The 57,671-nt window shown below is 62.9% G+C and carries 48 protein-coding genes and 6 pseudogenes (1 of these 54 running past the window's edge); 19 read left to right on the forward strand and 35 right to left on the reverse strand.

Features of this window, described 5'->3' with window-relative positions; translation table 11 throughout:
- Nucleotides 1-441: pseudogene (locus OR16_RS17755) on the forward strand (TetR/AcrR family transcriptional regulator); the annotation flags it as partial.
- Here OR16_RS17755 and OR16_RS45955 read toward each other — a convergent pair.
- From OR16_RS45955 to OR16_RS17790, 8 genes are all read right to left on the reverse strand, one after another.
- On the reverse strand, nt 401-697 hold the full coding sequence (locus OR16_RS45955; RefSeq protein ID WP_237717105.1) for a hypothetical protein: 297 nt from the start codon (nt 695-697) through the stop codon (nt 401-403). The pseudogene OR16_RS17755 and the gene OR16_RS45955 overlap by 41 nt on opposite strands.
- Complete coding sequence (locus OR16_RS17760; RefSeq protein WP_237717106.1) at nt 664-1,356, reverse strand: ATP-binding cassette domain-containing protein; 693 nt, start codon at nt 1,354-1,356, stop codon at nt 664-666. The genes OR16_RS45955 and OR16_RS17760 overlap by 34 nt, the downstream gene beginning before the upstream one ends.
- A complete protein-coding gene (locus OR16_RS17765) occupies nt 1,343-2,338 on the reverse strand; it encodes an ABC transporter ATP-binding protein (RefSeq protein ID WP_006159326.1) in 996 nt (331 codons plus the stop codon). The genes OR16_RS17760 and OR16_RS17765 overlap by 14 nt, the downstream gene beginning before the upstream one ends.
- A gap of 28 nt (nt 2,339-2,366) precedes the next feature.
- Nucleotides 2,367-4,022: an ABC transporter substrate-binding protein gene (locus OR16_RS17770; protein WP_006159327.1), complete on the reverse strand. Its 1,656-nt coding sequence runs from the start codon at nt 4,020-4,022 to the stop codon at nt 2,367-2,369.
- Nucleotides 4,023-4,099: 77 nt separating this feature from the next.
- Nucleotides 4,100-5,026 carry an ABC transporter permease gene (locus tag OR16_RS17775; RefSeq protein WP_043420214.1) on the reverse strand — a complete coding sequence of 309 codons (927 nt, stop codon included), beginning with the start codon at nt 5,024-5,026 and terminating at the stop codon, nt 4,100-4,102.
- Nucleotides 5,026-5,982: an ABC transporter permease gene (locus OR16_RS17780; protein ID WP_006159329.1), complete on the reverse strand. Its 957-nt coding sequence runs from the start codon at nt 5,980-5,982 to the stop codon at nt 5,026-5,028. Before OR16_RS17780 ends, OR16_RS17775 begins: the two co-directional genes overlap by 1 nt.
- Nucleotides 5,983-6,441: 459 nt before the next feature.
- Complete coding sequence (locus tag OR16_RS17785; protein WP_006159330.1) at nt 6,442-7,581, reverse strand: acyl-CoA dehydrogenase family protein; 1,140 nt, start codon at nt 7,579-7,581, stop codon at nt 6,442-6,444.
- Nucleotides 7,582-7,641: 60 nt separating this feature from the next.
- Nucleotides 7,642-8,826 (reverse strand): acyl-CoA dehydrogenase family protein, encoded by a 1,185-nt coding sequence (locus OR16_RS17790; protein ID WP_006159331.1) that lies wholly within the window; start codon nt 8,824-8,826, stop codon nt 7,642-7,644.
- A 234-nt stretch (nt 8,827-9,060) separates the two neighbouring features.
- On the opposite strand from OR16_RS17790, the gene OR16_RS45960 reads away from it, so the two are divergent.
- The 8 genes from OR16_RS45960 to OR16_RS17820 all read left to right on the forward strand — a co-directional run bounded on the left by OR16_RS45960 (nt 9,061) and on the right by OR16_RS17820 (nt 17,210).
- Entirely contained in the window at nt 9,061-9,321 is a 261-nt protein-coding gene (locus tag OR16_RS45960) for an alpha/beta fold hydrolase (protein ID WP_006159332.1), read from the forward strand.
- Nucleotides 9,245-9,967 (forward strand): alpha/beta fold hydrolase, encoded by a 723-nt coding sequence (locus OR16_RS17795; RefSeq protein WP_237717108.1) that lies wholly within the window; start codon nt 9,245-9,247, stop codon nt 9,965-9,967. Before OR16_RS45960 ends, OR16_RS17795 begins: the two co-directional genes overlap by 77 nt.
- Nucleotides 9,964-10,638 carry an alpha/beta fold hydrolase gene (locus OR16_RS17800; RefSeq protein ID WP_006159334.1) on the forward strand — a complete coding sequence of 225 codons (675 nt, stop codon included), beginning with the start codon at nt 9,964-9,966 and terminating at the stop codon, nt 10,636-10,638. Before OR16_RS17795 ends, OR16_RS17800 begins: the two co-directional genes overlap by 4 nt.
- Nucleotides 10,635-11,972, forward strand: coding sequence for an MFS transporter (locus OR16_RS17805; protein WP_006159335.1), 1,338 nt, complete (start codon nt 10,635-10,637; stop codon nt 11,970-11,972). The genes OR16_RS17800 and OR16_RS17805 overlap by 4 nt, the downstream gene beginning before the upstream one ends.
- 47 nt (nt 11,973-12,019) lie before the next feature.
- The gene (locus OR16_RS17810) at nt 12,020-13,423 is read left to right on the forward strand and encodes an AMP-binding protein (protein WP_006159336.1); all 1,404 of its coding nucleotides are present in this window, start codon (nt 12,020-12,022) and stop codon (nt 13,421-13,423) included.
- A complete protein-coding gene (locus tag OR16_RS45965) occupies nt 13,420-13,788 on the forward strand; it encodes an AMP-binding enzyme (protein ID WP_006159337.1) in 369 nt (122 codons plus the stop codon). Before OR16_RS17810 ends, OR16_RS45965 begins: the two co-directional genes overlap by 4 nt.
- Nucleotides 13,789-13,820: 32 nt before the next feature.
- The gene (locus OR16_RS17815; protein ID WP_006159338.1) at nt 13,821-15,023 is read left to right on the forward strand and encodes an acetyl-CoA C-acyltransferase; all 1,203 of its coding nucleotides are present in this window, start codon (nt 13,821-13,823) and stop codon (nt 15,021-15,023) included.
- A gap of 105 nt (nt 15,024-15,128) precedes the next feature.
- Nucleotides 15,129-17,210 carry a 3-hydroxyacyl-CoA dehydrogenase NAD-binding domain-containing protein gene (locus OR16_RS17820; protein WP_006159339.1) on the forward strand — a complete coding sequence of 694 codons (2,082 nt, stop codon included), beginning with the start codon at nt 15,129-15,131 and terminating at the stop codon, nt 17,208-17,210.
- 82 nt (nt 17,211-17,292) lie between these two features.
- Here OR16_RS17820 and OR16_RS17825 read toward each other — a convergent pair.
- From OR16_RS17825 to OR16_RS17855, 7 genes and pseudogenes are all read right to left on the reverse strand, one after another.
- Nucleotides 17,293-18,223, reverse strand: a pseudogene (locus tag OR16_RS17825) (lysylphosphatidylglycerol synthase domain-containing protein).
- Nucleotides 18,220-19,041, reverse strand: a complete 822-nt coding sequence (gene hpnK / locus OR16_RS17830) for a hopanoid biosynthesis-associated protein HpnK (protein ID WP_043420217.1) — start codon at nt 19,039-19,041, stop codon at nt 18,220-18,222. The pseudogene OR16_RS17825 and the gene hpnK overlap by 4 nt, the downstream one beginning before the upstream one ends.
- Nucleotides 18,963-20,350: pseudogene (gene hpnJ / locus OR16_RS17835) on the reverse strand (hopanoid biosynthesis associated radical SAM protein HpnJ). Before hpnJ ends, hpnK begins: the two are co-directional and overlap by 79 nt.
- Nucleotides 20,347-21,624 carry a bacteriohopanetetrol glucosamine biosynthesis glycosyltransferase HpnI gene (gene hpnI, locus OR16_RS17840; protein ID WP_081488810.1) on the reverse strand — a complete coding sequence of 426 codons (1,278 nt, stop codon included), beginning with the start codon at nt 21,622-21,624 and terminating at the stop codon, nt 20,347-20,349. Before hpnI ends, hpnJ begins: the two are co-directional and overlap by 4 nt.
- 241 nt (nt 21,625-21,865) lie before the next feature.
- Complete coding sequence (locus OR16_RS17845) at nt 21,866-22,564, reverse strand: RraA family protein (protein ID WP_006159344.1); 699 nt, start codon at nt 22,562-22,564, stop codon at nt 21,866-21,868.
- 12 nt (nt 22,565-22,576) lie between these two features.
- On the reverse strand, nt 22,577-23,551 hold the full coding sequence (locus OR16_RS17850; protein WP_006159345.1) for a Bug family tripartite tricarboxylate transporter substrate binding protein: 975 nt from the start codon (nt 23,549-23,551) through the stop codon (nt 22,577-22,579).
- Nucleotides 23,552-23,593: 42 nt separating this feature from the next.
- A complete protein-coding gene (locus OR16_RS17855; protein ID WP_006159346.1) occupies nt 23,594-24,799 on the reverse strand; it encodes a pyridoxal phosphate-dependent aminotransferase in 1,206 nt (401 codons plus the stop codon).
- A gap of 156 nt (nt 24,800-24,955) precedes the next feature.
- Here OR16_RS17855 and OR16_RS17860 point away from each other — a divergent pair, with 156 nt between their 5' ends.
- Entirely contained in the window at nt 24,956-25,873 is a 918-nt protein-coding gene (locus OR16_RS17860) for a LysR family transcriptional regulator (protein WP_006159347.1), read from the forward strand.
- Between the two features lie 153 nt (nt 25,874-26,026).
- Here the strand turns inward: OR16_RS17860 and OR16_RS17865 are convergent, their stop codons facing one another.
- From OR16_RS17865 to OR16_RS45975, 6 genes and pseudogenes are all read right to left on the reverse strand, one after another.
- Complete coding sequence (locus tag OR16_RS17865; RefSeq protein WP_006159348.1) at nt 26,027-26,944, reverse strand: dioxygenase; 918 nt, start codon at nt 26,942-26,944, stop codon at nt 26,027-26,029.
- A 21-nt stretch (nt 26,945-26,965) separates the two neighbouring features.
- Nucleotides 26,966-28,345 (reverse strand): MFS transporter, encoded by a 1,380-nt coding sequence (locus OR16_RS17870; protein ID WP_006159349.1) that lies wholly within the window; start codon nt 28,343-28,345, stop codon nt 26,966-26,968.
- A gap of 103 nt (nt 28,346-28,448) precedes the next feature.
- Entirely contained in the window at nt 28,449-29,672 is a 1,224-nt protein-coding gene (locus OR16_RS17875; RefSeq protein WP_006159350.1) for an NAD(P)/FAD-dependent oxidoreductase, read from the reverse strand.
- Between the two features lie 14 nt (nt 29,673-29,686).
- On the reverse strand, nt 29,687-30,019 hold the full coding sequence (gene andAb, locus OR16_RS17880; protein ID WP_006159351.1) for an anthranilate 1,2-dioxygenase ferredoxin subunit AndAb: 333 nt from the start codon (nt 30,017-30,019) through the stop codon (nt 29,687-29,689).
- An 11-nt stretch (nt 30,020-30,030) separates the two neighbouring features.
- Nucleotides 30,031-30,429, reverse strand: a pseudogene (locus tag OR16_RS45970) (aromatic-ring-hydroxylating dioxygenase subunit beta); the annotation flags it as partial.
- A pseudogene (locus OR16_RS45975) lies at nt 30,339-31,651 on the reverse strand (Rieske 2Fe-2S domain-containing protein). The pseudogenes OR16_RS45975 and OR16_RS45970, both read right to left, overlap by 91 nt.
- 424 nt (nt 31,652-32,075) lie before the next feature.
- Here OR16_RS45975 and OR16_RS17895 point away from each other — a divergent pair.
- Entirely contained in the window at nt 32,076-33,089 is a 1,014-nt protein-coding gene (locus OR16_RS17895) for an AraC family transcriptional regulator (RefSeq protein WP_006159353.1), read from the forward strand.
- 178 nt (nt 33,090-33,267) lie between these two features.
- A complete protein-coding gene (locus OR16_RS17900) occupies nt 33,268-34,305 on the forward strand; it encodes a threonine aldolase family protein (RefSeq protein WP_006159354.1) in 1,038 nt (345 codons plus the stop codon).
- 75 nt (nt 34,306-34,380) lie between these two features.
- Here OR16_RS17900 and OR16_RS17905 read toward each other — a convergent pair whose 3' ends face one another.
- Nucleotides 34,381-35,940 (reverse strand): winged helix-turn-helix domain-containing tetratricopeptide repeat protein, encoded by a 1,560-nt coding sequence (locus OR16_RS17905; RefSeq protein WP_006159355.1) that lies wholly within the window; start codon nt 35,938-35,940, stop codon nt 34,381-34,383.
- Between the two features lie 190 nt (nt 35,941-36,130).
- Between OR16_RS17905 and OR16_RS17910 the strand changes: the two genes are divergently transcribed.
- Nucleotides 36,131-36,373 carry an alpha/beta hydrolase gene (locus tag OR16_RS17910; protein ID WP_006159356.1) on the forward strand — a complete coding sequence of 81 codons (243 nt, stop codon included), beginning with the start codon at nt 36,131-36,133 and terminating at the stop codon, nt 36,371-36,373.
- Between the two features lie 82 nt (nt 36,374-36,455).
- Nucleotides 36,456-37,244, forward strand: coding sequence for an alpha/beta fold hydrolase (locus tag OR16_RS17915; protein ID WP_006159357.1), 789 nt, complete (start codon nt 36,456-36,458; stop codon nt 37,242-37,244).
- Here the strand turns inward: OR16_RS17915 and OR16_RS41460 are convergent.
- The 9 genes and pseudogenes from OR16_RS41460 to OR16_RS17955 all read right to left on the reverse strand — a co-directional run bounded on the left by OR16_RS41460 (nt 37,228) and on the right by OR16_RS17955 (nt 48,943).
- On the reverse strand, nt 37,228-37,566 hold the full coding sequence (locus tag OR16_RS41460; RefSeq protein ID WP_081488812.1) for an LLM class flavin-dependent oxidoreductase: 339 nt from the start codon (nt 37,564-37,566) through the stop codon (nt 37,228-37,230). The two genes, OR16_RS17915 and OR16_RS41460, sit on opposite strands and share 17 nt — an antisense overlap.
- Before the next feature lie 97 nt (nt 37,567-37,663).
- Complete coding sequence (locus OR16_RS17920) at nt 37,664-38,452, reverse strand: enoyl-CoA hydratase/isomerase family protein (RefSeq protein WP_006159359.1); 789 nt, start codon at nt 38,450-38,452, stop codon at nt 37,664-37,666.
- A 48-nt stretch (nt 38,453-38,500) separates the two neighbouring features.
- Entirely contained in the window at nt 38,501-40,294 is a 1,794-nt protein-coding gene (locus OR16_RS17925) for a CocE/NonD family hydrolase (RefSeq protein ID WP_158001370.1), read from the reverse strand.
- Between the two features lie 192 nt (nt 40,295-40,486).
- Nucleotides 40,487-41,644, reverse strand: coding sequence for a porin (locus OR16_RS17930; protein ID WP_006159361.1), 1,158 nt, complete (start codon nt 41,642-41,644; stop codon nt 40,487-40,489).
- Nucleotides 41,645-42,051: 407 nt separating this feature from the next.
- Entirely contained in the window at nt 42,052-43,728 is a 1,677-nt protein-coding gene (locus tag OR16_RS17935; protein ID WP_006159362.1) for an FAD-dependent monooxygenase, read from the reverse strand.
- Between the two features lie 66 nt (nt 43,729-43,794).
- Nucleotides 43,795-46,023, reverse strand: a complete 2,229-nt coding sequence (locus tag OR16_RS17940; RefSeq protein WP_006159363.1) for a xanthine dehydrogenase family protein molybdopterin-binding subunit — start codon at nt 46,021-46,023, stop codon at nt 43,795-43,797.
- The gene (locus OR16_RS17945) at nt 46,020-46,490 is read right to left on the reverse strand and encodes a (2Fe-2S)-binding protein (protein WP_043420220.1); all 471 of its coding nucleotides are present in this window, start codon (nt 46,488-46,490) and stop codon (nt 46,020-46,022) included. The genes OR16_RS17940 and OR16_RS17945 overlap by 4 nt, the downstream gene beginning before the upstream one ends.
- 58 nt (nt 46,491-46,548) lie before the next feature.
- Complete coding sequence (locus OR16_RS17950) at nt 46,549-47,832, reverse strand: MFS transporter (protein ID WP_100227920.1); 1,284 nt, start codon at nt 47,830-47,832, stop codon at nt 46,549-46,551.
- A gap of 143 nt (nt 47,833-47,975) precedes the next feature.
- Nucleotides 47,976-48,943, reverse strand: a pseudogene (locus OR16_RS17955) (amidohydrolase family protein).
- 171 nt (nt 48,944-49,114) lie between these two features.
- On the opposite strand from OR16_RS17955, the gene OR16_RS17960 reads away from it, so the two are divergent.
- The gene (locus tag OR16_RS17960) at nt 49,115-49,573 is read left to right on the forward strand and encodes a MarR family winged helix-turn-helix transcriptional regulator (RefSeq protein ID WP_043420223.1); all 459 of its coding nucleotides are present in this window, start codon (nt 49,115-49,117) and stop codon (nt 49,571-49,573) included.
- 59 nt (nt 49,574-49,632) lie between these two features.
- Here OR16_RS17960 and OR16_RS17965 read toward each other — a convergent pair whose 3' ends face one another.
- Together OR16_RS17965 and OR16_RS17970 are read right to left on the reverse strand one after the other, a co-directional pair.
- Complete coding sequence (locus OR16_RS17965; protein ID WP_006159367.1) at nt 49,633-50,034, reverse strand: DoxX family protein; 402 nt, start codon at nt 50,032-50,034, stop codon at nt 49,633-49,635.
- 318 nt (nt 50,035-50,352) lie between these two features.
- The gene (locus OR16_RS17970; RefSeq protein WP_043420244.1) at nt 50,353-51,276 is read right to left on the reverse strand and encodes a LysR substrate-binding domain-containing protein; all 924 of its coding nucleotides are present in this window, start codon (nt 51,274-51,276) and stop codon (nt 50,353-50,355) included.
- A 203-nt stretch (nt 51,277-51,479) separates the two neighbouring features.
- On the opposite strand from OR16_RS17970, the gene OR16_RS17975 reads away from it, so the two are divergent.
- The gene (locus OR16_RS17975) at nt 51,480-52,178 is read left to right on the forward strand and encodes a pirin family protein (protein WP_006159369.1); all 699 of its coding nucleotides are present in this window, start codon (nt 51,480-51,482) and stop codon (nt 52,176-52,178) included.
- A 57-nt stretch (nt 52,179-52,235) separates the two neighbouring features.
- Here the strand turns inward: OR16_RS17975 and OR16_RS17980 are convergent, their stop codons facing one another.
- Both OR16_RS17980 and OR16_RS17985 read right to left on the reverse strand, forming a co-directional pair.
- Nucleotides 52,236-53,039 carry an enoyl-CoA hydratase/isomerase family protein gene (locus OR16_RS17980; protein WP_006159370.1) on the reverse strand — a complete coding sequence of 268 codons (804 nt, stop codon included), beginning with the start codon at nt 53,037-53,039 and terminating at the stop codon, nt 52,236-52,238.
- Nucleotides 53,040-53,320: 281 nt separating this feature from the next.
- Nucleotides 53,321-54,484 carry a porin gene (locus OR16_RS17985; RefSeq protein WP_006159371.1) on the reverse strand — a complete coding sequence of 388 codons (1,164 nt, stop codon included), beginning with the start codon at nt 54,482-54,484 and terminating at the stop codon, nt 53,321-53,323.
- A 490-nt stretch (nt 54,485-54,974) separates the two neighbouring features.
- Here OR16_RS17985 and OR16_RS17990 point away from each other — a divergent pair, with 490 nt between their 5' ends.
- The 3 genes in view from OR16_RS17990 to OR16_RS18000 are tightly spaced (at most 37 nt apart) and all read left to right on the forward strand, a layout consistent with a single transcriptional unit that may run on beyond the window.
- A complete protein-coding gene (locus OR16_RS17990) occupies nt 54,975-55,418 on the forward strand; it encodes a bacteriohemerythrin (RefSeq protein WP_006159372.1) in 444 nt (147 codons plus the stop codon).
- Between the two features lie 23 nt (nt 55,419-55,441).
- Nucleotides 55,442-56,425, forward strand: a complete 984-nt coding sequence (locus OR16_RS17995) for a PDR/VanB family oxidoreductase (protein ID WP_202801087.1) — start codon at nt 55,442-55,444, stop codon at nt 56,423-56,425.
- A gap of 37 nt (nt 56,426-56,462) precedes the next feature.
- Nucleotides 56,463-57,671, forward strand: the 5' portion of a protein-coding gene (locus OR16_RS18000) for a Rieske 2Fe-2S domain-containing protein (protein ID WP_006159374.1). 81 nt of this gene lie beyond the right edge of the window; only the first 1,209 of its 1,290 coding nucleotides appear in the window; it begins with the start codon at nt 56,463-56,465; its stop codon lies beyond the right edge, outside the window.

Below are 57,671 nucleotides of genomic sequence, written 5' to 3' on the forward strand. Positions count from 1 at the left end.
AACGAGAACAAGGACGACCTGATCTCCGCCTGCTTCGACCACATGTTCGCGGTGATCCGGGATGCGCAGTCGAAGGTGGAGGACGGCCCGGGCACCGGCTGGGACAAGCTGTGCGCGATCTCCCGCGCGCTGGTCGGCTATCAGTTTTCCAGCCAGGGGCCGTTGTTGCGGCTGACCATCTATGGTGCGCTGCCCGAGGAGATGCGCAAGGAGAAGATGCTGACGATGAACCGTCTGTCGGCGCGCTTTGCGCGGTTCCTGGTGCAGGGGATGCAGGATGGGTCGATCCGGGCGCTGGACCAGTCGATCGCTTCGCTGCAGGTCAATGGCATGATCAATGCCGCGGTGGAGTTGCGGCGGTGGGTGCCGGATGCTTGCGCGGAGAACGCGGCGGATCTGTTTATCCGGCCGTTGTTTCTGGGGATATTTTCAGAGGCGTGAGCGCCAGCACGTGGCCTGATCCAGCGGCGGCCGGCTCCGCGCTGGCTCCGGCATCGGCATCAGCCCTCCAGATGGCAGGCGACCATCTGCCCGTCCCCCCCCGGGGATTCGCATATAGCGTGTCCCGGCTGGCGATCTCGACAATGCGGCCGAGGTACATCACGGCGATGCGGTCGCTGATGTGGCGGACCACGGCCAGGTCGTGGGCAATGAAGACGTAGGTCAGGCCGAGGCGGCGCTGCAATTCCATGAACACGTTGACCACCTGCGCCTGGATCGATACGTCTGGATCGATACGTCCAGCGCGGAGACGGGTTCGTCGCAAACGATCAGGCTCGGCTCGACAGCCAGCGCGCGGGCAATGCCGATGCGCTGGCGCTGGCCGCCCGAGAACTCGTGCGGGTAGCGGTCCGCCATATAGGGCAGCAGCCCGACCATCTGCAGCAGCTCCGCAATGCGGTCGCGATAGCGCTCGCGGTCGTTGGCCATGCCGTGCACTTCCAGCGGCTCGCCGATGATGTCGCAGACCTTCATGCGCGGGTTCAGGGAGCCGAACGGGTCCTGGTAGACCATCTGCACACTGCGCCGGAAGTGTCTTTCCTGCGCCTTGCTGAAGGTGGAGAAATCGTCGCCGTCAAAGGCGATGCGCCCGCCGCTGGCGGCCAGCATCTTGATGATGGCGAGGCCGGTCGTGGACTTCCCGCAGCCGCTCTCGCCGACCAGGCCCAGCGTCTCGCCGCGCCTGAGCGTGAACGACACGCCATCTACGGCCCTGACCGAGCCCACCTGCCGCTTGATGAAGACGCCCTTGGTCACCGGGAAATGGACCTTGAGGTTCTCGACGCGCAGGATCTCGTCACCGATCTTGCCGTGCTGGCGAGCGGCAGGCATCGCCAGCGCCTCAGTTGCGGTCATGGTCATGGTCATGGTCATGGAGGAAGCATGCCTTGAAGTGGTTCGTGCGCACGGGACGCAGCGCGGGGCGCGACAAGCCACATGGTTCGGTGGCCAGCTTGCATCGCGGCATGAAGGCGCATCCGGGGGGCAGCGCCGTAAGGTCGGGCGGCTGGCCGTCGATCGGCACCAGCGGCTGCCGCGTATCGCCATCGATGCGCGGCACCGAGGCCATCAGGCCGCGCGTGTAGGGGTGCGCGGGATGGCCATAGAGCTCGCGCGCGGTCGCGGTCTCGACCACGCGTCCGCCGTACATCACGGCCACGCGATCGGCGTAGCGCGCCACCACGCCCAGGTCGTGCGTGATGAGGACCAGCGCCGTATCCGACTGGCTGGCGAGGTCCTTGAGCAGGTCGAGGATCTGCGCTTGCACCGTGACGTCAAGCGCGGTGGTGGGTTCGTCCGCAATGATCAGTTGCGGCTTGCAGGCCAGCGCCATGGCAATCATGGCGCGCTGGCGCATGCCCCCGGAGAACTGGTGTGGATAAGCGCCCAGCCGGCTCTGCGGCTCGGGGATCTGCACCTTGCCAAGCAGCTCGCCGGCGATGCCGAGGGCCGTCTTCCACGGCATGCCCTGGTGCAGGTTGATCGGCTCGGCGATCTGCTTGCCCACCGTGAGCGCCGGGTTCATCGAGGACATCGGCTCCTGGAAGATCATTGCGATCCGGTTGCCGCGAATCGCGCGCATTTTTGCCGGGCTGAGCTTGAGCAGGTCCTGCCCGTCGAAGAGGATCTCGCCCGATTCGATACGGCCGGCCGGGCTCGGGATCAGGCCCAGGATCGACAGCGCGGTCACGCTTTTCCCGGAGCCGGATTCGCCAACGATGGCCAGCGTCTCGCCGGGGGCGACGTCGAACGAGACCTGGTCCACTGCCGTGACCACGCCGCGGTCGGTGCGAAAGCGCGTGGTCAGCTGGTTCACCTGCAGGATCGGCTGCGTCATGCGGGCCTCCTTTCATGGAGCAAGGGAATCAAAAACCCATTTTCTTCTTCATGTCCTGGTCGACCCACATCCGCGCGTAGATCGGGCCGGGCCGTACCGCGCCCGCGCGCAGCTCGGCGTTGTAGTTCTTCACCCAGGGCCACCATGCGGTGTACTGGTAAGGCGTCGGCAACCAGATATACGGCGCATCCGCAAGCACATCGCGCGTGAGCGAGCGCAAGGCTTCCTGCCGGCGGCCAAGGTCGCGCATCTGGAAGGCTTCATTGACACGCTGCTCGTACTTGGGGTCGCCCCACTGCGCGGCGTTCCAGACCTGGCCCTTCACAAAGCTCTTGCGGATCGTGGTGGTCGGGTTGGTATGGCCGTTGCTCATCAGGTAGCCGGGCGCGTTGGTCTTGGTGGTCATGGCCGACAGGAACGCGCCGTACTCCATTGGCTGGATCTCGATGCGCACGCCAACCTGCTCCAGGTAGGCACCGATCAGCGGCAGCAGTTCCAGGTGCTCGGGCTGGCAGGCGCAGACCTGCACCTTGAAGGTGAAGCCCTTCGCGTAACCGGCCTCGGCCAGCAGCTTGCGTGCCTTGTCCGGGTTGTAGCTGAACAGCTCCTTCACCGACTCGGGCATGGCGCTCAGCGGCTCGAAGTAGCCGGTGTAGTCCGGATGCTGCGGATAGGCGAACAGCTCGGCATTGCCGCCGTAGAACTGCTTGACGATCTCCTGCTTGTTGACTGCCATGTTCAGCGCGCGCCGCACGCGCAGGTCGTTGAACGGCTTGGTGTCAACGCGCAGCGCCACGTACTGGCCATTGGTCGACAGCCAGCGCGACCACTTGAGCGCGGGCGCGTTCTTCTTGAGCTCGTCGACCGCGGTCCAGCGCACGTACTCGAGCACATCCAGCTTGCCGGTGCGCAGCATGGTGTTGCGCGTGGACTCGTCCTTGACCGTGCGCAGCACGACCTTGTCGACGAAGGGCAGCTTGTAGTCCTTGCCGCCGATCCTGTCGCTATCCCAGTACTGCCCGTTCCTGGTATAGGTGCTGGACGTGCCCTGCACGAAATTGCTCAGCAGGAAGGGCCCGCTGCCGTTCACGTTCTTCCAGTTGCCGGCGCCAGCAGCCGCCACTTCCTTGGGCATGATGCCGGAGTAGTAGCCCCAGCCGAAACGGTAGTCCCATTCGGCGTTGAACTCCTTGAAGCGGAAGACCACCGTGTACTTGTCCGTTGCCTCCACCTTGGCAAGATGATCGTAGTACGTGGGGATCTTCTTGGCGCTGGCATTCTGGCGGCTATAGCTGAAGACCACGTCGTCGGCCACCAGCTCGCGCTCCTCCATCACGCCCGCCTTGGCGGGAAACTTCACGCCCTTGCGCAGCTTGACTTCGAGCGTCAGCGGATCGAGCCATTTCCAGCTCTCGGCCAGCTCGCCGCGAATCGCATCTTCGGGGAGCCACGCATCGGCCTGGAACGCGTACTTGCCGCCATTGCGCTTGGCCTTGGCGAGATCGGCGGCGAAGAGCTGCTCGTAGACCTGGCCGGTATCGTAGTTCTGCTTCCAGTTCCAGTCCGCCAGGTCCCAGGACAGGGCGGAGATGGTGGGATACATCGAGCCGATCTCGAGATTGCCGCCGTACTTTGGCGTCTCGGCCTGCGCGCAGGCCGCGCCGGCGGCAAGCGCCAGCGCCATGCCCGCCACTACTGAAGATATTGTCCGGTTCAAGCCGCGTCCCTCCATCGTTGTCTTTCGTCAATGTTTACCGCGAGTTATCGCGGTCCGCGCATGCGCGGGTCGAGCAGGTCACGTAGCGCGTCGCCGTAGACGTTGATGGCATAGACGACAACGGTGAGGCAGATGCCGGGGGCCAATGCCAGCCAAGGCCCCTGGAACATGAAGGTGCGCCCGTTGCCCGAGAGCATGCCGCCCCAGGTCGGCGCGGGCGGCGGCACGCCCAGCCCGAGGAAGGACAGGCCGGATTCGGCCAGGATCGCGGTGCCCACGCGCGTGGTGAACAGCACGATGATGGGCGGCAGCACGTTGGGCAGGATGTGGCGCCAGAGGATGCGCCCGGTCGATGCGCCCATGGATTGCGCGGCATGCACATACATGTTCTCGCGCACCGAGACCACCGCGCTGCGGATGATCCGCGACCCGCCCACACCCAACAGCAAGCCAAGCGTGCCGACGATCTGCCAGCTGCCCGGGCCGAGCACGGACACCACCACGATCAGGATCACCAGGTCGGGAAAGCTCATCCACGCATCCACCATGCGCTGCACGATCAGGTCGAACTTGCCGCCGAGGTAGCCGGTCAGGATGCCGATCAGCACCGAGATGGCGGTAGCCAGCGTGGCGGCCGACAGCCCGATGATGACCGAGAGCTGCGCGCCGTACAGGCAACGCGAGAGCATGTCGCGCCCGAGGTTGTCGGTACCGAACGGGTGCGCCCACGAAGGCGGCTGCAACCGCTTCATCATGCTGATCTCGTTGACGCCATATGGCGCCAGCCAGTCGGCAAAGACGCCGCAGAACAGGAAGATCATGCAGATCACCGCGCCGGCGGCGCCCAGCGGCTTCTCGCGGAACAGGCGCATTACCAGCGCGAAGGCCGCCCCGAACCGGCCAGGACCGGTGGGGGACCGCGCGGGTTGGCCCGCCTTGCGTGCCGGGGCGTTTGCGATTGGACGTGCCATCAGCGATGCCTCACTTTCGGGTCGAACAGCCCGTAGCTCAAATCCACGAGCAGGTTGATGAGCATGACGGCCACCCCGACCACCAGGAACACGCCGGTGATCACGGGATAGTCCCGCTGGTTCACGGCGTCCAGCAGGAGCAGGCCCATGCCCGGCAGCGCAAAGATCTGCTCGATCACCACGGCCCCGCCGATCAGCAGCGGCGCCTGCAGGCCGATCAGCGTCACCACCGGGATCAGCGCGTTGCGCAGCGCATGGCGCAGGATCACCAGGCGCTCATTCAAGCCCTTGGCCCATGCCGTGCGGATGTAGTCCTGGCGCAGCACCTCCAGCATCATCGTGCGCGTCATGCGCATGGTGATGGCGGACAGCGCCATGCCAAGGATGATGGCGGGCACCAGCATATTGCTGATGTGCTGGAGCGGGTCTTCCAGGAAGGGAACGTAGCGCACCTCGGGCGACCAGCCCCACCACACCGATGGAAACACCATGATCATCGTCCCCATCCAGAAGCTTGGCACCGCCAGCATCAGGATGGAAAAGGAGCGCGCCACGTAGTCGGCGGCGGTGTCCTGCCGGATCGCCGACAACACGCCAACGGGCAGTGCCACCGAGAGCGCCACGAACAGGGCCAGCACACCCAGCGAGAGGGTGGCAGGCATGCGCGCCAGCACCATCTTGAGCACCGGCTCGCCCTGCCACAGCGACTGGCCCAGATCCCCGCGCAGCACGATGTTGCCGATCCAGTGGACGTACTGGAACCACATCGGCTGGTCCAGGCCCAGCGCGCGGATCAGGTCCTCGCGGCTCTTGGTGTCGGCGCTGATGTCGTTCTGGCTCAGCATCAGGTCCACCACATCGCCCGGCACCATGCGCACGATCACAAAGACGATCAGGCTCGCGAACAGCAGTGTGGGCAGAAGCGCCAGCAGGCGGCGCAGGATGTAGGCACTCATGGTGCGCCCGCTTCGGTGACGCCCGGCAAGGTCATGCCGCGCGCCCATGAAAAAGATACCGTAGATACGATAGCGAGTGCAGATCCGACCATGCCGTCTCCTGTCCGGTGCTTCGTGTGGCCGCCAAACGCACCGAACGGGAATCACTTAACGCGTAAATGAAGCGATATCCGATGCGAATCAGGACTGTTTCCCTGGGAGTTTTCCACCGAGCTGCTGTTTGTACAGATAGCCCATTCAGCATACCCATAGTTCTAAATCATGACAACCGAACTGGACCTTGAATGTCTAATGGATTTACCTAGGTCAGCGCCGGCGTAGCGGACCGCTTGTGCAGCGCAAACGCACGACCGGAATCGCGAGGGTGAGCGCAGGCCCCACGCCTGCGCGTGCAAGGCCTGCGATTAGGGGGCGAGGATGGTGCGCTGCGGCGTTGCGGCGCGTGAGGGGCGCAGCCGCTCAATAGCCGCGCAGGGTGGCCCAGCGCTGAGCGTGGAAGTTGGTATCGCCGAGCAGGATTTGCGCGGCGCATGCGCGCTTCATGTAGAACCCGATCTCGAACTCGTCGGTCATGCCGATGCCGCCGTGCATCTGTACGCCCTCCTGCACCGCCAGCATCGCCGTGGAGCCGGCGCGCGCCTTGGCGGCGGACACCAGCGCGACTGGCTGCGCCGGGCCGTCGTCGAGCAGCTGCTGGCTGCGCAGCACCGCCGCGCGCGTGATCTCGATCTCGCTGAACAGATGCGCGGCGCGATGCTGCAGCGCCTGGAACTCACCGATGATCTTGCCGAACTGCTTGCGCTCCTTCAGGTATTGCAGCGTGCGCTCGAAGGCTTCGTCGGCGATGCCGACCAGCTCGGATGCCAGCGCCGCGCGGGCGATATCGAGCGCGTGCTCAAGCATGGGCGCACCGCCGCCGGCCTCGCCCAGCACCGCGTCTGCCGCAACGCGCACATCCCGGAACCGCACGCGCGCAGCATTGCGAGCGTCCGCCAGCACGGTGCGCTCCACGGCGATGCCTGCGGCGCCACGCGGCACCAGGAATAGCGTGACGCCATCGCGGTCGCTAGCGTTGCCGCTGGTGCGCCCCACCACGATCAGCGTATCGGCGATATGCCCGTCGATCACGAAGACCTTGGCGCCATTGAGCACATAGCCGTCGCCCTGCCGCACCGCGGCGAGCGCCTGGCGCTCCGGACGGTGCGCCGCGCCTTCGTCGATCGCCAGCGCGGTGAGGTGCTTGCCCGCGGCAATGGCTGGCAGGAATTGCGCCTTCTGCGCTGCGCTGCCGCCCCGGGAAATCAGCGAGGCGCCCAGCAAGGCGGTGGAGAAGAACGGCGTAGGGGCCAGCGTGCGGCCTAGCGCCTCCATGAGCACGCCCGCCTCCACCACGCCGAGCCCGCTGCCGCCGTACTGCTCAGGGATCAGCACGCCGGCAAAGCCCAGCTCGGCAAACGCGCTCCAGAGAGCGGGCGAGAACCCCGTGTCGTCCCGCGTGTCGCGCAGCTTGCGCAGCATCGAAACCGGCGCGCTTTCGCGCAGGAAGGCCAGGGCGCTATCCCGCAGCATCTCCTGGGTCTGATTCAATACGATTGCCATGGTCGTTCTCGATGCGTTGGAGCGTGAAGTGGAGTGGAGGCGCGCGATCGGGATGGAATGTCAGGCGCCGGGCAGACCGAGCAAGCGCTTGGCGATGATGTTGAGCTGCACTTCGCTGGTGCCGCCCTCAATCGAGTTGGCCTTGCTGCGCAGCCAGCCGCGCGCGGTGGCGCCGTCGTTGCTGCGCTCGCTCTCCCACTCCAGGGCCTCGCTGCCCCCGATCGACATCAGCAGCTCATAGCGCCGCTTGTTCAGCTCCGACCCGTAGTACTTCAGCACCGACGAGAACGCGGCAATGCCCTCGCCCTGCCGGGCCAGGTCCATCGCGCGCTCACCCGCCAGGGCGAATGCGGCCTCATCGATCTCGAAGGTGGCTATCTGCGCGCGCAGCATGGGTGCGTCGACTTCGCCGCGCTCGTTCTGGCCGAGCGTTTCGCGCGCCAGCTTGCCCATTGGCGGGCGCTGGCCGCGCCCGCCAATGCCGCTGATCATCTCGCGCTCAAAGGTCAGCAGGTACTTGGCGATGGCCCAGCCGCCGTTTTGCTCGCCCACGAGGTTGGCGCGCGGCACCACCACATCGTCAAAGAAGGTCTCGCAGAACGGCGACTTGCCGGAGATCAGCACGATGGGGCGCGCCGTCACGCCCGGCGTTTCCATGTCGAACAGCAGGAAGCTGATGCCGGTGTGCTTCTGCGCCGAGAAGTCGGTGCGCACCAGGCAGAAGATCCAGTCCGCCTTGTCGGCGTATGAGGTCCACACCTTCTGGCCGTTGACGACGAAGTGATCGCCGCGCTCGTCCGCGCGCGTCTGCAGCGAGGCCAGGTCCGACCCGGCATTGGGTTCCGAATACCCCTGGCACCAGCGGATCTCGCCGCGGGCGATCTTGGGCAGATGCTCGCGCTTTTGCGCCTCCGAGCCAAACTTGAGCAAGGCTGGGCCAAGCATCCAGATGCCAAAGCTCTGCAACGGCACGCGGCAGCCAAGCGCTTGCATTTCCTGGCGCAGCACCTTGGCCTGCTCGCGGGACAGGCCGCCGCCGCCATACTCGCGCGGCCATTCCGGCACCGTCCAGCCCTTCTCCCCCATGCGCTTCAGCCAAAGGCGCTGTGCCTCGGACTGGTAGCGGAACTTGCGCCCGCCCCAGCAGACGTCGCTTTCATTGCGCACGGGCTGCCGCATTTCCAGCGGGCATTGCGCTTCCAGCCAGGCACGCACCTCCTGCCGGAAGGTTTCCAGGTCATCCACGCTTGCCTCCTGTTTTTGGCACGTCTTGTTTTGATTTGGTTTCGTTATATAAGCCGAACCCGCCAACGTCAATACTCCATTTCCTAAAACTGGCGCAAGACATGGCCGTGCGCCGCAATGGCGCGGTCTCTCATGCATTCACTGCCAATGTGATAGGATTCCCGAAAACATACTGTAACCACCGGCAAGAACACCAAGCTGGCCGGCGCCCGTGGGACGCAACCAGGAGACAATGTGGAGGCTGACGCCAGCAGCGCGCCGCGCTGTGCCATCCCTGCCTTCGCCGGCGCCCAGGCGCCGGACCGCTCGCGCACCGTCAGCGCAGACGGCATCCGCATCGCCGTCCATGAATGGGGCCCGATCGACGCCACACCGGTCCTGCTGGTGCACGGCGCCATGGATTTCGCGCGGACCTTCGATGTCTTCGCGCCGCTGCTGGCCGATGGCGGCTACCGCGTGGTGTCCTACGACCAGCGCGGCCACGGCGGTCGCTGACGAACGCGACCTGCTGGCCGTGGCCGACTCGATCACGCGCGAGCCGTTGATCGCGATCGGCCATAGCAAGGGCGGCTCGCTGCTGGTGCACGCCATCCAGGCGCTGCCGCACCGGTTCACCCGCTTTGTCGCCATCGATGGCCTGCCCTTTCGCAATCCACACGCGGACAGCGCCGTGCGCGACAAGAAATCGATGACCGCGCCCATCATCACGCGCTGGCTCGATACGCGCAGACAAAGCCCGGGCCGGACACGCAAGCCCGGCACCCTTGAGGAACTCGCCCTGCGGCGCGCCCGGATGAACCCGCGGCTCGCCCATGAGTGGCTGTGCTACCTCGCCGCGCTCGGCGCGCGCCAGGATGCGGATGGCTGGCGCTGGAAGCTCGACCCGGTGATCGGCTCTTCCGGCTTTGGCCCCATGCGCGCGCGCTGGATGACCGACCGCCTGCCGGGCTTTCCCATTCCCATGCTGGCCATCTTCGGCACCGAGCGCGAGCCCATGGGGTGGGATGCCACCGCGGCCGACCTGGCGCCGTACTTCCCGCCCTCGACCCAGGTGCAGGTGGTGGCCGACACCGGGCACTTCATCCATATCGAGCGGCCGCGGGAAACCGCGGAGCTCATCCTGCGCTTTCTCCATACATGACCATCTACCTGCGCCACAATCGCCTGCGCCTTGCCCTGCACCCGCTCAAGCCGGGCGGCGGGCCCGCGCTGCTGTTGCTGCACGGACTGGGCGAGCGCGCACCGGACACGCTGCCGGCGGAGTACGCCAGCTGGCCCGGCACGGTGCACGCGCTGGATTTCACCGGGCACGGGCTCTCGGACATTCCCCGGGGCGGTGGCTACAGCTGCGAGTTCCTGATGGCCGACGCGGATATCGCGCTGGCGCACCTGGGCCCGTCGACCGTGGCGGGGCGCGGGCTGGGCGGTTATATCGCCTTGCTGCTGGCTGGCGCGCGCCCGGAACAGGTGCGCGGCGCCATCCTGCGCGACGGCCCCGGCCTGGCCGGCGGCGGCACGGCCGCGCGCAATCCATATATCCCGGTGGTCGACACCACACGAACCGGGCCGCCCGACCCGTACGCCATCGCCGACCTGGCGACCGATGTGCGCCCGCCAAGCTACGCCGCCAACTATGCAATGCTGGCCGCGCAGCACTCGGACACGCCGCAGCCGATCGCCGTCTGTACCCGCGAACGCCCGGACTGGCTGAAGGCGGTGACAGAGCTGCTCTCGCTGGAGAAGGTGGAGCTGGACCAGGCGCTGCAACACTACGCATCGCAGGCAAGCCTGCGCGCAGGCTCGGCGGCATGAAAGCCGAACTCGCCGCACGGGCCGCGCTTGGCACCAATGCCGGACATGGCGATGCGCACGCACTGGCGGAGGACAGCTTCCGCGCCCACGTGCAGCAGCACCTGCCGCGCAACTCGCGCGCCTACCTGGTCCACGGCATGCTGGGCATGACCGGCTTCCGGCTGGTGACCGCTCCCACCTTCGTGCCCGCCTATATCTACCTGCTCTCTGGCTCCAAGCTGGTGGTGGGGTGCGTGCTTTCCGCGCAGTACGCCGGCATGGCGATGTCCTCCATCTGGGGCGCCACGCAGATCGAGCATCGCCAGCGCGTGATGCCGCTGATCTACCTGGTGGGCTGGCTGGTGCGCCTGCAGATCCTGGGCCTCGGCTTGTCGGCCTTCCTGCTCTCGGGCGGCGGCGCGCTGGCCGCCGCCGCCGTGTTCCTGCTGCTGTTCGGCTTGTTCAACGGCGTGCAGAACGTCACCTTCAACTACCTCACGTCCAAGATCATTCCGCTGGAGCGAAGGGGCGCGCTCAGCGCGTTGCGCAATTTCCTCGGCGGGCTGATCGCGGCGGCGGTGGCCTATCTGGGCGGCCGCTTCCTGGTTGGCGGCAATGTGTTCGGCAATGGCTACGCCACCACCTTCCTCGCCGCCTTCGTCCTCACCAGCCTGGGCATCTCCGCGCTGACCCGCATGCGCGAGCCGATGCTCCACGATGTGCGCGTGCAATCGGGCTTTCGCCAGCGCCTGCGCGAAGTCCCGGCGCTGCTGCGTGCGGACAGGCACTACGTGCGCTTCTTCATGGCCCGCGCGCTGGTGGCGTTCAGCATGATGGCGGTGCCGTTCTATGCCATCTACGTCGGCAGCCACCTGCCGCTCTCGGGCGCCACGCTGGGCTACCTGAGCATTGCCTACCTGCTGGCGCAGACCACCAGCAACCTGCTGTGGGGCCGCCTGGCCGACCGCCACGGTTATCGGCTGGTGTTCCTGTGCAGCATCGGGCTGTGGGTCTTGTCCACCGCCGCGCTGCTGCTGTGCGATGGCCTGGGCGCCTTCCTGCTGGTCTTTTGCGGACTGGGCGCCAGCTTTGGCGGCTACTTCCTGTCCGCGGACAACTTTGCGCTGGAGTTCGGCAACCGCCGCGACCGCCCCATGTTGCTGGCCGTCTCCGACACGGCCACCTACGCCATGATGGCGTGCGGGCCAATCCTCGGCGGCATGCTGGCTCAGGGGGTGCGTTTCTCGCTGGTGTTCGTCGCGGCTATCGTGGTCATGGGCATCGCCTTTGGGCTCGCCCTGCGGGTGCAGGAGCCACGCCGCCATCCACGGCCCCAGCGCGAGGGCAACGCGTAGCGCCAATATCAGGATCACCAGGACCATCACGATCATCAGGAGACAAGATGACATTCAGGACCTATCCGGAATTCAGCACGCACTACCCGCTCGTGCTCACCACGATCATGAAGCGCCCGGTGCGGATGTACCCCAACGAGATCGGCGTCGTCTACCGCAACCACGCCACCGGGGAGTACTTCCGCTTTACCTGGATGCAGTGGTACCGGCGCGTGGCGCAACTGGCCAACGGCCTGCGCGGCGAGCTCAAGGTGCAAGCGGGCGTGCCCGGTGAGCCTGGCGCGCGCATTGCCACGATGGCGCTCAACACGCACCGCCACCTGGAGCTGTACTACGGCGTGACGGGCATCGGCGCGACGCTCCACCCGATCAATGTCCGGCTCTCCGCGCAGCACATCGTCTACACCATCCGGCACGCGCAGGACAAGATCCTTTTTGTCGACGACACCTTGATGCCCTTGCTGGAAGGCATCTACGACCAGATCAAGGATGTGGTCGAGCTGGTGGTCTATATGTCGGACAAGCCGGGGCTGCCGCAGACCCGCATCCCCAACATCGTCGAGTATGAAACGCTGATCGCCCGCCAGGCCGAGACCATCGAGTGGCCGACCCTGCACGAGGACGTCAACGCCACGCTGTGCTACACCACCGGCACCACGGGCCAGCCGAAGGGCGCCACCTTCACGCATCGCCAGCTCTACCTGCTGACGATCCACATGATGGCGCAGCTCGCCATCGGCAACACGCCGGACCACGATATCGCCGATGGCCTCGGCACGCGGCTGGGCGAAGGCGCGGTGCCGCTGCTGAACACGCCGATGTTCCACATCCACGGCTGGGGGCAGCCTTTCGTCGCGGTCTATAGCGCGCAGAAGATCGTGCTGCACGGCACCTTTACCGTGCAGGGCTTCTGCGAACTGGTGGAGCGCGAGAAGGTGACGTCGGTGGGCATCGTGGCAACCATCGCGGCCATGTTGCTCGAATACCCGGACCTGAAGAAGTACGACCTCAGCAGCCTGGTGCGCGTCAGCGTGGGCGGCGGCGCGCTGCCGCTCGGGCTCAAGCGCAAGCTGGAGGCCCTGATCCCCACCTTCCGCATGAGCTCGGGTTATGGCATGACGGAAACCGCGCCCACCATCGTCGGCTCGTTCATCAAGAAGACCATGGTCCACCTGGACCGGGACGAGACCGACGCCGTGCTGGTCAAATCCGGGCTGCCGATCCTGGGCGTGGAGGTCGAGGTCGTGGACGGCGAAGGCAAGGCCGTGGCGCAGGACGACCACGCGGTCGGCGAGATCGTCGTGCGCGCGCCGTGGACAACCGGGCAGTACTACCGCGATCCCGAGAAAAGCGCGGAGCTTTGGCAGGATGGCTGGCTGCACACCGGCGATATCGCCAAGGTGGATGCCGAGGGCTATATCAGGGCTATATCACCATCGCCGACCGCATGAAGGACGTGATCCGCAGCGGCGCCGAGATGGTACCCACCGTGCTGCTGGAGAACCTGATCGCGATGGCCGATTTCGTGCACGAGGCGACGGTGGTCGGGGTGCCCGACCCGGTATGGGGCGAGAAGCCCTTGGCGCTGGTCAGCGTGCGCAGCGGCTTTGTGGCCGACGAGGACAGTGTCGTCGATTTCCTGAAGGTACACGGCGTCGATACCGGCAAGATCACCCGGTGGATGCTGCCCAAGCTCGTCGCCATCACGCGGGACATCCCCAAGACCAGCGTGGGCAAGTACAACAAAAAACAGATCCGCGATGACCTGGAGACATTCCTGGCCATCGCCAAGGACGTTTCGCATCGCCACGGTTAGGCATTCATTCAAAACACAACAGGAGACTTCCCATGCGTGAAGCAGTCATCGTATCCACCGCACGTACGCCGATCGGCAAGGCCCATCGCGGCGCCTTCAACAACACGCAGGCGCAGGAGCTAGGCGCCCACGCCATCTCGCACGCCGTACAGCGCGCCGGCATCGACCCGGCGGAGATTGCCGACGTGATCCTGGGCTGCGCGGTGCAGCAAGGCTCGACGGGTGGCAACGTCGCGCGCCAGGCGCTGCTGCGCGCCGGGCTGCCCGTCACGGTGCCGGGCATGTCGATGGACCGCCAGTGCGCCTCCGGCCTGATGGCGATCGCCACGGCCGCCAAGCAGATCATCGTCGACGGCATGCAGGTCGCGGTCGGCGGCGGCCTGGAGTCAATCTCGCTGGTCCAGAACGACAAGATCAACCGCTACCGCGCGCAGGATCCACAGCTGGTGCGCACGCTGCCGCAGATCTACATGACGATGCTGGAGACCGCGGAAATCGTGGCGCAGCGCTATGGCGTGAGCCGCGAAGCCCAGGACGCGTACTCGCTGCAATCGCAGCAGCGCACCGCCGCCGCGCAGGAAGCCGGCCGCTTCGACGCGGAGATCGTGCCGCTCACCACGACGATGCTGGTCACCGACAAAGCCAGCGGCGCAGTCAGCGAGCAGCAGGTCACGCTCGCCAGGGACGAGGGCAACCGCCCCAGCACCACGCTGGCCGACCTGCAGGCGCTCAAGCCGGTCTTCAAGAACGGGCAATGCGTGGCCGAGGGCAGCTTCATCACCGCCGGCAATGCCTCGCAGCTGTCCGATGGCGCGTCCGCCATGGTGCTGATGGAGGCGAAGGAGGCGGAACGCCGCGGCCTGCAGCCGCTGGGCGCATATCGCGGCATGGCCGTTGCCGGTTGCGACCCGGACGAGATGGGCATCGGCCCGGTGTTTGCCATTCCCAAGCTGCTCAAGCAGCACGGCCTGTCGATGAGCGACATCGGCATCTGGGAGCTGAACGAAGCGTTCGCCAGCCAGGTCCTGCATATCCGCGATACGCTCGGCATTCCGAACGAGCGGCTGAACGTCTCCGGCGGGGCCATCTCCATTGGCCATCCTTACGGCATGTCCGGCGCGCGCATGAGCGGCCACCTGCTCCTGGAGGGCAAGCGCCGTGGCGCCAAATTTGGCGTGGTGACGATGTGCATTGGCGGCGGCATGGGCGCGGCCGGGCTGTTCGAGATTTACTGAGACCGGCGGCGGCCCTCGCATCAAGCCACCTGAACTGACACACCGACGTACCGACGTACCGACACATCGACACATCGACACATCGACACCCTGGAATCCGCACCCATGACCGCCATCAACGCAGTCGCCGATCTCGCCATCGAAGGCGATATTGCCATCCTTACGCTCAACTCTCCGCCGGTCAACGCCTTGTCGGCGGCGGTCCGCACCGGCATCCTCGATGGCGTCGAACTCGCCATCGCCGACAGCAACGTCAAGGGCATCGTCCTGATCTGCGCGGGCAAGACCTTTATCGCCGGCGCCGACATCACCGAGTTCGGCAAGCCGCCGGTTGGCCCGGCGCTGGCCGACGTGCAAGCCGCAATCGAAGGCTCGCCCAAGCCCGTGGTTGCCGCCATCCACGGCACCGCGCTGGGCGGCGGGCTGGAAGTCGCGCTGGTCTGCCACTATCGCGTGGCAGCCAGGTCCGCTAAATGCGGCCTGCCCGAAGTCAACCTGGGCCTGCTCCCCGGCGCCGGCGGCACGCAACGCCTGCCCCGCATCGTCGGCCCGGCCAAGGCGCTCGACATGGTGACCTCCGGCGCCCATATCGGCGCGGCCGCCGCCGCGGAGATGGGCCTGTTCGACCTGGTGACCGATGACGCCGCGCTGCGCGCCGACGCGATCGCCTTCGTCAAGCAGGTCAACGCCGAGCAGCGCCCGCTGCGCAAGGTGCGCGATCTCAACGAGAAGGTGGAAGCCGCGCGCGGCAAGCCGGAGCTGTTTGCCGACTTCCGCCGCGCCAACGCCCGCAAGTTCCGTGGCTTCGATGCGCCCGAGTACAACATCCGCTGCATCGAGGCGGCGGTCAACCTGCCGTTCGACGAAGGCATGAAGGTCGAGCGCAAGCTCTTCCTGGCGCTGATGAACGGCACGCAATCGGCTGCGCAGCGCTATTACTTCTTCGCGTCGCGCCAGGTCTGGAACCTGCCCGATGTGCCGGCGGACACGCCGACCATCGACGTGAAGAAGGTGGGCATCATCGGTGCGGGCACCATGGGCGGCGGCATCGCCATGAACCTGCTGAACGCCGGCGTGCCCGTTGTCATCGTGGAAACCGCGCAGGAGGCACTGGACCGGGGCATGCGCACCATCCGCGCCAACTACGACAACACCGCCAGCAAGGGCCGCATCACCGCCGCCGATGTCGACAAGCGCATGGCGCTTCTGACCCCCACGCTGGAGCTCGGCCAACTGGCCGATGCCGACCTGGTGATCGAAGCCGTCTATGAAAACATGGATGTGAAGAAGGACATCTTCGGCAAGCTCGACAAGATCGTGAAGCGCGGTGCCATCCTGGCCACCAACACCTCCGCGCTCGACGTCAATGAGATCGCCGCCGCCACGTCCCGGCCCGAATCCGTGATCGGCCTGCACTTCTTCTCGCCGGCCAACGTCATGAAGCTGCTGGAAGTGGTGCGCGGCGACAAGACCTCCAAGCCTGTCATCCGCACGTCGATGGAACTGGCCCGCAAGATCGGCAAGATTGCCGCGCTGGTGGGTGTGTGCCCAGGCTTTGTCGGTAACCGCATGCTCGCCCAGCGCCAGCGCGAAGCGCAGAAGCTCGTGCTCGAAGGCGCGCTGCCGTGGGACATCGACCGCGTGCTGTACAACTTCGGCTTCCCGATGGGCCCGTTCGCCATGAGCGACCTGGCCGGCCTGGACCTGGGCTGGATCCGCGAAAAATCCAGCAGCGCCACACTGCGCGAGATCCTGTGCGAGATGGACCGCCGCGGCCAGAAGACCGGCGCGGGCTACTACGACTACGACGACAAGCGCAATGCCATCCCCTCGCCCGTGGTCGAACAGATCATCCGCGACTTTGCCGCCAGGAAGGGCATGACCAGCCGCGTGGTCTCCGAGCAGGAGATCCTGGAGCGCTGCGTCTACACGATGATCAATGAAGGCGCGAAGATCCTCGAGGAGGGCAAGGCCATCCGTGCGTCCGACATCGACGTGGTGTGGGTAAATGGCTACGGCTGGCCGGTGTACCGCGGCGGCCCGATGTTCTATGCGGACACGATCGGGCTGGACAAGGTGCTGGCTGCCATGAAGAACTTCGAGGCCACCCTTGGCGCGGACTTCAAGCCGGCCAGGCTGCTCGAGGACCTGGTTGCGCAGGGCAGGAAGTTTGGCGACCTGAAGTAGGCGGCTGCGGCACTGCCTGATGCCGCGCCCCCTGGCCGGCCCGCGTTCTTCCTGTCGCCGTGGGCGTGGACGCTGCACGGCGCTATGCGGCTGCGCGCCGCCAGCGCCGCACCTCCACCCACTGCCACGACAACAGCGCCGGGATGCCGAACAGCACCTCGCGCGCGCGCTTGACCAGCGCCAGCGACAACGCCACCTGCGGGTCGACGCCAAGCAGGTGGCCCAGCAGCATCACCACGGCCTCTTGCACGCCCAGGCCCGCCGGCACGAAGAAGGCCACGTGGCGCACGGCCTGGGTCAGCGACTCGATCGCCAGCGCCTGCCAGAAGGGAACGGGATGGCCCAGCAGCCATAGCGCGAACCAGACCTCCGCCGCGCCCACCGCCATGCCGGCAAACTGCCAGCACAGTGCGGCGAGCAATTCGCGATGGCGCGCATTCAGGGCCCGGATCTGCGCGTCCAGGCGCGCGCCGTCGATCATCGCGACCAGGCGGTGGTCGGTGCCGAACAAGCGCCGCGCGGCGCCCTCGAGCCGCTCGAACAATGCGCTGTGCCGCAGCGAGAGCGCAAACAGCACGGGCACCGGCAAGGACAGCAGCAAGCCGGCCAGCACCGCCCACGCTTGGCCGCCGCCACTGCCGAGTGCCAGCAGCAACAGCACCACGCCGAGCGCGGAGAACAGATACTGCGCGAACAGCGTCACCATGACCTCCACCACGATGCTGGCGGTCACTGCGGTGGTATCCGCGATGCGCAAGCGGTGCCTCGCGCACGGTGGCAACCCACCATAGGAAGGCGAGACTGGCGAACTCGTCGGGATCGGCAGACGTCAGCAGCACCCGCCAGCCTTGCGCGTCCAGCAGCAGCGGCAGGGCGTGAAAGGGCACCAGCAGCAGCAGCGGCCAGCCAGCCTGCCCGACGATGCGGCCAATGTCGGCCGCGCCCTCGTGCAGCACCAGCGCGGTCAGGGCCAGCATGCCGAGCAGGCCGGCCAGGTAGATCAGGCGCTTCATGCGGAGGCCAGGGCACCGGGCCCGCCAAAAATGTCCGTGAAGCCGCCGCGACGCAAGCCGGCGCGCTCGAGCGCCTCGCGCACGCGCGGCGACAGCAACGCGGCCAGTTCGTCGGCATGGCGATAGCCACGCATGCTGGGCGCCACCTCGGCACCGGAGACCACGCCGGGATGCAGATAGATTTCGCCCACGCCCGCTGGCAGCGTCGCCAGCGCGGCCAGCAAGGCGGCCTCGTCCATGCCGCCGCTATTGGCGATGCCTAGCACGTAGTCGTTGTGGGCGATGCCAGCCAGGTCCAGCCGCCTGCGCAGCAAAGCGAGCCAGGGCCTCAGCAGCACCGGCGCCGCGGGCTCGCTGGGCAGGCGCATGGCCTGCATGCCGAACTCCCGCCCGATCTCCAGGATCAGGGACAGCACGGTGGGATGCAGGTGGAAATGCTTGTGCGTGTTCACGTGATCCAGTGTCAGCCCGGTAGCGGCGAACGCCTCGAACTGGGCACGGATTTCCGCAGCCAGCTGGCGCCGCACATGCGGCAGGAAGAAAAAGCGGAAGCCGTCGCGCGCCATGGCCGAGCCGAAGCGCCCGTGCGCGTCCACCAGCGCCGGGATGGCTGCCGCGGCGAGCATGGCCGGCCCATCGGCCAGCACCACATGCAAACCCACCCGCAAGCGAGGCAGGCGCCTGGCACGCGCCACCGCGTCCGCGGCCGCGCTCGCGCCCACCATCAGGCTGGCGGCGTTCAGCACGCCATGCCGGTGCGCCAGTTCCACCGCCTCATTGACACCGCCGTGCAGACCGAAATCGTCGGCGGTGATGATCCCACACCCTCGCGCAGGCGGCGCTTCATCATGTCCCAGCTGCCCAGCATCTCGCGCCTGCTTCCTTGCTCAGGTGCGGATAGCTGATCGCCGCCAGCTGCACGCCCTTGTCGTTGACCAGGTTGATTACCTTGTTGTCTTTTTCCACCGCTTGCCGGTATAGCGTGGTGCCCGGATAGGGCGCTGCCAGCGAGACCTGGATCGTGTGCGGATTGATGTCCTTGGCGTAGGCGATGGTCTTCTCGATGGTCTCGCGCGTCTCGCCCGGCAGCCCGAGGATGAAGGTGCCGTGGATCATGATGCCAAGCTTGCGGCAGTCCTCGGTGAAGCGGCGCGCGATATCCGTGCGCAAGCCCTTCTTGATATTGAGCAGGATCTGGTCGTCGCCGGATTCGTAGCCCACCAGCAGCAGCCGCAGGCCGTTTTCCTTCATGATCTTGAGCGTGCTGTAAGGCACGTTGGCCTTGGCATTGCAGGACCACGTCACGCCCAGCTTGCCCAGCTCGCGCGCGATCTCCTCCACGCGCGGCTTGAAATCCGTGAAGGTGTCGTCGTCGAACATGATCTCCTTGACCTCGGGCATGTTCTCCTTGATCCATTTGACCTCGGCGACCACGTTTGCCGGTGACCTTGTGCGATAGCGGTGCCCGCCCACGGTCTGCGGCCATAGGCAGAAGGTGCATTTGGAGCGGCAGCCGCGCCCGGTATAGATCGAGACGTAGGGGTGCTTCAGGTAGCCGATGAAGTAGTTGTCGATCTTCAGGTCGCGCTGGTAGACGGGTGCCACGAAGGGCAGCTCATCCATGTTCTCGATCATGGGGCGCGGGCCATTGTGCTCCTGGGAGCCGTCCGGCAGCTTGTAGCTCAGGCCGAGCACATCCTTGAGGGGCTTGCCAGCGGCCACCTCCTGGCAGGTGTAGTCGAACTCCTCGCGGCACACGAAATCGATGGCCGGGCTGGCGCCGAGCGTGCCGCCGGGATCGACCGCGGGCTTGGCGCCTACCATGCCGATCATCACGCCGGGGTTGCGAGCCTTCAGTTCCTCCGCGAACTTGGCGTCGGTGGGAAAGGACGGCGTGCTGGTGTGGATGATGACCAGCTCGTAGGCAGCGGCAATATCCAGCGTTTCCTGCACGCCCAGACCGTCCGCGGGCGCGTCGAGCACGCGGCTGCCCGGCACCAGGGCGGCGGGCTGCGCCAGCCACGTCGGGTACCAGAACGATTTGATCTCGCGCTTGGCCTGGTAGCGCGAGCCGGCGCCGCCATCAAAGCCATCGAAGGAAGGCACCTGGAGGAACAAGGTTTTCATAGCAGCCTCGGGGGATTCAAGCCATTTGTCGACCGGGACGACTGGCGTTCTGGCACGCCATTGTCCGCCGCGTCCGTCATCAAGGGAAGAGGGCGAAGCGTGGCGCCAGCGCCCTGGTAAGATTCCATGCCCGCCCGCATCGCCGGCGAGCGCGGCTGCGGCGGCGCCTCGGATGCGGGAGGATCGCGCACCGGCAACATCCGGTCGCGCCAGCGCACCCGCGAGCCGGCCAAGGCAACGGCCCACTCGACAAGCAGCAGCGTATCGCGCAGCGGCGCTGTCAGCGCGGCGCCGAGGCCGCCAGCCAGGACACTGCGCGCCAGCCCGCCCACCACCACTGCGGCCAGCACAAGCGGATGCGGTGATAGCCAGGCCGCCAGCGCCAGCATTGGCCAGGTGAACGTGATGAAGGTGAAGGCGAAGCCCACCGGATTCAGCGAGCGGATCGTGCGCATCCACCGCAATTCATGCGTCCATAGATCGGCAAGATTGGATTCCGTCACATCGGTACTGACCATCTCGTCCGACAGCACCGTCTCCAGCCCCTCGCGCCGAACCAGCTCGCCCAGCCAGAAATCATCGGCCAGCCGGTTCGAGAGCGCCTCGAACCCGCCGATTGCGGCCAGCGCGTCACGCCGCACGGCGATGGTGGCGCCGAAGGAGAAGCTGCGGGAGCCGCCCGCGTGGGCGATCCGCACCGAAGGCGCAAACCAGTGGTCAATGAATCCCACCCCCAGGCGCGACCAGAAGCCGCCGACCGCATGGCCGCGATACAGGCAAGTCACCACACCGACCTGGGCATTGGCCAGCGGGGCGGTAACGCGGGCGAGATAGTCCGGCGCCACGGCGATGTCGCTATCGGCGACCACCAGCCACGCGTGGCGCGCGCTGGCGCAGAGATTGATCAGGTTGCTGGCCTTGAGATTGCTGCCATGCACCCGGGAATCGATGACCAGGTCAATCCGGCAGGCGGGGAAATCGGCGCGCAAGCGCTCCACGACGCCGATGGCGGGATCGTCTGCAGCACGGACACCAAACACGACCTGATAGGCGGGGTGCTGCTGCCGGCACAGAGTGGCGAGATTCTCGTAGAGACGAGGCTCGGCGCCGCAGAGCGGCTTGAGCACGCTCACCGGGTGAACGCTCTCGTCATGCGGGACCACGCAGGCGGGTTCCGGTCCGGGCGAGGCCCGTCGGCTCATCCATGCCGCCGCCACGGCATATCCTGCCGAGAGCCATGCCACTGCCGGACCAGCAAGTGCACCCAACGTCATTTATGCCAGCCCTCGTTTTGGGTGTGGACTAAAGCCGTACGGTATAGCGTGAATACTTAAGGAAGTATTAAGGGGAAATATGACGCAGGGAAGTAGATTCGTCCACTAGGAAGATCGCTGATGGCGTAGGGACAACGTGGGGTAGGCAAATTGGACAAGAAAGATATTGATAACAATTCTTGTTAATTCTGTTTATATCGGAAGGGTCAGGGCCGCGGGGCGGCCCTGACGGCATCTGCGCTCAGAGCGCCTCGCCCGCCTTGAGCACGCCCGCCGCCTGCAAGGACGCGTCGAGCCAGGCAGGGCGCAACGCCTCGCCGGACCGGATGCCGTCGATCCGCTTTCGCTCCGCCGCCACCTTCTCGGCCGCCTGCCCGATCAGCCGAGCCACGTTTTCGCGCTCGACCACCACCACGCCGTCGGCGTCGCCGATGACGAGATCACCAGGCCTGACGGTGACGCCGCCGCATTGGATAGGATGATTCACGCGGCCGGGCACCAGCTTGGTGGGACCGTTCGGATTCGTCCCAACGCAATACATGGGAAAACCCAGCTCGCGAATCTCGTCGGCGTCGCGCGATGCCGCGTCCAGCACCACCGCTGCCACGCCAAGTGCCTTGCACTGGTTCGTCATGATGCTGCCCATCAACGCGCACGACTGGTCGCCCTTCCCGTCCACCACGATCACGTCGCCAGGCTTTGCGAGCGCCATGGCGGCGTGAATCATGAGGTTGTCGCCCGGCCGGACTTCGACCGTGAGCGCGGGCCCGCAGAAGCGGCTAGCGCGATCGAGCGGTGCGATGCGCCCGTGCATGCCGCCCCGGCGTCCCGCCACATCCGCGAAGATCGAGGCAGCGAACCGGGACGCTTGCTCGACCAGGTCCGGGCGAACGCGTTCGAAGTCCCGCACCATATCCGGCGGGTTGCTCTCGTTGTCCATATCCTGTTTCCCTTAATTCAGCGTGACGTTGGCTTCTTTGATCACGCTGAGCCATTTACGCTTGTCCGAGACCAGGAACTCGCGGAATTTGTCCGACGTGCTGCCAACCACTTCCATGCCGTCCTGGCTCAGGCGCTGCGCGATCTCCGGCTGGCGCAGTACCTGCGCCACGTCGTGCTGCAGGCGCGCGACCACGCTGGCGGGGGTACCCCTGGCCGCGCAAAGCCCGGTCCACGCCACGGGGTCGAACCCGGGCACGCCCGACTCCGCGAATGTCGGCACGTCGGGCAGCGACTGGAGGCGCTGCAGCGACGCCACGCCCAGCACGCGCAGTTTTCCCGATTTCGCGTAAGGCAGGGAGCTGATAGGCTGGTCGAAGATCAAGGAGACCTGGCCGCCGAGCAGGTCCGTCATGGCCTGGCCCGTGCCCTTGTAAGGCACATGGACGATATTGATGCCGGCGCGCAGCTTGAGCATTTCGCCCGCCAGGTGACCCGCCGTGCCATTGCCGGACGAAGCAAAATTCAGCTTGCCCGGATTGGCCTTGGCGTAGGCAATCAGCTCCTTGACGTTGTGGATGGGCAGCGCCGCGTTGACCAGCGCAATGTACGGCGTGTTGGCGATCAGGGACACCGGAATGATGTCGGTCTGCGGGTCGTAGCTGACCTTCTGCAAGGACGGCTGGATGGACAGCATCCCCGTGGTGCAGATCATCAGGGTGTGGCCATCGGCAGGCGCTTTCAGCATGGTGTCGGCAGCGATGTTGCCGCCAGCGCCGGGGCGGTTGTCGATGAGCACCTGCTGGCCCAGGGCCTCTGACAGCTTGGGCGCCAACAGACGCGCGACGATATCGTTCGAGCCACCAGGGGAAAAGCCCACAAGGATGCGGATCGGCCTCGAAGGATAAGTGGGCTCGCCATGCGCGGCCGTGGCAAAGAGCGGCAAGCCCGCCGCGATCAGGCGAAGACACTTCAGCAGAAAATTCATGGTGCGCCCTGGTGGATGGATTGAAGGAATGCCGTGCGATGCCTAGCGCATCAATGCCGCGGCTGCGGCTTCGATCCGGCGGCAGCCCTCGTCCAGTTGCGCCATGCTAGCGGCAAACGAAAGCCGGAAGTGAGAATCGACGCCATAGGCGGAACCCTGCAGTACCGCGAGGTCCTGCGAGTCCAGCAACCAATTGACCCAGTCGTCGCTGGACCGGATAACCCGGCCGTCCGGCGCGCGCGCGCCGATCAGCGCTTCGCACGACGCAAAGACATAGAATGCGCCCGCTGGCGCCTGGCACCGAATGCCGTCGATCTTCCCGAGCGCGGCAACAACCCTGTCCCGGCGCGCCTGGAAAACCGCCTTGTTGGCCGCGATGAAATCCTGCGGGCCATCCAGCGCCACGATCGCTGCGGCTTGCGCGACCGAATTAGCCCCGGAGGTGCTTTGCGATTGCAGTTTCACCATCGCCTTGATCAGCGCCGCCGGCGCGCCGGCGTAGCCGATGCGCCAGCCCGTCATCGCATAGGCCTTCGAGACGCCGTTGATCGTCAGCGTGCGCGCCTTCAATGACGGCGCCGCTTGCGCCAGCGTGACAAAGGCGGCGTTATCGTAGGTGAGGTGCTCGTAGATGTCGTCGGTCATCACCCAGACGTGCGGATGACGCTCCAGGACCTCGGCCAGGGCAACCAGCTCCGCGCGGGTATAGGTGGCACCGCTTGGGTTGTTCGGCGAGTTGAGGATCAGCCAGCGGGTTCGCGCGGAAATGGCCCGCTCGAGGTCCTCCGGCGTGAGCTTGAACCCGTGCTCCGCCTGGCACGCCACGAATACGGGCACGCCACCCGCGAACAACGTGATATCGGGGTACGAGACCCAGTATGGCGCGGGCACGATGACCTCGTCGCCCTGTTGCACCGTGCACATGAGCGCATTGAAGATAACCTGCTTGGCGCCGGTGCTGACGATGATCTCGCCAGCCGAATAATCGAGCCCGTTCTCCCGCTTGAATTTTTGCGCGACCGCGTGGCGCAGCTCGGCGGCGCCGCCCACATCGGTGTAGCGCGTCTTGCCGGCATGCATCGCGGCCCAGGCGGCTTCCCGGATGTGGACCGGTGTCTCGAAGTCCGGCTCCCCGGCGGTGAGGCCGATTACATCGCGCCCCGCGGCGCGGAGCTCCCGCACGCGTTGCCCGGCCATGGAACTGGGAGAGGGCTTGATTCTGTTGAGTCTGTCGGTGAGCTGCAGCATGAAGCGTCGCCATGGAAAGGATCTTGGGAGAAAAGTATCCGCCACCGCGCCGCCCCGGCAAAACGAGAAATCGGATTACACAGGTATTCCATTTTTTCGTGGAGAGGCGCTCATTGATGCGAGAATATGTCGCTGCACAGAATCATCGGAAGTCAAATGTCTGTCACGTTCAAGCAACTCGAGGCTTTCTACTTCTGTGTGACGCATGCGTCCTTCAGCTCGGCAGCCACCAAGCTCCATGCCACGCAATCGGCCATGTCCAAGCGTGTCGGCGAGCTGGAAGCGGTCCTGGGCGTGCAACTTGTCCACAGAACGCCAAAGGGCCTCGTGCCCACGCATGCCGGAAGCCGGCTCCTGGTCCTCGCCGAACAGGCCATGCGGCTGCGCGAGCGGATCGGCGCGGAGGTTGGACAGGCCGACAAGCTCACCGGGACCTACCGGATCGGTGTCACCGAACTCATCGCCTTGACGTGGCTGACCAAGCTGCTCAAGGAACTAAAGAGCCGGCACCCAGAGCTTCAACTGGAGCCCGTGGTCGATGCGGGCATGAACCTCTTCGAAGGCCTGGAGGCCAACAAGATCGACCTGGCGATACTGCCAGGCACGTTCTGGGGCGACGCCTACAAGACAGTGGAGGTGGGCCGTGTGGAAGACCTGTGGATGGCAAGCCCCGCGCTTGCCCTGCCCGACCGGGCCTTGCGGCCTGAAGAGTTCGCCCAGTATCCGGTGCTGGAGCAATCCGTCGGATCCGCGAAGAACACCTTCTACGGCGCCTGGCGCCGGGAGCACGGATTCAAGTTCAAGAAGGTATTTGCGACCAACAGCCTGACCGTATTGAGGGCGCTGACAATCGAAGGACTCGGCATCAGCCAGCTTGCGCTGGATTACTTCGCCGCGGATATCGAGCAAGGGCTTTTGCGCGTGGTGAAGAGCGACCCCATGCCACCGCCGCTGGTTTATTCGGCCGTGTACCGTGACGATGCCTACAGCGCGGCGCTGGATGTCATTGCCGAGGTCAGCAAGCTCGTGTGTGATTTTTCGCGCGGCCCGCATGATCGTGCGGTGGCGCGTTGAGCGCCTGTTGCGCCGTCAGCCCGATGCGCTCGCCTGCGGTCCCTGGCGGCGTAGCCTCCGTCCGGGGACGGGCTGAATGCCGAAGCGGGGCGAGCCGATGGGCTGCGCCCACGGCATCGTGATGACCCCGCCCTACCTCGGCGATCCGCGCGATCAGAGCGCTGCCGTATCGTAGCGGCTCGCCGCAATCATTTCGTCTTCGCGCAGCGCGTCCTGGAGCACGAAGTCGAAACGGACGTGCGTGAACGGGCCTGTGACGCCAAGCGACGCAAACTCCGTCGAGCTTTCCACCTTCGTGAGCGCCACCACCAGGCCGTCGCGGGTGGCGAAGGCGAAGTCGTCATCCAGGAAGGTGTCTCCCGGGATGTTGACCTGCGTGGTCAGCGCGCGCTTGCCGCCACCCGAGACCAGGAAGTGAATGTGGGCCGGCCGGTTGCCGTGCCGTCCAAGCAGGTCGAACAACTCGGAAACCGGGCTGCCCGGCGGAATCGCGTAGCCTGGGGGCAGGAAGCTGCGGAAGCGATAATTGCCCTCGGCGTCGGTCTCGATCCGGCGGCGCAGATTGTAGCCTGGCTGGTCTGGATCGAAATGCGAGTAGCGTCCGAGTTCGTTGCAGTGCCACACGTCGACACTCGCGTGCGGCACCGGCTTGCCGTCGAGGCCCAGCACGCGGCCTTCCATCACCAGCACTTCGCCTTTTCCTTCGTTGCCTTCATCCAGGCGGACTTCGCGCATGGCCAGCGGCGCGCCGGCCACGTACAACGGCCCTTCGATGGCGCGCGGCGTGCCCTTCTCAGGCGCTTCGGCCTGGTCTGCTTCTTCTGCCAGGATATCCAGCAGCCGGTCGAAACCCAGGCCCGCGGTGATCAGCCCGACCATATTGGCTTCGCCCAGGCGGTTCAGCCATTTCATGGCCGACCAGAATTCGTTGGGCGTGACCTTGAATTCCTCAATGGTATGGAACAGGTCGGTGACGATACGCGCAGTAACAGTGCGGACGCGCTCGTCGCCAGCGCTGACCTGGCTGCCATTGACCAGCGCCAGAAGTTGGGAAGTGGTGTACTCGGCCATGATGGATGGTCTCCTTAGATCTTAGAGTTTGCTGGGGGGAGTGGAAATATTGAGAATCGCGTCAGTGCCGGCCGCGTTGCCTTGCTCCGTGGCCGCCGACGCCGAGCGTGCGTGATTGATGATCAGCACGGCAGCCGCCGCGACGACGCCGGGCACTGCGATGGACATGAAATTCTGCTCCAGCGGCAGCCCGAAGCCGACCAGCATGCCAATCACGATCGGTGCCAGGATGGCGCCGCCACGGCCGACGCCCAGGGTCCAGCCGATTCCGGTGGCACGGATGGCAATCGGGTAGAACTGCCCCGCATAGGCGCAGCCGACGATCTGCGTACCAATGGTCGACGCGCCTGCAAGTCCGACGAGTACGTACAGCAAGCCAAGTGGTACCTGGTGGCCCAGCATGGTGATCGATACGGCGGCCGACAGGTACATGCCTATCAGGACGTACTTGATGTGGAACCTGTCGGCCAGCCATCCGCCGCCAATCGCACCGATCATGCCGCCGAGGTTGAGCACCAGCACGAACGTCAAGGCGGAACCAAGGCTGTAGCCCGCGCTCGCCATCAGCTTGGCCAGCCACGAACTGAGCGCGTAGACCATGAACAGGCACATGAAGCACGACAGCCAGAACATCAGCGTGCTCAAGGCGCGTCCCTCCCTGAAGAGCTGGCGGATGGGCGTGCCTGCGGCTACGTCCGTGCCGGTAATCACGAAGCGGTCGTCGGTGCGCGGGGCGTAGCCAGGGTCGATCCTTTCGGCCAGCCGCTTCAACTCGTCACTGCGGCCGCGCCGGATCTGGAACGCCACCGATTCCGGCATCGACTTGAGGATCAGCGGGATCAGCAGCACGGGGAGTCCCGCGGCGATGAACACGGATTGCCATCCGTAGGTCTCGATCAGCCCCTTGCCTAGCAGGGCCGCAAGCATGCCCCCGATCGAGTAGCCGCTGAACATCAACGTCACCATCGTGCTGCGCACGCGCTGCGGCGCATACTCAGTCATCTGCGCGATCACGTTTGGCATCACGCCGCCGATGCCGAGACCGGCCAGGAAGCGCGCCGCGCCGAACGAGAGCGGGTCTGTACATAGCCCCGCGACCGCGGTGAAGACGCTGAACAGCGCGATGCAGATCGTGATCGCCCAACGTCTGCCGATCTTGTCGGCGATGGTGCCGAGGAAGATGTTGCCGAACATCATGCCGAATAGCGCCGAGCTGACCAGCAGGCCGGCCTGCGTGGGATCGATCGCCATCTGCTTCATGATCGACGGCAAAGCGATGCCGACCACGGCCAGATCATAGCCGTCGAAAACGATGATCAATGCGCACCAGATCAGCACGCTGTAATGGAAGGTATTAAGTCTGGCGTCATTCGCCAGTTTTTGCATATCGATTTGCCGCATAGTCTCCTCTCTGTTTATCTGTTTATCTGTTTATCTGTTTATCTGTTTATCTGTTTATCTGTTTATCTGTCTGTCTTTCTGTCTTTCTGTCTTTCTATGGCCGTCAAAGCTTGGCCAGCGGCACGCTTTCATCAGCCAGGCTTTTCGGACTGACAAGAGTGCGTCTCTCGATCAGGCGGCGCGCAAAACGCAGGTCGCGGGCGGCATTGCCGCCCAGCGCGGCCACCACCCGTTCGTCTTCCAGGTAGAAGAAGATGAAACTACCCGCCGCTGGCAGGCTGCGTATGACCAGTTGATGGGATGCCGACGGCACGCCGTAGATCTGCAGGTTCACGCCGTATTGGTCAGACCAGAACCACGGCAAGGGGTCGTAGTGCACGGCAACGCCGAGCACCGACTTTGCCGCCGCGATCCCCTGCTCCTGCGCGTTCTGCCACGACTCGAGCCGCATGTTGCGCCCGGCCCAGCCGTTGCGCGCGACCGCGAGGTCTCCGGCGGCGAACACATCGGGATCGCTGGTCCGGCACTGTGCGTCGACCAGCACGCCGCCGTCGCATTGCAGTCCAGCCGCGCGGGCCAGTTCGTCGTTGGGAACCAGGCCGATGCCCACCACAGCGACGTCGCAGACGATCTCGCGGCCATCGGTCAACTTGACCAAGAGCGCGCCGTCCGCCATGCCTGCGAAGCTGGCGACATTGGCCTCCAGCAGCACCTGGGTGCCATGTGCCGTGTGCAGGTCAAGCAGCCGCTCCGACAGCGCAGCCGGTACGCTACGCTCGCATAGCCGGCGCATCGCCTCGATCACGGTCGCTTGCGCGCCGCGCTGACGCGCGGTAGCAGCCACCTCCAGCCCGATCCAGCCACCGCCAACGACGGCAACGCGGGTACCGGGGCGCAGCGCGGGTGCCAGGCGCAGGGCGTCGTCAATCGTGCGCAACACATGCACGCCCGGCAGGCTCGCGCCGGGAACGTCAAGTGCGCGGGCACGGCCGCCTGTACATAGCACAAGTCTGCTGTAGCCAATGGTCTGCCCGTCAGTGAGCACAACCTGCTTTGCCGCACGGTCCAGCCGGACGACGCGTGTGCTGCCCAGCCACTCGATCGATAGCGTAGCCATCATCTCGGCGCCCAGCAGGTGCACGCTATCCGGCGTTGCCTCGCCCGAAAGTACCGCCTTGGACAGCGGCGGGCGCTCATAGGGAGGATGCGCCTCGTCACCGATCAGCACGATCCGGCCCATGAAGCCTTCGTCGCGCAGCGTGCGCGCCGCCCAGCTTCCGGCCTGGCCGGCACCAATGACGACGATTGTGGTGAGGTTCGTATTCATGGCACTCCAGGCGCTCAGGTGGTCGCTACGACTTGCGGCAGGACCTGGATCTGCACCCGGCCGTCCGCCACACGCAGGGGATAGGTCTGGACCGGCTTCACGCACGGCGCCTTGCGCGCTTCGCCGGTACGGAGGTCGAACAAGCCCTGATGAAGCGGGCACTCGACGCAGCCGTCTTCGACAAAGCCTTCCGACAATGGCACGCGCTCGTGCGTGCACAGGTCGTGCAGTGCGAAGAGCGCCTCGCCCACTCGGAACACCGCAACCGGCAAGCCAGCGGCCTCGACCGCGCGCGGCTCGTCCTCGATGAATTCGTCGGCCGCGCCGACGTCATGCCATGTACTCATGGGAACCGCTCCTAGATTGGCGTAGCGAGAAGGGTCTGAACACGCGAGGTGTCATAGATGACCCGTTTTTCCTTGTAGCGCCACTCGCCGTCCTGCTTGACGACGGTGTCGCGATAGCAGCCCGCCTGGTACACGGCGCTCTCGCCCGCCGCGCCGGTATTGACGACGATATAGCTCGACAGCGTGCGCACTTCCTCGTCGCTCATCGACTCGATCACCAGGCCGCCTAGTGCGTGGCGATAGGAATGCGCTTCGAAGATGTTTGCGTGGCGCAGCGCGACGATGCGGTCGCGCATCATCATCTGGTTGCGGCAGTGGATCACCGGCGCCGGCAGGCCGCGGTCGGCGTTCTCGCGCGAGATGATCGTGTACGTGCCATCCTCCGTGAAGAAGCCCGGCCAAGCCTCAAGCGGCGAATCAGGTTTTCGGTGATATTGCTGTTGGTCTGCTCGGGCGCATCCAGGCCCATGCCCATATAGGAAGTCTTGTCGCCATCCCGGACGGTGCCGCGCTGCACCAGTTCGGTGGCTTCGGTATCCTCCATCGAGATAAAGCCGGCCGGCCCGACGAGGTTGGCCTGCAGTAGCCGCAGCTCGCGCAGCTCCGGGGTGTCGTCCTCGTAGCCGAAGAAGTGAAACACCAGCTCGAAGTTGCCCGGGCCCTTCGGTAACAACTGGCGCGCAACCAGCGTGTTGTGGATCTGCTGGATGACGAGTTGCGGGAAGATCGGCTGGATATGGTTGGTACAGTCTTCTTCGAATTCGGAGATCTGCCCCAGCACGTAGGGATCCTCGAGCGCGAAGCCGTCCTGCATGGAGCGGATCTTCTGGTCGGTGTACGCCGCCGCAGTATTGGTGTCGACCTTCGGCTTGGTCACCGTGATCAGGCTGTGCAGGCCGTGCGTCGCATCCGGAATCGAGCGCGCGCTCATGCCGACACGGAAAATGTTGAACGTGGTGTGGAAGAGATGCAGCAAGCTCGCGTGATACGGGTCCTCTTCCAGTTCGACTTCGAGTACTGGCGCGTGCAACCCAGGTACACGATGGGCTTGTGGAAGACGCGATCCACCCAGGGACGCATCTCCGCGCCCAGGTATTCGGGCAGCGGCGGCGTCTCGTCGCTGAAGGTGGCGAAGAGCAGGCCCTTGTACTCTTCGACGCGCAGCTTCTGCAGGCCGTGTGCCTTGGGGTCGAAGGCCTTTGCCATGCCGACGAGCGTGACCGCGCCTTGCTTCTGGCCGCGACGGAACGGCACCCCTTGCAGGTCGCCCTCGCACGAGTAGTTCCACTGGTGATAAACGCAGGTATGCGATTCCGCATTCCCATATTTCTCGCGACAGACCATGGCGCCGCGATGCGCGCAGCGATTGACCCAGCAAGCGAACCCGTTGGCGGTGCGCGTTACCACCACCGGTGTATCGCCGACAAAGGTACTCTTGAAGTCATTGAGGGCGGGAATCTCGCAGGCCAGGGCAACGAAGCTCCAGTACGGCCCGCGATAGATGCGTTCCTGCTCTCGGTCGTAGACCTCCTGCGAGCTGAAGACCCTGTAGGGGACGCAAGAGCCGTCCGTCTGGGGGAAGAACACCTGCCGGCTGGCGGCGCTCTCGGCGATCTGTGGAGAATCTGACATCGCTGTCTCCGTGAAGTTATGTGTGTTATCGGATGGAGACAGTGTAGAAATCCGCGGTGCCGCGGACTATCCGGAAATGGCTAACTTGTGGCGCGGGCAAGTCCGCTTCTTGCGATTCGCGGTAGGGCTATCCGAAAGCGGCAGCGATGCTGCCGGCGTCTATCCGATTCCGGCAAGGCTGCGTTGCAGCCTTGCAAGGGCACTACTTCTGCCGCGGGCGCTGTGGCAAGATAAGGCGCATAAGAGGGACGACCGAGCCCTGGTCAAAAAATCTGGGTCTTATGTAACGGCTCCAGGATGAAAGGCGCTCCGGTCCTCGCGTACGCTACTTGGCGCTACAGCGAATGCGACAAGGCAGCGCAGCGGCGCTAGACGTCTTAAGCGTCGCATGGAAGCTGCCATATAGTTGGAATGGGGACAAAAGATGCCACTCTCGCCGCGGACCCCCGCCCTGTCGGCCTTGTACCGGAATCCGCTCTTCCGCTCGGATGTGCACGTCGAGGCGCACGAGCAGGTCGCCCGCGAACTCGCCGACCATATCCTGCGCTGGAAACCTGGCGCGCCGGACGCCGCGATGTTCAAGGGGGAACTCAACCGCTTGAGAGCCTACGCGCTACGCTACGGCGCCGAGGTCGAAGTCTCGGCACGCCCGTTCGATAATTTTGCGCTGGTCCATACCTCCCTGCGCGGCGGCGCCGAGATCGAATGCGATGGGCATCGCCTCTGGGTTGCGGAAGGACGCACTGCCGTGCTCGCACCGAAGGAACGCATTCGCCTGCGCTGGAGCCCCGGCAACCAGCAGATGATCGTGCGGGTTCCGCACAGCCTGCTGCGCGAGGCCATGGCGTGCGAAGAAGACGAACGCATTGACCTGGTGCCGGGCTTCCTGCTGCCGCGCGCGCTCGAAGCGCACTGGGAACTGCTCGCGCATTCGATGCTGAACCTGCTCCCGCCCGCCGGCGACGCAGCCGCGCATGCCAAGTGGGTAGACCACTTCGAGAGGCACCTGGCGTTGTTCCTGCTACTGCACCAGCCTGCGGAAGTTGCCCCTCTGACGGCCACTCGTGACCACACCAGGCTGCCAAGCGAGACCGTCGATGCCCACGCGAGCCGGGGTACGCGCCAGATGGATGCTGTCATCGCATACATCGAGTCCCACCTCTGCGCGCCGGTTTCGCTCGAGGATCTGGCCAGCATTGCCAGAGTGAGTTGCCGCACGTTGAATACCCTATGCCATCGCCACACCGGCATCGCACCGATGGAGCTGTTGCGCAACGCGCGCCTGGACGCCGTACGCACGCGCCTGCTACTCGATCCCGGCGCCAGCATCACCGAGACCGCGCTGGCGTATGGGTTCGGGCATCTAGGTCGCTTCGCAGCCTACTACGCGGCACGCTTCAGTGAACGGCCGAGCGACACCCAGAAGCGTCGAGACTAGGAAAGAAAGGGGGCGCCTGCGAGACGCCGTTTCCCGCCATTGTGGCGCGACTCTCAAGGCTGGTCTCCATGGCGTCGGCGGCAAACCGGAGGTGCGTTATGCTGGTAACAAATCGGTAGCCTGGGGTTCTGGCCTCGTGCCCATTCCGGGCGGCCTCCATCCAAGGCGGGAGCACCGTATGACTACTTTCAGCTTTCTCGACGACTACAGCGAAGGCGCCCATCCCGACATCCTCCGCGCCCTGACGGAATCCAACTACATCCAGCAGGCACCCTACGGGGAAGATTCCTACTCTGCCGAGGCGACGGCTCGAATCAAGGCCCGCCTGGGGGACACGTTCGACGGAGCGATCCACTACGTCGCGAGCGGGACCATGGCCAACATCGTTTCGATATCGAGCTGCCTGCGCCCGCATGAGGCCGTCATCGCCGTGGAATCGGGGCATATCGTGGTAAGGGAGGCCGGTGCCATCGAGGCAACTGGCCACAAGATCATCGTCGCCCCTCCTGTCGACGGGAAGCTGACGCCCGCCAATATCGAGGCTGCGCTTGCCAGCAATGCGCATTTTCCGCACATGGCAAAGCCGCGACTGGTCTATCTGTCGAATGCTACCGAAACAGGCACCGTCTATTCACTCACGGAACTGAAGGAGATATCGACGCTCGCAAGGCAACGGGGCCTGATCCTGTTTCTCGATGGTGCGCGGTTGGGAGCGGCACTGGCGTCAAGCAAGAACGACGCGACGATGGCCGATATTGCTTCGCTCGTTGATATTTTCTGGATCGGCGGAACCAAGGCAGGCGCGTTACTGGGTGAGGCGATCGTTGTCTGCAATCCGGCGTTGGCGGAGGATTTTGCCTTTCATATCAAGCAACGCGGCGGCATGTTGGCCAAGGGACGGTTGCTGGGTATCCAGTTTCAGGAGCTCTTTGGCGCCAGGAACCTCTTCTTCGAGAATGCAAGGCAGGCCAATGCCATGGCGGCGAAGCTCGCATCTGGGATTGCGTCTGGCGGCTATGCCTTTGAGGCAGAAACGGCTACCAACCAGGTATTTCCAATCTTGCCGGATGCCGTCGTGTCCGCCTTGAAGCAACACTTCGCTTTCTACACTTGGAGAAAATCGGATGATGATCATTCCGTGATTCGGCTGGTGACGTCCTGGGCCACACCAGAACACCAGATCGACGCATTTCTGGCTCGGCTCGCCCAAGTTTGATGGCCTGCCGACGACTGCCTTGCGCTTGGCGAGGGGCGGCGTTCTCGGCTGGCGCGATCACGGCATCGCGCATGCTCAGGGACCTGTCTTGGACCATGCAAGCAATCCAGCTCTGTCGAGACCCTTCGCGATGCGCGCCAGATCCCCCGGATTCCTGAATGGCATGCGCGCGATGCCGACGGCGAACGAGTAGGACGGGTTGATGGCGATGAGCTCGCCCCAGACGCTGCGCGCTTCTTCAAGATAGCCAAGGTTGCCGAGCGCCGAAGCGAGATAAGCCCGGCTCATGTCGGTCTGGGGGACAAGGAGGATACGCTCCCGCAGGATCGCTACGGCCGTTTCATAGTCGCCGGCAACGATATGGGCCACGCCGAGATGGTGGAGATAGCCCTGGGTGAAGTAAGGATCGAGCCGCATGGCCCGCTCCAGATCGCGAATCGCCACCCGGGGTTGCCCCGAATAGATGTTCAGCGTTGCGCGCAGAGACAGCGCTGGGGCAAAGTTCGGGTTGAGCGAGAGCGCTTCGTCGACTTCGCGAGCCCAGCGGCTGAAGTCTTTCCGGTACATCGCAACCAAGGCGGCCACGCCGTGCGCGAACGGCTCGCCCGGATCGCGCTCGATCGCTTTGTCGACCAACGCTTCGGCTTCGGTGAGCGAGCGTTCGGGGTCTTCGGTCCAGCGGTTGTAATAGGCTTGGGCGAGAGCCATGCCTAGCGCCGCATAGGGCGCTGGATAGCCCGGATCGAATGCGATCGCCTGCCGAAACAGTTCGCTCGTTCGCTCGAAGACAGCCACGTTCTGCGTCGCGCCGCGCTGCATTGCCCGGCCTCGCAGGAAGCACTGGTAGGCTTCCATCTGGGTTGTTCCGCTGGATGCGACGCCCGGAAACAAAGTGACCTCGAGCGGGCTCAACGCGGCGCTAAGTTCGACAACGATCTTTCGGGCCACCTCGTCCTGCACCGCGAACATGTCATGGAGTTCCCCGTCGTATCGTTCGGCCCACAGATGGCAGCCGCTGACCCCATCGCTCAATTGCGCGACCACGCGGATGCGCTCGCCGCTCTTCCGGATGCTGCCGTCGACGATGTAGCGGGCGCCCAGCTCGCTTGCGATGCGTCGCACGTCCGTGGGCACGCCCTTGTAGGCAAAGCTGGAGCTGCGGGCGATCACCGTCAGGCCCGGGATCTTCGATAACGTCGTGATGATCTCATCAGCCAGCCCGTCGGCGAAGAATTCCTGATCGCTGTCGTTGCTGAGGTTGGCGAACGGGAGGATCGCCAGTGACGGCTTGGGCGAAGGCAGGTCGACAGTGTCTTCGGCGGTAGTAATGAAATCCTTAAAACAGTATCCAATGCGTGGAATGGTGGTGACCCACGCCTCGCCATCGGGCGCGAGGCCCACCGCCTTTCGCAGCAGCCCGATCTGGACCGAAAGATTGCTTTCCTCGACAGGGGTCCCCGGCCAGGCCGCATCCATGAGCTCCGCTTTGGTGACGATCTCTCCCTGCCGTCTGAGCAGCGTGGCCAGAAGCAGGATGCCCCGGCGCCCAAGCGCCACGCGCGCCCCCTTCCGCTGCAGCGTCCCGTTGTCGAGATTGAGTAAGAACGGGCCGAAGGTGAAACGCTGTCCTTGCATATGACTCCGCGCTGCAACAATTTGGGAATTCTTGGAAATTCTTGGAAATTCTTGGAAACTATTCGGACATTATTCGGCAGCCCTTCAATACGCCAGCGCTTGCCCTCGCGATACTGTTACACGCTGCAGCCCCCTGGTCCACCTGGTCGCCGCGCAAAGTACCGCCACACAGAAAGGAGGGGCAGACGAAATGACAATCCTACCATTGGCCGCGCCGTCGGTCGCTCCCGCCTGGAAGACGAAGCCGAGCTGGTATCTGGTCGCCAGGGACGACCGGATGATCCCGCCCGACGCGCAGCGCGCCATGGCGATGCGTGCGGGCTCCACCGCCGTCGAGCTCGACGGAAGCCACGCAATCTATGTGTCTCAGCCCGGTGGTGTGGCCGAACTGATCGAGGCGGCCGCCGAAGCGGTCACGGCTTCCACGATCTAAATGCCGCCGTGCGATTGACCTCGGACGGCTGTCACGCCTGACGAGCACACCCTTCCATTACATCCTATCGATGAGGTACCAGATGCAACCCAAACCTGTCTCCTCCTGGCGCACCGTTCTTGGCGTGCTGGGCTTCGCCTCCCTGGCTATCGGTGCCACGTCGCCAAGCACGGCCGCTGCCGCCGACCGTGTCAACAACGTGGTACTCGTCCACGGCGGCTTCGTCGACGGTGGCGGCTGGGAATCGGTGTACAAGCTGCTGAAGGCCAAGGGCTTCAACGTCAGCATCGTGCAAAACCCCACGACGTCGCTCGCCGCAGACGTGGCTGCCACCAAGGCGGTGGTCGACGCCCAGGACGGCCCCGTCACCCTGGTGGGCCATTCGTACGGGGGGGTGGTCATCACGGAGGCCGGCAACGACCCCAAGGTCTCGCGCCTGGTCTACATTGCGGCGTTCGCCCCGGACCAGGGCGAATCCGTTCAAAAGCTGATCGCCAATCCTCCTCCTGGCGCTTCGGCGCCCCCCATCCTGCCGCCGGTCAATGGCTTCCTGATGCTGGACAAGACGAAGTTCGCCGCGGCCTTCGCTGGCGACGTGAAAGCCGAACGTGCCTCCTTCCTGGCGAACGCCCAAGTGCCATGGGGCGTGGACGCGCTGGCGGGTGAAGTCACCTTGGCTGCCTGGCGTGCGAAGCCGAGCTGGTACCTCGTCACCAAGGACGACAAGATGATTCCGCCGGATGCCCAGCGCGCGATGTCCAAGCGCGCCGGCGCCACGGTGGTAGAAACTCGGGGCAGCCACGCCGTGTATGAGTCGAAGCCGGCTGCCGTGGCGGCCCTCATCGAGCAGGCCGCTAATTCGAAGAACTAAGCACAACAAAGCGCATCACATCACGCCCTTCGAGCTGAGTCTTGAAGGGCGTTTTGCCACGCGGGCCTGCACTCAATACCGATACCGCGCTCGTCAATCGGATGTTCTTGGTCCGCGCAGCCGCCGCAGCGAGTATGACTGCCGGGGCGGCATCCAGAAATTCCCTTCGATGATGCTCGCCAATACCAAAGATATCCAGCCCGGCGCGATCAGCGATCTCAACCTCATCGAGAAGCGCTGACATGCGGTCCTCGGGCAAGGTCCGGCGGCCTGATTCCGGATCGGGAAGGTCAACCGCAAAACTATCAATACCAATTTCCATCCCGCTCACCTACTGCAGTTCTCCATCTGCCAAAAGAGCCAGCTCTGAGGCCATGGCATCGCGCGTAATGCGCGCCACATAGGCAAATACGATTGCCTTACTTGCCTTCGAACACCAGTTCTGGCGGTTCGATATCTGCATCGAATGCCTTTGCGGTACTGATGAATCCGCGCTGCACATCCTGGGTGTGGAAGAGATCCATGGTGACGCCGAGCATCATGGCATCAGCGGTTGCGATGCCGCCACCGGACCAAGCCTTCAGCAGGGTTCGCGTAGCCGCGTAGGAGCGAGTCGGACCGGACGCGAGGTGACGGGCCAGTGCGTCAGCCTCAGCGTCAAGCTGCAGGTCAGACACGACATGAGTGGCGATACCAAGCGTACCCGCCATCGTACCCGGGATGGGATCGCCCAGCATCGAAAACCGAGAAGCGCGAGCGCGCCCAACACGCTCGGCAAGGCGCTGCAAGGCACCCGCAATCGGCAGCATCCCGGTCGTCACCTCGACACAGCGGAACACAGCGTCCTCGGCGGCAACAAGGAAGTCACAGGCGAGCGCGAGTTCGAATCCACCACCGAATGCGAGGCCCCGCACTATGGCTACAGTGGGCACTTGGAGCGCCTCAATGGCGCGATAGGAGGCATTTACCTCGGCAACAAAGGTACGGAACCAGTTGATATCTTTGCCGGGCCACTCGCGCACGTCACCGCCCAGGCTGAAATTCGGTCCTTCCGCGCGCACCACCAGCACCCGAATATCGCTCTCGCTTGCCGCGTGAACCGCTTCGCGAAGAGAAGATGTGTACTGCAGGTCGACGCGGTTGAACGGGGGCTTGGCAAGTACGATGGTGCCAATATCCTCATGACGTTCAAAATGAATGGAGTTCATAGTGTGATTCCTCTGCACTGGGGGACTGCGGCTGGGGAGGTGGTTGAATTACTTCGGAATAATCGGCAACAGAAGATGTGATGGCCTATCTGCATCGCGATAGATCCGGTGTGTCACGGTCGTACTGCTGCAAACGTGATAGGGGATGTATTCCACGTTAGTCATGGCGCCGGTACCGGTCGGGACGTCCATGCTGGTGATATCAAGGCAGATTCGGTGACCAGCTTTGAACTGATTGGCCGTTGCCAGGATCTCGATCTTGTATTCGACGACCTCGCCAGGCGAGACCGGCTCGATCGCGTCCCTGGTGAGCTTGTGGAATGGTTTCCATGGCTTGGATCTCTTCTCGTCGGTCGCGCGGTACGACGCCTTGAGCCAGCCGCGCGTCAGCTCACGCTCCGGCAAATCCGAGGGCACATCGCGCTCGCCCTCGCGCGCTGTCCGCACGGAGACGTCCGGCCCCACGTCCTTGAGCACGACGATCCAGTTTGTATCCTCGTGGTCGATCGCTGCGTAGAGTGTCAGCGAGATGGGACCGGCTACGGTCACATCATGCGCCAGCGGTTCAGTCATGTACCGCAGCCGCTCGACTTTCGTGGTTCTGGTCACCGGCATCTGCGTGAACACATCGGGCTCGAGAGCCGACTTGCCAAGCTCCGCCGTGGGGCGCGGGGCCTCCGTGGTCAGGGATTCCCAGTGCGATAGGTAGTACTTCTTCCACTGCGTCTCGGGCAGCGGCCAGTCTTGGCCGGTACGCCATTCGTTCGCTCCCATGAGCCAGTAGCGGACCGGCGGCTCGTCCATGATGCCGGTATCCTTTCCTTTGAGCCAATAGTCGTACCAGCGAAGGATTTCGTCGTGGTGTTGGTGGAAAGGCCGCTCAAGATGCGCAGGACCCGTGAAGAGCAACTTCTTTGGCTGGTCGACGTTCTGGAAGTAGTTCTGCGCACCAAGCCAGTGGAGCTTGTAGGTATACGCGTAGGCGCCTGAGCCGGTGTAGAAGGGAATCTTGATCTTCTTGAAGTTCTCCTCGGCTTTCTCAAGAACGCCGTCGGCCTCCCAAGGTTGCGTCAACATCAGGTACATAACGAAGGTACGCTGACCTTTTTGGGTGAGAATGTTGTACAGGTTGACGTACTGCTTGTAGTCCGGGTTACGCATCGCCATGCGCCACAACTCTTCCTGCTCATCGGGCAGTGCGGTCGGAATGTCGCGGGACTCGTGAACAGTACTAAAGACGTCCAGCAGGTACGGGAAAGTGTGAGCCACGCCGCCAGGAGTGAAATCGCGGAAGCCAAACATTCCGCCGTAGGCACTGCAAGCGTCGTAGGGAAAGATGGCCTTTAGCGCGGGGTGCCCCTGTGCCGCGGCACGCCATTGCTCCCCGGCGTAGCCAGAAATCCCGACCATGCCGACTTTGCCGCTGGACCACGGTTGCTGCGTGATCCATTCGATGATGTCGTAGTGGTCCGTGTCTTCATGCCCGTAGTGGCCTTCCGACTTGGCAGAGCCACGCGGTTGCGCGATGACGTGGACGTAGCCGTTGGCAACGAATCGGCGCGTATCGCCTGCCTCGATCGGCCCGAACCATAGCGGCGCGTGGGCCGGCTGAGGGGGCAAGACATCGGCCACGTCCGGGCCTTGGATATCCTTATTGTGCAGGGCACATGCGTACAGGACCGGGTACTGACCGGGCGCGTCAGGCCGGTAGACATCGACGGCCAGACGGGTGCCGTCACGCATTGTCACAATAAGGTCGCGCTCTTCAATCATCGATCTGTCTCCTATCTGATCCCATTGCGCAACGGAAGTCGTGCGCCTGAGTTGACGCTCATCTTCCATGAGCATCTCTTACTAAGTTTTACAATAGTATAATTTAGTGATTTCTGCAAGCGGAGGCACGGTCCCACTGCAAGGCCGGGAGCTGGGGGGTCAGTTGCTGGCGTGTTCGATGCTTCCTGAACATGGCCAAGGTTGCTTGACCGCCCAAGAAGTCGCGCAGGAAGCACCTCATCAATAACGCATTGCCCCGGCTCAGAATTTGTGACGAATGCCGATCAAAGCCCCCGTCTGATTCACTCCTGCCGACGGAAGCGACACCGTGCCAATAGCGCCTCCGTCGATCGTGAACGATGCGTCGCGCTGGTTGAACATGCGTCCCGCCGTGATGTACACGGACGAGCGCTTGGACAGCATGTACATCGCGCGTGCCGCGATGACGGATGCACCAGTGGAGCTGCCTTTCACGGTCAAACGCCCGTACTGCACATCAAGTGCAATTTGCGGTTGAGGAAGGTAGGTGGCTCCGAGCCACCAGTAGTTGCTGCTTGGATTGGCGGAGCCCTGATTATTCCGGTGAAGGAATCCCCCGCCGACGGTTGAAGTGCCGAACTTCACATAGCCGTTGATGACACCACGGGTATCGGTTTGAGCGCTCTGAGGCAGCGCGGAACCAGCACCACCCCCGCCATAGTTGCGGTCGATTGCAGTCGCCACACCCCAGCTCGCCGCTTCGTACTTCAACATCGCCGACATCGATTTGCAGGCCCTCCAATCTGCAGGCGATTCGCCCGCGCATCCCCCGGCAACCGCCGGCGCGACAGCGTCACGCCCAAACGAATAGGTGGCGCCAAATGTGAACCCGGAAAGCATGAAGGTGTAGTCAATGGCGTTGTCAACGCGTGCAGCCGTCAAATAAGTATCGAGCAAGCCGGCCCCAAAGATATTGGGGGCTAGCGTGTCGCCAATCAGAGACCAATAGATCTGCGAATACAGACGGCCGACTGTCACGACTCCCCAAGGCCCGAAAAGCCCTACGTACGCTTGCCTCCCGAACAAACGACCGCCTTGGTTCAGCGTGCCTTGGGACGGAGCAAACCCCGATTCCAGTACAAAGATCGAGTTCAAGCCGCCACCCAGATTCTCGATGCCACGCAGACCCCACCTTGACGGCAACGATCCTGTAAGCGACGGCATGCGGACCACGCTGTCCTTCCGAGAGCCGACGTTGCTCACATACTCGACCCCGGTGTCGATGAGGCCGTAGAGGGTCATGCCAGGTGCCTGCGCAGCGCTTATGCTTGCGATTTGCGCTTGCGCGAGGCCGGACGCTAGTGCAGCAAACGCAGTCAGGCCGCACCGAACGGTGCGCGCGCGGAACTGGCGATTGGGTTGAGCGGATGTGGAATCCATGCTTTTGATCTCCCTTGTTTGATTTTAATTTTCCAAGGAAGATCAAATACCGCACCCTCCTGGCCAACATGAAGCACCTTATCGTTTCATTTAATTGAAAAATCAAATATTCATTGGATAGGAGATCCTATGCCGCATGGCATTGGATCCCTTCAATTCCAGAATTTGGTCACTACGCTGCGTCGCTCTCTATATCTCCCTTTCCACGGCACACGCACGCTGACAGTAGCCTTCCTTGGAGGTCAAACATGCCGATGTGAGCTGCAAAGCGGTCGATGGCCGCACTGCCTCACGACGAGAGTTGCATAGCTTCCGCACAATGCGGTGACTGGAAGAAAGCTAGTACAGATCATCGACGAGTACTGGGCGCGGCGCTACAAGACGCCGCGTGGGCATTCAACCCCGAACTACGGCGGGCAGCGGCCAGAGTCAACTGGGCCCCCGCTGCTCGGTATCTGGCTGTTCCGGCCGCCACGGCGGCCGGTCGCCAGTGCAGCAAGATCGTCAACGGCCTCCGGGAGCCGGTCGCCGCGCCACGCGACATGCATGTCTGGCCGAACGAGAATGAGATCGCGCTCATAGACGCTGCGAAGCGCGGAGTCCGGGACCACGAGCACATCGAGCAGTGCGCCAAATACCTCGAAGGCGGCAACAAGCTGACCCGGATCCTGCTCGCCCTTCACGTCGACCAGCGTGTAGCGGTCCGACCGTAGCCGGTCCTGGATGGCGCTTCCGTCAGCGAGCCACATGTGGGGAAGCCGGGCCCCAGGCCAGGCAGTCGCCTGATAGACTCGCACGTCATGCTGCGGCCCCCCTGGCACATTGTCGATGATGGGCGAGTCTACGTAGCGGTAGCCGAGCTCCGCGCCAATCATCTCGTTGGACTTGCGCTGCTCCACGTTTGCGACTTCGGCAACATGAGCGCGTGCAGATGCGCCCTCGGCGGTATCGTCCCCGATCTCCGGGCGCACCTCTGCCAACCAGGCACGGTAGCCTAACGAGGCGTAGCGCGATGCGCCAACGACGCGTTCACCGATCTGCCGCCGTTCAGCTTCATAGGACGCCAGCAGTCCAGGGCCGCCCCACCCGTCCAGGGTGGCAGCCAGCTTCCAGGCAAGGTCCACGGCATCGCCAACGCCGGTGTTCATGCCTAGGCCGCCAGTCGGGATTACCAGGTGCACCGCATCGCCCGCAAGGAACACCCTTCCCTCTCCGTAGCGTTCAGCCAGCAGCAGATTCTGCCGCCATTCCGCGCAATACAGCATCTCGTAGGGAAGCGGAGCGCCGATGATCCGCTCGAACATCTGCCGCATCTCTTCGTCGCTCTCGACAGCGGAGTGGATCGTCCAGTGCCGCGTCGAGTCCTGCATGATCATGAAGGTAGGCGGTCCACCCGCCACCAGATAATGCCGCCCCCGTCCCGGCCCATTACCCATCGGCAGCCGCTCATAGAGTTGCTCGCACAGGAACAGGCCCTGGCGCAGCCGTGCAATGTCGCCCTCGCCGTGCAGGCGGATACCGAGTTGCTTGCGTACGCGACTCGCGCCACCGTCGCAGCCGACAAGATACGCCGCGCTCAACGTGCTTCGCACACCGTCGGCGTGACTGACAGTCGCCAGAACGCCGGCAGGCTGCTCGGTGAATTCCAGAAATGTCGTGCTCCGCATCACGGTGACCGCTGGCAGGCGCTCAGCTTCCTCCAGAAGGAGCGGCTCCAGCGTGTACTGAGAGATAAGCTGGTAAGGTTCTAGCGGCAGACTACCATCCGTGCTCTGGCGTGTGCGTACCCGAGCCTGCGCCACGGATGGATAGGCCAAACGCAGAAGCGGCGGCTCCACCATGGAGCGAACGATCTGAATATCCATGGGGATGTCTTCGGGCATGCCGGCTGCCCTGATCCGGTCCGCGAGGCCAAGACGGCGAAAGATCTCCATGGTCCGCGCGTTGCACCGCTCCATCTTGGGCAGAAATTGGGGCTCTGCCTTTTGCTCGATGAGGACACATTCAATGCCGCGTCGGCCGAGATCGATCGCGAGCGTCAGACCGACAGGCCCGGCTCCAACGATGATGACTTGAGTTTCCACGAATGACCTCCGTCTCCTGCCCTTGCCTGCCGGATGCAGCTGGGGCTCTGTCTCGATTTGTGTTGGTCAGGCAAGACGCTCCAGAACCTTGCTCGGCAGAAAAGGTAAATCGCGCAAACGTGTGCCGATCGCGTTCGCCACCGCATTCGCCAGCGCGGCGGCAGTCGGGGGTAGTGAACATTCGCCAGCGCCAAGCGCAGGCTCGTCGGGACGGTCCAGCAGTACCACGTCGATCGGCGGCACCTCGGCAAAGGTCAGGATCGGATAATCTTGCCAGCCGCGTGAGGTAATTTGCGAACGATTGAACGTGACGCGCTCCCTGAGCGCCCAACTCAGCGCCTGGACGATGCCACCCTCGATCTGGTTCTTCACACCATCACGATTGATGACACGGCCCACATCGACTGCAGCGATCACGTTTGTCACGCTGATGACCCCCGTTGAGCGGACAACGTTCACATCGATGACGATCGCTACATAGGCCTGGATGCTTTCATATCGCGAGTACGCGAAGCCACGCCCACGCTGCCCATCGCCCTTCACCGCAGATTGCCATTTGGACCGATTTGCTGCCTCGCGCACCACGGCTATCGCACGAGGATCATCGAGATGCGCCAGGCGGAACGCGACCGGGTCAGCGTTAGCTGCGAGCGCAAGTTCGTCCATGAAGGACTCGATCGCGAACACGTTTCCGTGGGCTCCCAACGTGCGCAGCGAACTGTTGCGCACGGGCGCGTCCAGCAACTGATGGTTGGTCACTTTCCGGCGCGGTAGCTCGTAGACAGGCACGGCATTGCGGTCACCGTTACCGTATGGCTGTGGAATCCGCGCCGGTGACGACGGTGGCAAAGGTTTAGCGAGGTGCCATGCGGCAAGCAGATTCACGCCACCGGGTTGGCCGGGCCGCATTGCGTGCGAATTGCTCCATACGTCATAGTTCCAGTCGGCAATTCGGCCGTCTTTGGACAGGGCCGCCTTCACCTGCATGACCATTGCCGGCCCGATCGGCGCCCACGCGAATTCATCATCGCGCATCCATTGCACCTTTACCGGCCGTCCCGCCACATCGCGAGCAAGCAGCGCTGCATCGAGGGCAACGTCGTCAGCGCCGTTATGGCCGTAACAGCCTGCACCGGGAACATGCACCACATCGACCGCGCTCGTGGGCATTTCTAGCACCGTTGCGAGGTCGCCGCGCAGGGGAAACGCTCCCTGCGTGTGAGACCACACAGTCATGCGCCCGTCCCTGAGCAGCGCAACGGAGCATGAGGGGCCAAGTGAAGCGTGCGAAAGGTAGGGGCGCGAGTAGGTTGCTTCCAGTTGCGCCCCGATATCCGCTGCGGGGGTATCCTGCCCCGCTACGCCAACCACCGAATCTTCGCTCTTCCAGCGAGGCAATGCCTGTTGGAGATGATCCACGTCTGGCAGCGGCACGTAATCTTTGCTCCAATGCGCTATCTCCATCAATGCATGGCGCGCATGGATCGCTTGCTCTTCCCGCTCCGCTATCACACCGAGAAAGTTGCCATTGCGCACCACGCTGACTACGCCCGGGAGCCGCCCTATCGACGAGTCGTCCACCGAAATCAGCGTTGCGCCATATCTCGGTGGCCGCACTATGCGACCAAACAGCATGCCGGGAAGACGCATGTCCTGAACGAACGCGGCGCCACCAGTGAACTTCGCCGGCAGATCAATGCGAGGAATCGACTTGCCAACCAGCTTGTACTCCGACGGATGTTTTGTGGCGCCTGCGGCAGTCACCTCACGTGAAAGCAATGCTCGTTCGTCCCTGACGATGTCGGCGTAGGTGGTGCGACGGCCATCGGCAACCAGAATCACACCGTTCTCGACCCGAAGATCCGACAGCGGCACCTTGAGGCGCCGGCAAGCCGCACCTAACAGTACGGCCCGCGCATCCGCTGCGGCAACCCGCAATGCGGCCCCACTCCGCTCGACTGATTGGCTGCCGAAGGTGTACCCCTCGTTCGGGCTGCGGGTTGTATCCGCCGAGATCATGCGAATGCTAGCAAAATCCACATCGAGTTCGTCTGCGGCAATTTGTGAGAGCGCCGTAAGAATGCCCTGGCCTAGTTCAGCCTTTCCGGTAAAGATAGTGACCGTGCCTTCGATATCGACTCGGATCCAACCGTCGAGCCTGCGATTGGTGCGAAGATCGACAGGAAGGTCGGTCTCGGCCAGCGCGAGCTCGGAGAATGGCCCAAGCGAGAACGTTGCGATTACCGCTCCAGCCAGTTTGCCAAAGGTGCGGCGGGAGAGTTTGACGGTATTCATCCGCGCAACTCCTTCGCGGCGCGCTGGATTGCACGGACGATTCGATTGTGTACGCCACACCGGCATTTCTGACCAGTCATTTCCCGCCGTATGGTCGCCTCGTCCGGATCCGGATTCCGGTCGAGCAGCGCCTTCGCGGCCATTAACATCCCGCTCGAGCAGTAGCCGCACTGTGCAGCCTGCTCAGCGAGGAAAGCGTTCTGCAGTGCATGAAGTCGCTTGCCCTTGACCAAGCCTTCGATTGTGATCACTTGAGCCGCACCGACAGCACCAACGGGAACAACGCAGGAGCGCGCCGCCTCCTTGCCGATCATCACGGTGCAGGCTCCACACTGTGCCTCACCACACCCGAACTTCGGACCATTCAGCTGGAGGTCGTTGCGCAGCACGTATAGCAGTGGCGTATCTGCTGGTACTGACAGATGGTGACGCTTGCCGTTCACCGAAATCGAAATCGAAACGCTCATTCTTGGCTCCTGCGACGTCCGGCACCTGGACAAACCTTATGCCAGGCTTGTCTATCAATCAGTGGCTCAATACCGGTAGCGAGCCGTCATCGGGCCGATTTCCGCTCGTAACGCCGGCGAGAACCATCAGCAAGAGACACGCAACTAGTGCCGGCACCGCTGCGGCAACGAACAACGCGGTATTTGACCAGTGCAGCTCGATGAATCGTCCCGCCAGTACTGGCCCCACGATCGAACCGGCTCGTCCAACACCCAGACTCCAGCCAACTCCGGTTGCGCGAAGCGAAGTTGGGTACAGCGTGGCCGTGAGCGCATTGATCGCCGGCTGTCCGCCGACAATGCAGACCCCGCTGATCAGCACGACCGCGTAGCGCAAACCGAGCGACAAGTCAGGAATACCGACGGCCGCGACAGAAAATGTCGCGATCAGGAAGCCGAGCGTCAGTACACGATAGAAGCCAAAGCGATCCATCAGCGGGCCCATCAGCAACGCGCCCGCGGTGCCTCCGATCTGCAACGAGGTTCCGATAAGCACTGCCGTCGCGGTGCCGTCTCCGATACGCAAAGAGAGCATTGGGAGCCAGTTTGACAGGAAGAAGAGATCGAGCAGGTTTGCGAAGTTAATGCCCCATAGCAACAACGTAGTCGTGCCGCGACCTTCTCGAAAAAGCTCGCCAACGGAAGCCTTCGCATGTGGCTTCCCATGCACAACGAAGCTAGCTGATGCGCCGACATCCACATTTGGTGCGATTCGGCCAAGCCACAGGGCTATCTTCTCTGGATTGCGTCGTTTAATGACGAGTAGTTGCAGGGATTCCGGCAGATACTTCCACATCGCTACAGCGATTAGCAGTGGCAAAACGCCACCAACCAGAAATACCGACTTCCAGCCTGCAGTAGGCACCAGAACGGCACTGAGAAGACCTCCGGCGATTGCACCACCCGTGAACCCACATGAAACCCAAGTCATCAATGACGCCCGCTGCTTCAGCGGACTGTACTCGCTGACCAGCGCGATGGCGTTACCCATCACTCCGCCAATGCCGAAGCCAGTCAAAAGGCGGATCGCAAGGAACTGTGGAATCGTCTGGGCAAGGGTGGTACCGAGCATGCATAGGCCGTAGAAAACGGTCGCCCAGACCAACACCGGCCGGCGTCCCACTCGATCCGCCATAGCGCCAAGTACGATTGAACCCGCAAGCATCCCGATCAAGCCCGCGCCGAATACAGGGCCCAGGCTAGCAGGGCTGATGTGCCAGGCCTGAACGATCGCGGGCGCAACAAAACCCAACGCCTGCACGTCGAATCCGTCCATCACCACAGTGCAGCCGATCAGCACCATGATCCATTTCTGGAAGGAGCTCAATGGCTGGCTATCGATCAGGGCGGTAATGTCGATGGCAGTTGAGCTAGCCTCCGGGGCCTTCTGAGGGGTACCTGGGATCAAGATTGCACCTCGTTCCGTTGAAGCATGAGGTCGCTCTCTCACGCCAGTCCAAACAATTGCCGTGCATTGTCCCGGCCGATCTTCACGCGGTCAGTTTCGCTGATCGAACACGAGTCGAACCACTGCGCAGCTTCATCATGCGCCTCGAACGGGTAGTCGACCGAGTACATGATCCTGTCGCTGCCAACTTCCAGCATCGTGGACAGGAGTGTCTGAGTCCTGAAATTTCCGCTGGTGGTCACGTAGACGTTCTCTCTAAGGTATTCGCCCACAGTCCGCTTGCATGGCAGTCCTCGCGGCGCCTTGCGCAGGATGTGGTCGACGCGCCAGACGTTGAACGGGATTCCTTCGCCCAGATGGCCGAGAATCATCTGCAGCCCCGGATTGCGGTCAAAGAGGCCTGACGTCATCAGCCGCAATGCGTGAATACTTGTCTCAACCGCGAACGCCCAGGTCGCGGCGGTAAGCCACGGAAAGCCGTCGTAGATCGGCTCGCGGGACGGTAGCGGATCCCGGGGGTGCATGTAGAACGGCTTGCCGAGGGCCGCCGCGCTGACCCAGAAGTCCGTGTACTGCGGCGCATCGTAGTACACGACCGTCTCGGCATCACCCACCTGTGAGAATCCATTCACCATAAAGCCGTGAAAGCCAAGCTCCTTGACGCTACGCTCCAGTTCCCTTGCCGCAGCATCGGGATCCTGCATCGGCAGCGCGGCGAATCCCCCTAGACGGGATGGGTGCCGGGAAACATGTTCAGCAAGAACATCGTTGGCCTCGCGACATCGACCGCTTCCTTCGCATTCGGAATGCCCTGGATCCCTGGCGAGTTCAGCGACAGGATCGAGTACTCGGTTCCGCCCTGCTCCATACGCTCGAGCCGCTGTTGTTCAATGTCCATCAAATTGGACTTCAGCGTTTCCCACACCGCGGGAGGCGCGTAAATTCTCGACTGGTCGATAGTCAGGTCAGTCGCAAAGTGCTCTTCAAGCGCAATTTTGTTTCTCATCGATCTGCTCCGGTTCAGCGCGTACCACCTCACTCCCGCAAGGGGTCAGAGAAGTGGTATGCAGGTTCGTCTTGAACAATTTTTATTTGATTTTTCAACTATGTTACGGTGGAGTATACTTGAAAAATCAAGCATAAATACCAACGTAAACCCTCACATCATCAAACGACCGTGAACACACCCAAGAGACCTGAAGAATTGGAAAAGGCGATTCCCTTCCTGATGGCACGTGCCACGAACCGGATGGGAAACGCGTTCTCAAAGGCACTCAAGCCGTTTGGCCTGAACCTGAGCGAGTGGCGGGTCTGCGCCTCGCTCCTGTACGTTCCTCGCCAGACCTTGTCCGAGCTATCTCTACATGCGTCGTCAGATATCTCCGCGCTTTCGAGGATCATTGACCGTCTCGAGAGTCAGGAATTGGTAAGCCGGGAGAGGAGTACAACTGACGGACGGTCGATCAGGGCAATCCTGACCAAAAAAGGCGAAGAGCTTGCTCAGCGCATCGTCCCGGTCGCAAAGCGACACGAGGCGGTGGTCCTCTCCGGTTTCACCGCGAACGACGTAAAGGCGCTGCGCTCCATGCTGCTAAAGCTGTACGAGAACGCTGACGCCCTTGATGACCTGCCTTGAAGTCGCGGGCTTTACGCAATCGACCCGCGGCGCAGCGCTGCTCCTGCGCTTGGGGTAGGCTACGCGATCCGTGCGCGACGAAGGGCGTCAAGGCTGAACCGCGTTGCTCCGAAAGCCGCGATCTGAAGAAGACCTCCTGTGATCATGAGGTTCTTCAGGAAATGGATCATCGTGTTCTGGTCCGCGAAGTGATTGTGGAAAAAGACCGCGGCAGCAATCGTGAAGGCTGCCAGCCAGATAGCGACGATCCTGGTCCGGAATCCCACAAGAAGCAGAAGACCACCGCCGACTTCGGTCGCCACTGCGACGACGTAGCCCAACACCGGGAACGGCAGTCCCACGGCGGCAATATGGGCTTGGGTCCCGGCAGGCGCGCCGATCTTGCCCAGGCCGCTCATGATGAAGATAGCTGCAATGAGGATACGGCCGACGGTGGCGATATTGTGAGCTTGCTTGTCCATTGCTTTGTCCTCTATGGGCTGGGGTGTTGGGCATCGAGCCGCAACTGCCGTGACTTGGGTTCACGCCTCGTTTTGAGGACAGGGCTCTTGGTGCCGGAACTGAACGCGAGTCCTACTTCTCTCATTCACCTGAGAGCAAAGCCGGGCATATCGAATTGCGCCCTATGGCGGCCGTTTATTTGATTTTTCAACCATATTTCGTTTGAGTTTACTTGAATTTTCAAATAGAAAAACTCACGTAAACCCTCGACTCGTCCACGCTATGCACGGCACCAGGCGACACCGTACGGCAGAAGGGGGACAGAATCCTCGTAGACCTTAAGTGCTTTGTGATGGCTGCTGCTCACTAAAGCAGACAACGAGGAAATCGAGCAACTCCCTGATCGCCGGCACCATTCCTCGTCTCGACGGGAATACGGCATGGACGATGCCGTCCGGTCCTCCCCAATCGGGCAGTAACCTGACAAGCCCGCCATCCGCAATATCCTGGGAAATCAGCATCTCTGGCAGGAACGCAATGCCCACCCCAATCAGGGCCGCCTGGCGGAGGGTGTAGAGATCGTCGGTCTTCAGCCGGGGTTCATGCGCCAACTCAGATAGCCTCCCGGCCGCATTACGGAATTGCCATACATGCCTGTCCCCGGCACTGGTCATCGAGACTGTTGGCATTCGTCCAATGTCATCCGGCGATTGAGGCTCCCCTAGAGCCCGCACAAGGCTTGGGCTAGCCACCAAAACCATACCAGTAGGACAGAGTGTCCGCATTGCGAGATCGGAGTCCTTCAGCGGTGGAACTCGTACCCGGATTGCAATGTCCACCCCCTCCTCAACGACATCCACCCGGCGATTGGTTGCATCCAATGCAAGCTGGACTTGTGGCCAGGCCTCCAGGTACCGGCTCAGCATCTCTGCGACCCCGCTCTGTAGCAGACCCGTCGGGCAGCTTACCCGCACCAATCCACGAGGAGAGGCCAAGGTCTGGGTGATCGAGTCCTTCGCCGCCTGCGCCTCCGCGATTAGCGCGACGCAGTGCCGATGGAACGTCCTGCCGGCCTCGGTCAGCGACAACTTGCGCGTTGTCCGGTTCAGTAAGCGCACCCCCAATTCCGCCTCCAGCGCCCCGATACGTCGGCTCAGCTTGGAAGTTTGAAGCCCTAATGCCTCAGCCGCAGCGGTATAGCTACCGCATTCGACAACCTTCGCAAAGAAATACAAGTTGTTCAGGTCACTGACTGGGGACACGGCGTGCCTCATTGGCAACTAGTTGATTGTTCTATTGTAGACAAGGATCCGTTCTGCTTTGCCACCTGTTCCCGCTGTTGCCTCCACGGATAACCTGATGACCTCGATTGCCTGTCGATGTTCGGATTCGACAAAATCGACAGGCCTCGACGTATTCGTGAACCGATGTGTTCGACCTTGCAACCAGCGTACAGGAGACAATCATGCTGCAGCTCCGCCCGTGGGCATCCCTTGACAAAATGAATCTCGATTGGCTGAAGGCAAAGTACCACTTCGCCGTTAACGCTGAAGGGAATCCCCAACATACCGCGCTTGGAGACCTGATCGTGTGGAACGACGATGAGATCGCTCCGGGAACCGGCTTCCCGATGCACGGCCACCGCGACATGGAGATCGTCACCTATGTCAGGGAGGGGCTACTTGAGCATCAAGACACATTGGGCAGCCGTGGACAGATCACCGCAGGTAGCGTCCAAGCATTCAGCGCTGGTCGAGGGATACGCCATTCGGAATATAACCCTGGCAGCACACCGCTACGCGTCTTCCAGATCTGGCTACGGTCGACCCAACGGGGGATCGAGCCTCGGTGGGCAGCCAAGCCATTTCCGAGGGCTGATCGGGCCGGCCAACTCGTGCCATTGGCAAGTGGCTTTCCTGACGATCGCGAAGCGGTGCACATCAATGCCAACGCTCGCGTGCTAGGCGCACTGGTCCAGGCGGGTCAAACCATCGCCTACACGATATCGCAGACACGGTACGCGTATCTTGTTGTCGCGAAAGGAGCCGTCACAGTAAACGGCCTGCCAGTCGAGGAACGCGACGGGATCGCCATCTCGGCGGAGGAGACGATCGAGATTCTTGCCATCAAGGATTCCGAATTCGTTCTCGTCGATGCCGGATGATCGACATCGATGAAACGCCGGCGCTCGGGTGTGGAGCCCAGCGATCCTACACTTCAGTTAAGCGGATTTCCTGAACAGTGGCTTCCGCTTCGCCACGAAGGCGCTGATGCCTTCCGTTGCATCCATGCTTGCAGCACAGCGCATCATGCCGTCGCGCTCAGCGGATAGTCGTGCGGCAAGCGCGTCGCCGCGCAGGGTATTGCAAAGCGATTTGATAACCTCCATTGAGGTCTCCGACTTGTCAGCTAGCTGACGCGCCATGTCAAGCGCTTCGTCCTGCAGGGATTCGGTTGGGACGATTCGATCAACGATACCGAGTGCGGAACAGTCGTCCGCGCTTAGCGTGCGATTGGTCATGAATAGTGCGCGCGCCCGCGCCCCACCGATGCGCTCCGCGAGAAAACAGGACGCCCCCGCGTCTGGCGAAAGGCCTATGGCGGCATAGCCAGAACGCATCTTGAGACCCGCGTCGCAGATGACCACGTCGGCGCTGAGTGCCAGGCCTATGCCACCGCCGCCGAGCGCACCCTGAACAGCACTGACAACGGGCTTGTTCGAGTTGCGCAACTGCTGCACCGATGCATTGAGCAAGCCAATGACGTCGCCGAGCAGCGGAGCCAAGCCAGGACCAAGATTCGCGCTGAAGAAGGCGAGATCACCACCAACGCTAAAGGCCTTTCCCTCAGCGCGCAGAAGGATCGCGCGTACCCCCGTATCGCGCACCACCCGGTCAATCGCGCTTGCCCACGCAGCCGCGAGCTCATGATTGATGGCATTGAGCGTATCAGGCCGATTCAGCGTCACAATGCCTATGCCATTGTCCACGATAGCAATGACCGAAGAACTTGTCTTGGTTTCCATAGGAGCTTCCTGTCGCCGGCCTTATACCGGCCAGTGAGGTTCGTTGAAAAATGCAAGCGCCCTGCCCCGTCCGAAGTGCTTCCCCCGGTCCCGATCACGTCAGGCTGAAGCGTCTTCTAGAGCGATGACGCCTTCGGCACCGACCATTGTCGCCCGGGCTTCCTCTTGATGCGGCGGGAAGGCATACGGCCCAATCCTCAGAATGGCTAAGGTACCGGTTGCCAGTGCGGCAATGAATCCGCCGATTGCCGTGCTGTACGAGTGCGGTTCTCAGAAGGCCCTCAGAACTTATGCCGAATACCGACCAGGAAACCGGTCTGGTCGACACCGGGCAAAGGAGTCGAAACCGTTCCCGCGGCACCACCATCAATCGTGAAGCTTCCGTCGCGTTGATTGAATGCGCGCCCGGCAGTCACATACACCGCCGACCTCTTGGACAAGAGGTAGGTCGCACGTGCTGCAATCACGGATGCACCGGTAGAACTGGCCTTCACCGTCAGGTGCCCATATTGCAAATCAAGCGAAACTTGCGGAATTGGAAGATAGTTCGCGCCGATCCACCAGTAGTCGCTGGTTGCATCTGAAATACCTGCCGAAACAGAGCCCTGGTTATTGCGGCGAAGGAAGCCTGCACCGACTGTTGCGGTTCCAAATTTCACATAGCCGTTGATGAGACGACGCGTATCGGTTTGCGAACTCTTGGGCAGTGGGGAACCGGCACCACCGCCGCCATAGTTTCGATCGAAGGCCCCGGCCACACCCCAGGTCGGTGCTTCATACTTCACCAATATCGATATCGCCTTGCAGGCCCGATAGTCTGAAGGCGACTCCCCAGCGCATCCTCCGGCTGCCGCCGGTGCCACTGCATCACGTCCAAACGAATAGGTAGCACCTACCGTGAATCCGGAGAACGTGACGTTATAGTCAATTGCATTGTCGACGCGTGCGGTCGACAGATAGGTATCGAGCAGGCCTGCCGCAAAAATATTGGGGCCCAGTGTGTCGCCGATCAAGGAGTAGTAGATTTGCGAATACAAACGGCCTACGGAAACCGCTCCCCACGGCCCGACCAGCCCTACGTATGCCTGTCTCCCGAACAGGCGGCCGTTCTGGTTCGCGGTGCCTTGGCTCGGCGAGAAACCTGATTCCAGAACAACAATCGACTTGTAGCTGCCCCCCAGGTCCTCGATGCCCCGCAGGCCCCATCGCGATGGGTACGACGATGTCAGCGACGGCATGCGTATCGCGCTCGACTTCTGAACGCCCACATTGCTCACGTACTCAATGCCCGTGTCGATAAGACCGTACAACGTGAGACCGGGCGCAAGCGCGCCCCCATCGTAGGCATGCGTGCCACTGCTGACGACCATGGCAGCAAGAGCCAGCCCGCAGCGCGCCAACGGCCGCCGGAGTTGGCGGCTGAGCCGAGTTGACCGTAGTTTCATCGCCTTCTCTCCTCCATTTGCGGGAAATGTTATCTTCCACGGAAGATTGATAGAGGGACGATTCAAAGTCAATGAGGCTCGCTTACAGATTTTCCCTGAGTCACACTCTTCGCTCGCCAGTCTTCCTTGGAAATACAGGGTTCTTCGGCTGTGATTCGCCGCATCGCGTGTTCGTCGGTGTTTTCCCTACCTCGACACATCTCGCTTTGCTTCGTATTCTTCCATGGAAGTCTTTTGTGAACACTCCACCGATGGACTCATCATCGATGCTGCTCACGAAAGGCTGACGGATAGAGCACTAATTGTCAGATCGCATCCGCGGCACGGAGGGCTTTGTGCTCAGCGGAGAGGCAAGCAAAGTCAGTCTCACGAGATAAATGCCGTGCGGAGCACCCAGCTTTCCTTTTTGCGGATGGCAGAGCACCGATCGTTTGCAAATGGTCGGTTGGCCTGTCTGCATGCAATTGTGCAATTGCGATCGAGGAGGCTTATGACGGAATCCCCCGGCTTTACTTGGCAGGACGACTTTTCGATCGACCATCGAACGATGGACGAAACGCATCGGGAGTTTGTCGAATGTGTGCATGCGTTGCTGACGGTAGAAGACGATCAGCTTGAGCAAGCACTAAACAGCTTTACTGAGCACGCGCATCGCCACTTCGGCGAAGAGGATGTCGCGATGCGTGAGACGGTCTACGGATCAGCGGGATGCCATATCGACGAGCACGCGGCAGTTCTCAAATCGGCATACGAAGTGCGCGCGATGCTGGTTGAAGGGCGAACCCAAGTAGTACGCTCCTTTGCGCAAGCCCTGGTGAATTGGTTTCCGGCACATGTGCGCGTGATGGACCAGGGTCTCGCCCGCTGGCTAGTCCAGCGTCAACTGGGCGGTTCCCCAGTAGTCATACAGCGTCGACGCGCTGTCATCGGCTGATTTTTTTTGCTTATTGATCTTCCATGGAAGATATTGGAATCGTGATGGATAGTTTTCTGCAAGTGAAGGTCACGGCGAAGACGTTACTAGCCGAAGGCATTGCTGGCTACGAACTCACACCGGTAGCGGGAGCATCCCTGCCGGCATTCGAGGCCGGTTCGCACATTGACGTGCATTTGCCCGGAGGGCTGGTACGGCAGTATTCCCTGTACGAATTGCCCACGGAACATTCGTGTTATCGGATTGCCGTACTGCGTGAACCAGAATCACGTGGAGGCTCCGCGACACTCGTGGATACGATTGGCGAAGGAGACGTGCTCGAAATCAGTCCCCCGCGCAATCACTTCGCCCTGCATGGCGCGAAGGCCAGCTCTGTTCTCTTCGCAGGCGGCATCGGCATTACGCCCATCCTCTGCATGGCGCAGCAGCTCGCGCGCGATGGCCGCGCCTTCGAGATGCACTATTGCGGCCGCACGTTATCGCGGATGGCCTTTGTCGAGCGCCTACAAACCGAGAGCTTTCGCGATCAGGTACAGGTGCACATCGACGATGCAGCCCCTGAGCAACAACTTGACGCGCGCTCTGCAATCGGCGCCCCCTCCCCCGACAAGCACCTGTACGTGTGTGGGCCTGCGGGTTTCATGAACCACATCCTTCAGGCTGCGGCCGAGCTTGGCTGGAACGAGGAGCACCTGCATCGCGAGTATTTCGCCGCGGGACCGATCGACCACACGGGCGACTCTCCATTCGAGATCGAGATCAAGAGCAGCGGAAAGGTCATCAGAGTCGCCGCAGACCAAAGCGCCGCCCATGCACTTTTGGACGCTGGCTTCGACTTGCCTCTTTCCTGCGAGCAAGGTGTTTGCGGGACCTGTATGACAAAGGTGTTGTCGGGCACGCCGGACCATCGGGATCTCTATCTCACGAGCGAGGAACACGAGCGCAATGACTGCTTCATGCCGTGCTGTTCCCGCGCAAAGACGACACGACTGCTAGTCGATCTTTGAATCTACCAGTCGTCATTACTGAAGAAAGGGGATCAACATGCTGACCAGGCAGGATAACGAACTGATTTGCCGCACCGGCCCGAACACTGCCATGGGCAACACCATGCGCCGATTCTGGTTGCCGATCGCGCAATCATCCGATATGCCCACGCCAAACGGGGAGCCTCAGACCATCGAGGTCCTTGGCGAGAGATTTGTCGTATGGCGTGACCAGCAAGGACGTCCCGGCCTCTACGCTGAGGGGTGTTTGCATCGGGGCGCGTCAATGCAGTTGGCCAGATCGGAAGGCGATGGACTGCGCTGCATTTACCACGGCTGGAAGTTTGCGGTTGATGGAACAGTGCTGGAGACGCCCAACGTTGTCGACCCCAAGTTCAAGGATCGCGTCAAAGGCCGAACTTATCCCGTTCGCGAGACTGGCGGCATCGTGTGGGCTTACCTGGGTCCTCGGGGCGAAGAGCCGCCGTTCCCTCACTGGCCGTTCATGGATCTGCCGGATTCCAATCGGATCAATGTTCGCGCGATCGTCAACTGCAACTATGTCCAGGTCATTGAGGGACTTGTCGACTCGTCCCACCTGACCGTACTTCACGGATCGGCGCTGTCCAAGACCAATGACTCCGATCTCGACTACGCGAAGAAGACGACGCACATGCAGTTCGACGCGGCGCCCATCATCGAAGCGGATGAAACGGACTTCGGTTTTCACTATGTGGCGATCCGGCAAAGCGATGAGAAGCGAATTGCCCGCGTGACATCGTTCATTGCCCCGTGCTTTATCGCCAATGCAAACGGTGATCTATTGCTGGCGGTAGTTCCGGTCAACGACGAACGTTGCAACTTCTTTCACGTCTGGTGGGACGCAGAGAAACGTATAGGAGACGAGCCGTTGCGCACGCAGCAGCTTGCATTCGTTGGGCTTGATGATCCAACACTCCGTAAGTATGGGATGACGCAGGACACTTGTGACTCACCGAGCGCGATGTCCTTGGCCAACGGATTCGGCCAAGATCGGGCCCAGCAGCGCAACGGCCACTTCACCGGCCTTGACAGCATCACGCAAGAAGACGCCGCATGCAGCATCTCAAGCGGCACGATTCGCGACAGGTCACAGGAGCTGCTATGCAGTGCGGACATGGCGATCAGCCGTCTGCAACGATGCCTGTTGACGGCCGCCCGGGCAGGTCGCGACCAACAGGAGATTCCGGCGTTGCGTGCGGAGGCAGGTCGAGCGATTGGCGTGTCC

This window comes from Cupriavidus basilensis OR16, from assembly GCF_000243095.1.
Taxonomy (GTDB): Bacteria; Pseudomonadota; Gammaproteobacteria; order Burkholderiales; family Burkholderiaceae; genus Cupriavidus; species Cupriavidus basilensis_D.

What these genes read in the sequence shown, in the direction of transcription:
- OR16_RS17920 (WP_006159359.1), bottom strand. Translation starts at nt 38,452, where the DNA reads ATGAACTCCATTCATTTTGAACGTCATGAGGATATTGGCACCATCGTA.
- OR16_RS17950 (WP_100227920.1), bottom strand. Translation starts at nt 47,832, where the DNA reads ATGGTGCTGATCGGCTGCACTGTGGTGATGGACGGATTCGACGTGCAG.
- OR16_RS17945 (WP_043420220.1), bottom strand. Translation starts at nt 46,490, where the DNA reads ATGAGCGTTTCGATTTCGATTTCGGTGAACGGCAAGCGTCACCATCTG.
- OR16_RS17975 (WP_006159369.1), top strand. Translation starts at nt 51,480, where the DNA reads ATGCTGCAGCTCCGCCCGTGGGCATCCCTTGACAAAATGAATCTCGAT.
- OR16_RS17915 (WP_006159357.1), top strand. Translation starts at nt 36,456, where the DNA reads ATGCAACCCAAACCTGTCTCCTCCTGGCGCACCGTTCTTGGCGTGCTG.
- OR16_RS17820 (WP_006159339.1), top strand. Translation starts at nt 15,129, where the DNA reads ATGACCGCCATCAACGCAGTCGCCGATCTCGCCATCGAAGGCGATATT.
- OR16_RS17760 (WP_237717106.1), bottom strand. Translation starts at nt 1,356, where the DNA reads ATGACCGCAACTGAGGCGCTGGCGATGCCTGCCGCTCGCCAGCACGGC.
- OR16_RS17800 (WP_006159334.1), top strand. Translation starts at nt 9,964, where the DNA reads ATGACCATCTACCTGCGCCACAATCGCCTGCGCCTTGCCCTGCACCCG.
- OR16_RS17785 (WP_006159330.1), bottom strand. Translation starts at nt 7,581, where the DNA reads ATGGCAATCGTATTGAATCAGACCCAGGAGATGCTGCGGGATAGCGCC.
- OR16_RS17855 (WP_006159346.1), bottom strand. Translation starts at nt 24,799, where the DNA reads ATGCTGCAGCTCACCGACAGACTCAACAGAATCAAGCCCTCTCCCAGT.
- OR16_RS17795 (WP_237717108.1), top strand. Translation starts at nt 9,245, where the DNA reads ATGTCTTCGCGCCGCTGCTGGCCGATGGCGGCTACCGCGTGGTGTCCT.
- OR16_RS17985 (WP_006159371.1), bottom strand. Translation starts at nt 54,484, where the DNA reads ATGAAACTACGGTCAACTCGGCTCAGCCGCCAACTCCGGCGGCCGTTG.
- OR16_RS17865 (WP_006159348.1), bottom strand. Translation starts at nt 26,944, where the DNA reads ATGGCCGAGTACACCACTTCCCAACTTCTGGCGCTGGTCAATGGCAGC.
- OR16_RS17910 (WP_006159356.1), top strand. Translation starts at nt 36,131, where the DNA reads ATGACAATCCTACCATTGGCCGCGCCGTCGGTCGCTCCCGCCTGGAAG.
- OR16_RS17895 (WP_006159353.1), top strand. Translation starts at nt 32,076, where the DNA reads ATGCCACTCTCGCCGCGGACCCCCGCCCTGTCGGCCTTGTACCGGAAT.
- OR16_RS17905 (WP_006159355.1), bottom strand. Translation starts at nt 35,940, where the DNA reads ATGCAAGGACAGCGTTTCACCTTCGGCCCGTTCTTACTCAATCTCGAC.
- OR16_RS17965 (WP_006159367.1), bottom strand. Translation starts at nt 50,034, where the DNA reads ATGGACAAGCAAGCTCACAATATCGCCACCGTCGGCCGTATCCTCATT.
- OR16_RS17900 (WP_006159354.1), top strand. Translation starts at nt 33,268, where the DNA reads ATGACTACTTTCAGCTTTCTCGACGACTACAGCGAAGGCGCCCATCCC.
- OR16_RS17845 (WP_006159344.1), bottom strand. Translation starts at nt 22,564, where the DNA reads ATGGACAACGAGAGCAACCCGCCGGATATGGTGCGGGACTTCGAACGC.
- OR16_RS17860 (WP_006159347.1), top strand. Translation starts at nt 24,956, where the DNA reads ATGTCTGTCACGTTCAAGCAACTCGAGGCTTTCTACTTCTGTGTGACG.
- OR16_RS17870 (WP_006159349.1), bottom strand. Translation starts at nt 28,345, where the DNA reads ATGCGGCAAATCGATATGCAAAAACTGGCGAATGACGCCAGACTTAAT.
- OR16_RS17775 (WP_043420214.1), bottom strand. Translation starts at nt 5,026, where the DNA reads ATGGCACGTCCAATCGCAAACGCCCCGGCACGCAAGGCGGGCCAACCC.
- OR16_RS17925 (WP_158001370.1), bottom strand. Translation starts at nt 40,294, where the DNA reads ATGGAAGATGAGCGTCAACTCAGGCGCACGACTTCCGTTGCGCAATGG.
- andAb (WP_006159351.1), bottom strand. Translation starts at nt 30,019, where the DNA reads ATGAGTACATGGCATGACGTCGGCGCGGCCGACGAATTCATCGAGGAC.
- OR16_RS17930 (WP_006159361.1), bottom strand. Translation starts at nt 41,644, where the DNA reads ATGGATTCCACATCCGCTCAACCCAATCGCCAGTTCCGCGCGCGCACC.
- OR16_RS17810 (WP_006159336.1), top strand. Translation starts at nt 12,020, where the DNA reads ATGACATTCAGGACCTATCCGGAATTCAGCACGCACTACCCGCTCGTG.
- OR16_RS41460 (WP_081488812.1), bottom strand. Translation starts at nt 37,566, where the DNA reads ATGGAAATTGGTATTGATAGTTTTGCGGTTGACCTTCCCGATCCGGAA.
- OR16_RS17805 (WP_006159335.1), top strand. Translation starts at nt 10,635, where the DNA reads ATGAAAGCCGAACTCGCCGCACGGGCCGCGCTTGGCACCAATGCCGGA.
- OR16_RS17770 (WP_006159327.1), bottom strand. Translation starts at nt 4,022, where the DNA reads ATGGCGCTGGCGCTTGCCGCCGGCGCGGCCTGCGCGCAGGCCGAGACG.
- OR16_RS17765 (WP_006159326.1), bottom strand. Translation starts at nt 2,338, where the DNA reads ATGACGCAGCCGATCCTGCAGGTGAACCAGCTGACCACGCGCTTTCGC.
- OR16_RS17815 (WP_006159338.1), top strand. Translation starts at nt 13,821, where the DNA reads ATGCGTGAAGCAGTCATCGTATCCACCGCACGTACGCCGATCGGCAAG.
- OR16_RS17990 (WP_006159372.1), top strand. Translation starts at nt 54,975, where the DNA reads ATGACGGAATCCCCCGGCTTTACTTGGCAGGACGACTTTTCGATCGAC.
- OR16_RS17980 (WP_006159370.1), bottom strand. Translation starts at nt 53,039, where the DNA reads ATGGAAACCAAGACAAGTTCTTCGGTCATTGCTATCGTGGACAATGGC.
- OR16_RS17875 (WP_006159350.1), bottom strand. Translation starts at nt 29,672, where the DNA reads ATGAATACGAACCTCACCACAATCGTCGTCATTGGTGCCGGCCAGGCC.
- OR16_RS17850 (WP_006159345.1), bottom strand. Translation starts at nt 23,551, where the DNA reads ATGAATTTTCTGCTGAAGTGTCTTCGCCTGATCGCGGCGGGCTTGCCG.
- OR16_RS45965 (WP_006159337.1), top strand. Translation starts at nt 13,420, where the DNA reads ATGAAGGACGTGATCCGCAGCGGCGCCGAGATGGTACCCACCGTGCTG.
- OR16_RS17995 (WP_202801087.1), top strand. Translation starts at nt 55,442, where the DNA reads ATGGAAGATATTGGAATCGTGATGGATAGTTTTCTGCAAGTGAAGGTC.
- hpnI (WP_081488810.1), bottom strand. Translation starts at nt 21,624, where the DNA reads ATGACGTTGGGTGCACTTGCTGGTCCGGCAGTGGCATGGCTCTCGGCA.
- OR16_RS17940 (WP_006159363.1), bottom strand. Translation starts at nt 46,023, where the DNA reads ATGAATACCGTCAAACTCTCCCGCCGCACCTTTGGCAAACTGGCTGGA.
- OR16_RS17780 (WP_006159329.1), bottom strand. Translation starts at nt 5,982, where the DNA reads ATGAGTGCCTACATCCTGCGCCGCCTGCTGGCGCTTCTGCCCACACTG.